At 44.3% G+C, this 57,671-nt stretch carries 54 protein-coding genes (1 of these 54 running past the window's edge); 34 read left to right on the top strand and 20 right to left on the bottom strand.

The annotated features are described in order from the left end of the window. The first annotated feature begins 247 nt into the window (after positions 1-247). The 6 genes from NB463_RS21435 to NB463_RS21410 all read left to right on the top strand — a co-directional run bounded on the left by NB463_RS21435 (position 248) and on the right by NB463_RS21410 (position 5,223). A complete protein-coding gene (locus tag NB463_RS21435; RefSeq protein WP_258431060.1) occupies positions 248-1,066 on the top strand; it encodes a substrate-binding domain-containing protein in 819 nt (272 codons plus the stop codon). Between the two features lie 6 nt (positions 1,067-1,072). After that, a complete protein-coding gene (locus tag NB463_RS21430) occupies positions 1,073-1,771 on the top strand; it encodes an ABC transporter permease (protein ID WP_005396188.1) in 699 nt (232 codons plus the stop codon). Between the two features lie 50 nt (positions 1,772-1,821). Further along, positions 1,822-2,541 (top strand): energy-coupling factor ABC transporter ATP-binding protein, encoded by a 720-nt coding sequence (locus NB463_RS21425; RefSeq protein WP_258431058.1) that lies wholly within the window; start codon positions 1,822-1,824, stop codon positions 2,539-2,541. Further along, on the top strand, positions 2,519-3,106 hold the full coding sequence (gene mobA, locus NB463_RS21420) for a molybdenum cofactor guanylyltransferase MobA (RefSeq protein ID WP_025534433.1): 588 nt from the start codon (positions 2,519-2,521) through the stop codon (positions 3,104-3,106). Before NB463_RS21425 ends, mobA begins: the two co-directional genes overlap by 23 nt. Continuing rightward, positions 3,103-4,881 carry a bifunctional molybdopterin-guanine dinucleotide biosynthesis adaptor protein MobB/molybdopterin molybdotransferase MoeA gene (locus tag NB463_RS21415; RefSeq protein ID WP_258431057.1) on the top strand — a complete coding sequence of 593 codons (1,779 nt, stop codon included), beginning with the start codon at positions 3,103-3,105 and terminating at the stop codon, positions 4,879-4,881. The genes mobA and NB463_RS21415 overlap by 4 nt, the downstream gene beginning before the upstream one ends. Positions 4,882-4,956: 75 nt before the next feature. After that, positions 4,957-5,223: a DUF2960 domain-containing protein gene (locus tag NB463_RS21410; RefSeq protein WP_005377584.1), complete on the top strand. Its 267-nt coding sequence runs from the start codon at positions 4,957-4,959 to the stop codon at positions 5,221-5,223. 204 nt (positions 5,224-5,427) lie between these two features. Here NB463_RS21410 and nagK read toward each other — a convergent pair whose 3' ends face one another. Beyond that, positions 5,428-6,336 (bottom strand): N-acetylglucosamine kinase, encoded by a 909-nt coding sequence (nagK, locus tag NB463_RS21405; protein ID WP_258431055.1) that lies wholly within the window; start codon positions 6,334-6,336, stop codon positions 5,428-5,430. A gap of 173 nt (positions 6,337-6,509) precedes the next feature. Then, positions 6,510-7,259 (bottom strand): tRNA-uridine aminocarboxypropyltransferase, encoded by a 750-nt coding sequence (locus NB463_RS21400; RefSeq protein WP_258431074.1) that lies wholly within the window; start codon positions 7,257-7,259, stop codon positions 6,510-6,512. A 149-nt stretch (positions 7,260-7,408) separates the two neighbouring features. On the opposite strand from NB463_RS21400, the gene NB463_RS21395 reads away from it, so the two are divergent. Next, positions 7,409-8,230 carry a sterol desaturase family protein gene (locus NB463_RS21395; protein ID WP_012841839.1) on the top strand — a complete coding sequence of 274 codons (822 nt, stop codon included), beginning with the start codon at positions 7,409-7,411 and terminating at the stop codon, positions 8,228-8,230. A gap of 90 nt (positions 8,231-8,320) precedes the next feature. Here the strand turns inward: NB463_RS21395 and NB463_RS21390 are convergent, their stop codons facing one another. The 4 genes from NB463_RS21390 to NB463_RS21375 form a co-directional block, all read right to left on the bottom strand. Continuing rightward, entirely contained in the window at positions 8,321-8,551 is a 231-nt protein-coding gene (locus NB463_RS21390) for a hypothetical protein (RefSeq protein ID WP_005396201.1), read from the bottom strand. A gap of 47 nt (positions 8,552-8,598) precedes the next feature. After that, a complete protein-coding gene (locus tag NB463_RS21385) occupies positions 8,599-8,979 on the bottom strand; it encodes a hypothetical protein (RefSeq protein ID WP_005396203.1) in 381 nt (126 codons plus the stop codon). A 201-nt stretch (positions 8,980-9,180) separates the two neighbouring features. Next, the gene (locus NB463_RS21380; protein ID WP_258431054.1) at positions 9,181-9,594 is read right to left on the bottom strand and encodes an NUDIX hydrolase; all 414 of its coding nucleotides are present in this window, start codon (positions 9,592-9,594) and stop codon (positions 9,181-9,183) included. 280 nt (positions 9,595-9,874) lie between these two features. Continuing rightward, a complete protein-coding gene (locus NB463_RS21375; protein WP_258431053.1) occupies positions 9,875-11,893 on the bottom strand; it encodes a methyl-accepting chemotaxis protein in 2,019 nt (672 codons plus the stop codon). A 134-nt stretch (positions 11,894-12,027) separates the two neighbouring features. Here NB463_RS21375 and NB463_RS21370 point away from each other — a divergent pair, with 134 nt between their 5' ends. After that, positions 12,028-12,522, top strand: coding sequence for an NlpC/P60 family protein (locus tag NB463_RS21370; RefSeq protein WP_005396208.1), 495 nt, complete (start codon positions 12,028-12,030; stop codon positions 12,520-12,522). Between the two features lie 44 nt (positions 12,523-12,566). Here the strand turns inward: NB463_RS21370 and NB463_RS21365 are convergent, their stop codons facing one another. The 3 genes from NB463_RS21365 to NB463_RS21355 form a co-directional block, all read right to left on the bottom strand. After that, complete coding sequence (locus tag NB463_RS21365; RefSeq protein ID WP_005396212.1) at positions 12,567-12,911, bottom strand: DUF3802 family protein; 345 nt, start codon at positions 12,909-12,911, stop codon at positions 12,567-12,569. A gap of 190 nt (positions 12,912-13,101) precedes the next feature. Further along, positions 13,102-14,064 (bottom strand): GGDEF domain-containing protein, encoded by a 963-nt coding sequence (locus tag NB463_RS21360; RefSeq protein WP_005396213.1) that lies wholly within the window; start codon positions 14,062-14,064, stop codon positions 13,102-13,104. Then, on the bottom strand, positions 14,064-15,038 hold the full coding sequence (locus NB463_RS21355) for a response regulator (RefSeq protein WP_005396215.1): 975 nt from the start codon (positions 15,036-15,038) through the stop codon (positions 14,064-14,066). The genes NB463_RS21360 and NB463_RS21355 overlap by 1 nt, the downstream gene beginning before the upstream one ends. Positions 15,039-15,262: 224 nt before the next feature. Here NB463_RS21355 and NB463_RS21350 point away from each other — a divergent pair, with 224 nt between their 5' ends. Both NB463_RS21350 and NB463_RS21345 read left to right on the top strand, forming a co-directional pair. Continuing rightward, entirely contained in the window at positions 15,263-16,129 is an 867-nt protein-coding gene (locus NB463_RS21350; protein ID WP_005396217.1) for a fructosamine kinase family protein, read from the top strand. 253 nt (positions 16,130-16,382) lie between these two features. Continuing rightward, complete coding sequence (locus NB463_RS21345) at positions 16,383-16,577, top strand: CPXCG motif-containing cysteine-rich protein (protein WP_005396219.1); 195 nt, start codon at positions 16,383-16,385, stop codon at positions 16,575-16,577. Positions 16,578-16,652: 75 nt separating this feature from the next. On the opposite strand, the gene NB463_RS21340 is transcribed toward NB463_RS21345, so the two are convergent. Next, complete coding sequence (locus tag NB463_RS21340) at positions 16,653-17,264, bottom strand: riboflavin synthase subunit alpha (protein WP_258431050.1); 612 nt, start codon at positions 17,262-17,264, stop codon at positions 16,653-16,655. Between the two features lie 394 nt (positions 17,265-17,658). On the opposite strand from NB463_RS21340, the gene NB463_RS21335 reads away from it, so the two are divergent. Both NB463_RS21335 and NB463_RS21330 read left to right on the top strand, forming a co-directional pair. Further along, entirely contained in the window at positions 17,659-19,029 is a 1,371-nt protein-coding gene (locus tag NB463_RS21335) for an MATE family efflux transporter (RefSeq protein WP_005396222.1), read from the top strand. Between the two features lie 133 nt (positions 19,030-19,162). Beyond that, positions 19,163-20,161: a DUF3080 domain-containing protein gene (locus NB463_RS21330; RefSeq protein WP_258431049.1), complete on the top strand. Its 999-nt coding sequence runs from the start codon at positions 19,163-19,165 to the stop codon at positions 20,159-20,161. Between the two features lie 15 nt (positions 20,162-20,176). Here NB463_RS21330 and NB463_RS21325 read toward each other — a convergent pair whose 3' ends face one another. Continuing rightward, positions 20,177-21,022, bottom strand: coding sequence for a DNA ligase (locus NB463_RS21325; protein ID WP_145474038.1), 846 nt, complete (start codon positions 21,020-21,022; stop codon positions 20,177-20,179). A gap of 423 nt (positions 21,023-21,445) precedes the next feature. On the opposite strand from NB463_RS21325, the gene NB463_RS21320 reads away from it, so the two are divergent. The 16 genes from NB463_RS21320 to NB463_RS21245 all read left to right on the top strand — a co-directional run bounded on the left by NB463_RS21320 (position 21,446) and on the right by NB463_RS21245 (position 39,827). Then, complete coding sequence (locus NB463_RS21320; RefSeq protein ID WP_005394270.1) at positions 21,446-21,766, top strand: STAS domain-containing protein; 321 nt, start codon at positions 21,446-21,448, stop codon at positions 21,764-21,766. Positions 21,767-21,792: 26 nt separating this feature from the next. Continuing rightward, a complete protein-coding gene (locus tag NB463_RS21315) occupies positions 21,793-22,659 on the top strand; it encodes an OmpA family protein (protein WP_258431048.1) in 867 nt (288 codons plus the stop codon). After that, entirely contained in the window at positions 22,656-24,758 is a 2,103-nt protein-coding gene (locus tag NB463_RS21310) for an SLBB domain-containing protein (RefSeq protein ID WP_048626371.1), read from the top strand. The genes NB463_RS21315 and NB463_RS21310 overlap by 4 nt, the downstream gene beginning before the upstream one ends. Then, positions 24,758-25,444: an AAA family ATPase gene (locus tag NB463_RS21305; protein WP_047008761.1), complete on the top strand. Its 687-nt coding sequence runs from the start codon at positions 24,758-24,760 to the stop codon at positions 25,442-25,444. Before NB463_RS21310 ends, NB463_RS21305 begins: the two co-directional genes overlap by 1 nt. A gap of 11 nt (positions 25,445-25,455) precedes the next feature. After that, positions 25,456-25,836, top strand: coding sequence for an Hpt domain-containing protein (locus tag NB463_RS21300; RefSeq protein ID WP_046875251.1), 381 nt, complete (start codon positions 25,456-25,458; stop codon positions 25,834-25,836). Between the two features lie 276 nt (positions 25,837-26,112). Further along, positions 26,113-27,636 carry a sigma-54-dependent transcriptional regulator gene (locus NB463_RS21295; protein WP_258431047.1) on the top strand — a complete coding sequence of 508 codons (1,524 nt, stop codon included), beginning with the start codon at positions 26,113-26,115 and terminating at the stop codon, positions 27,634-27,636. Further along, positions 27,611-28,681 carry a glycosyltransferase family 4 protein gene (locus tag NB463_RS21290; RefSeq protein WP_258431046.1) on the top strand — a complete coding sequence of 357 codons (1,071 nt, stop codon included), beginning with the start codon at positions 27,611-27,613 and terminating at the stop codon, positions 28,679-28,681. The genes NB463_RS21295 and NB463_RS21290 overlap by 26 nt, the downstream gene beginning before the upstream one ends. A 155-nt stretch (positions 28,682-28,836) precedes the next feature. Further along, positions 28,837-30,021: a glycosyltransferase gene (locus NB463_RS21285; protein WP_104974125.1), complete on the top strand. Its 1,185-nt coding sequence runs from the start codon at positions 28,837-28,839 to the stop codon at positions 30,019-30,021. 11 nt (positions 30,022-30,032) lie between these two features. Further along, positions 30,033-31,205, top strand: a complete 1,173-nt coding sequence (locus NB463_RS21280; protein ID WP_258431045.1) for a glycosyltransferase family 4 protein — start codon at positions 30,033-30,035, stop codon at positions 31,203-31,205. Beyond that, a complete protein-coding gene (locus tag NB463_RS21275; RefSeq protein WP_258431044.1) occupies positions 31,198-32,628 on the top strand; it encodes a lipopolysaccharide biosynthesis protein in 1,431 nt (476 codons plus the stop codon). The genes NB463_RS21280 and NB463_RS21275 overlap by 8 nt, the downstream gene beginning before the upstream one ends. Then, positions 32,625-33,989 carry an O-antigen ligase family protein gene (locus tag NB463_RS21270; RefSeq protein WP_170891417.1) on the top strand — a complete coding sequence of 455 codons (1,365 nt, stop codon included), beginning with the start codon at positions 32,625-32,627 and terminating at the stop codon, positions 33,987-33,989. The genes NB463_RS21275 and NB463_RS21270 overlap by 4 nt, the downstream gene beginning before the upstream one ends. 115 nt (positions 33,990-34,104) lie before the next feature. Further along, positions 34,105-35,229, top strand: a complete 1,125-nt coding sequence (locus NB463_RS21265; protein WP_258431043.1) for a glycosyltransferase — start codon at positions 34,105-34,107, stop codon at positions 35,227-35,229. Then, on the top strand, positions 35,226-36,659 hold the full coding sequence (locus tag NB463_RS21260; protein WP_006742947.1) for a GumC family protein: 1,434 nt from the start codon (positions 35,226-35,228) through the stop codon (positions 36,657-36,659). The genes NB463_RS21265 and NB463_RS21260 overlap by 4 nt, the downstream gene beginning before the upstream one ends. A gap of 220 nt (positions 36,660-36,879) precedes the next feature. Then, complete coding sequence (locus NB463_RS21255; RefSeq protein WP_258431042.1) at positions 36,880-37,998, top strand: glycosyltransferase; 1,119 nt, start codon at positions 36,880-36,882, stop codon at positions 37,996-37,998. Then, positions 37,991-39,178 carry a glycosyltransferase family 2 protein gene (locus NB463_RS21250; RefSeq protein WP_258431041.1) on the top strand — a complete coding sequence of 396 codons (1,188 nt, stop codon included), beginning with the start codon at positions 37,991-37,993 and terminating at the stop codon, positions 39,176-39,178. Before NB463_RS21255 ends, NB463_RS21250 begins: the two co-directional genes overlap by 8 nt. Positions 39,179-39,188: 10 nt before the next feature. Beyond that, complete coding sequence (locus NB463_RS21245) at positions 39,189-39,827, top strand: sugar transferase (RefSeq protein ID WP_005394228.1); 639 nt, start codon at positions 39,189-39,191, stop codon at positions 39,825-39,827. A 20-nt stretch (positions 39,828-39,847) separates the two neighbouring features. Here NB463_RS21245 and NB463_RS21240 read toward each other — a convergent pair whose 3' ends face one another. The 5 genes from NB463_RS21240 to hrpA all read right to left on the bottom strand — a co-directional run bounded on the left by NB463_RS21240 (position 39,848) and on the right by hrpA (position 47,675). Next, positions 39,848-40,237 (bottom strand): ATP-binding protein, encoded by a 390-nt coding sequence (locus tag NB463_RS21240; RefSeq protein WP_258431040.1) that lies wholly within the window; start codon positions 40,235-40,237, stop codon positions 39,848-39,850. 121 nt (positions 40,238-40,358) lie between these two features. Further along, positions 40,359-41,939 carry a BCCT family transporter gene (locus NB463_RS21235; RefSeq protein ID WP_258516032.1) on the bottom strand — a complete coding sequence of 527 codons (1,581 nt, stop codon included), beginning with the start codon at positions 41,937-41,939 and terminating at the stop codon, positions 40,359-40,361. Between the two features lie 372 nt (positions 41,940-42,311). After that, positions 42,312-42,827 carry an outer membrane beta-barrel protein gene (locus NB463_RS21230; RefSeq protein ID WP_005394222.1) on the bottom strand — a complete coding sequence of 172 codons (516 nt, stop codon included), beginning with the start codon at positions 42,825-42,827 and terminating at the stop codon, positions 42,312-42,314. 199 nt (positions 42,828-43,026) lie between these two features. Beyond that, positions 43,027-43,506: an outer membrane beta-barrel protein gene (locus tag NB463_RS21225; RefSeq protein WP_005394221.1), complete on the bottom strand. Its 480-nt coding sequence runs from the start codon at positions 43,504-43,506 to the stop codon at positions 43,027-43,029. A 182-nt stretch (positions 43,507-43,688) separates the two neighbouring features. After that, entirely contained in the window at positions 43,689-47,675 is a 3,987-nt protein-coding gene (gene hrpA / locus NB463_RS21220) for an ATP-dependent RNA helicase HrpA (RefSeq protein WP_258431038.1), read from the bottom strand. A 185-nt stretch (positions 47,676-47,860) separates the two neighbouring features. Here hrpA and NB463_RS21215 point away from each other — a divergent pair, with 185 nt between their 5' ends. Beyond that, entirely contained in the window at positions 47,861-48,445 is a 585-nt protein-coding gene (locus NB463_RS21215) for an FMN-dependent NADH-azoreductase (protein ID WP_054867089.1), read from the top strand. Positions 48,446-48,524: 79 nt separating this feature from the next. Here NB463_RS21215 and NB463_RS21210 read toward each other — a convergent pair whose 3' ends face one another. After that, positions 48,525-48,941, bottom strand: coding sequence for a hypothetical protein (locus NB463_RS21210; RefSeq protein WP_258516031.1), 417 nt, complete (start codon positions 48,939-48,941; stop codon positions 48,525-48,527). A gap of 65 nt (positions 48,942-49,006) precedes the next feature. Then, a complete protein-coding gene (locus tag NB463_RS21205; protein WP_074191483.1) occupies positions 49,007-50,311 on the bottom strand; it encodes a MipA/OmpV family protein in 1,305 nt (434 codons plus the stop codon). Between the two features lie 236 nt (positions 50,312-50,547). On the opposite strand from NB463_RS21205, the gene NB463_RS21200 reads away from it, so the two are divergent. The 3 genes from NB463_RS21200 (at position 50,548) to NB463_RS21190 (ending at position 53,479) form a co-directional block, all read left to right on the top strand. Continuing rightward, entirely contained in the window at positions 50,548-50,898 is a 351-nt protein-coding gene (locus NB463_RS21200) for a hypothetical protein (RefSeq protein WP_005377676.1), read from the top strand. Positions 50,899-50,907: 9 nt separating this feature from the next. Further along, the gene (locus NB463_RS21195; protein ID WP_258431036.1) at positions 50,908-52,848 is read left to right on the top strand and encodes an alkaline phosphatase D family protein; all 1,941 of its coding nucleotides are present in this window, start codon (positions 50,908-50,910) and stop codon (positions 52,846-52,848) included. 190 nt (positions 52,849-53,038) lie between these two features. Then, positions 53,039-53,479 carry a TerB family tellurite resistance protein gene (locus tag NB463_RS21190; RefSeq protein WP_005394215.1) on the top strand — a complete coding sequence of 147 codons (441 nt, stop codon included), beginning with the start codon at positions 53,039-53,041 and terminating at the stop codon, positions 53,477-53,479. Positions 53,480-53,730: 251 nt separating this feature from the next. Here the strand turns inward: NB463_RS21190 and NB463_RS21185 are convergent, their stop codons facing one another. Together NB463_RS21185 and NB463_RS21180 are read right to left on the bottom strand one after the other, a co-directional pair. Next, the gene (locus NB463_RS21185; RefSeq protein ID WP_005394213.1) at positions 53,731-54,261 is read right to left on the bottom strand and encodes a 3'-5' exonuclease; all 531 of its coding nucleotides are present in this window, start codon (positions 54,259-54,261) and stop codon (positions 53,731-53,733) included. Positions 54,262-54,344: 83 nt separating this feature from the next. Then, positions 54,345-55,886 (bottom strand): sensor domain-containing diguanylate cyclase, encoded by a 1,542-nt coding sequence (locus tag NB463_RS21180; RefSeq protein ID WP_258431035.1) that lies wholly within the window; start codon positions 55,884-55,886, stop codon positions 54,345-54,347. A 289-nt stretch (positions 55,887-56,175) separates the two neighbouring features. On the opposite strand from NB463_RS21180, the gene NB463_RS21175 reads away from it, so the two are divergent. After that, on the top strand, positions 56,176-56,808 hold the full coding sequence (locus NB463_RS21175; protein WP_005394205.1) for a DUF2760 domain-containing protein: 633 nt from the start codon (positions 56,176-56,178) through the stop codon (positions 56,806-56,808). Further along, positions 56,808-57,671: the 5' portion of an Hsp70 family protein gene (locus NB463_RS21170; RefSeq protein WP_258431034.1), read on the top strand. 1,092 nt of this gene lie beyond the right edge of the window; 864 of the gene's 1,956 nt are visible here — the first part of the coding sequence; the start codon lies at positions 56,808-56,810; its stop codon lies beyond the right edge, outside the window. The genes NB463_RS21175 and NB463_RS21170 overlap by 1 nt, the downstream gene beginning before the upstream one ends.

Below are 57,671 nucleotides of genomic sequence, written 5' to 3'. Positions count from 1 at the left end.
GCAAACTTTTGTGCAAATAACCCCATGATTTAGTGCATAAATCGAGCACTTTTCGCTTGTAAAAGGTTGGCATCTTGTTTGCTATAAGGTAGCTACAGGGCGTATTCAAGTGATCTCAGGATGTTGGTGTTTGTTATTCCAACACCCTAAGGCAACTTGCACTTTGAACTAATCGCTCTCGCCCAAGAGGCCTCTTCCAATACATCGGGAGAAAAGCCAAATAATCATTGGAAAGGAACACATAAAAATGAAAAAAATTGCGCTAACTCTGGCTGCGACGTCAATCACGCTTGTAAGTTACTCTGCGTTTTCCGCTCAAGATGGCGAGCACGTTCGCCTAGCAACCACTACCAGTACTTACCATTCAGGGTTACTTGATTACCTGCTGCCAAAATTTGAGAAAGACACGGGCTACAAAGTCGATGTTATCGCTGCGGGTACTGGCAAGGCCTTAAAAATGGGCGAAAACGGTGACGTAGATTTGGTGATGACACACGCACCAAAAGCCGAAGGCACATTCGTTGAGAAAGGCTACGGCGTTCTACCTCGTAAACTGATGTATAACGACTTTGTCATCGTGGGACCTGAATCGGATCCGGCTGAAATAAAAGATGACGAAAGCGTACTCGACGTATTTAAAGAAATTGCAAGTAAAGACGCGACGTTTATCTCTCGTGGTGACGATTCTGGTACACACAAAAAAGAGATGGGGTTCTGGGCTCAAACCAAAATAGAACCCAACTTTGGTGGTTACCGCAGCGTTGGACAAGGCATGGGACCGACATTAAATATGGCGTCCGAAATGCAAGGCTACACCATGACAGACCGCGGCACATGGTTGGCTTATCAAAACAAATTGGATCTAGAAATTCTGTTCCAAGGCGATGAAAAACTGTTTAACCCGTACCAAGTTATTCTTGTTAACCCTGAGCGTTACCCAACAATCAACTACCAAGGTGCGAAGGCATTCAGTGACTGGTTGGTAAACCCTCGCGGACAGGAACTTATCAATGGTTTCCGCCTAAACGGTAAACAACTGTTTGTTGCGAATGCTGAGAGCAAATAACGCAATATGAATCTTGCTGATACAACACTGGAAGCGCTTCGCTTACTGGTGAATTTTGATGCAGACCTATGGGAGATCGTTGCGGTCTCCTTTAGTGTTTCTATCACGGCAATATCTTTAGTGGTATTGCCGGCTATTTTGATGTCCTTTGTACTGGCGTATACCGACTTTCGCGGTAAATGGTTTTTGTTGTCGATCGTGAATACGCTGCAAGCGGTCCCTACCGTCGTGATTGGCCTGTTGCTGTACATGTTGCTGTCGCGCGCTGGCCCTTGGGGAGACTGGCAAATGCTGTTCACTCAGAAGGCGATGATTTTCGGCCAAATGGTGATCTGTTTCCCTGTTTTGGTATCGATGATGCATGGTGCATTGCAATCTAGCGACCGTCGCGCTGTGGAAACTGCCATCACGCTAGGCGTCTCCATTCCGCGCGTGGCCGCTACGATGATTTGGGAAACCCGCTTTCCTCTACTCGCAGCTATCATTGCAGGGTTCTCACGTATCGTAACCGAGGTGGGCTGCTCAATGATGGTAGGCGGAAACATTATGGGCGTAACGCGCAATATTCCGACCGCTATCGCAATGGAAAGCAGCAAAGGTGCTTTTGCGCAAGGAGTTGCATTAGGAATTGTATTACTGTCTTTAGCGTTGGCACTAAACTTCTTCTTATCAAGCATGAGAGGCAAAGGCTACCTCAGAACATAGAACATGAAGCAAACAAACGACTCACCATTAACCCCATGTCGAGGCGAATTATGACTATAAAAATCACCGCCGAAAATTTATCCATGCGCTTTAAAGAGCGTGTGCTTTTCCACATCCCTGAGTTAGCCATCGGCCCAAATGATGCCATTTATCTCAAGGGTGACAATGGTGTGGGCAAAACTACCCTACTCAAAATCCTTGCCGGCTTGCTCAAACCCTCTACTGGCGACGTTGTTGCGCCAAAAGATACGTGGCTGAAAAGACTGACGCGTCGCAATGGTCGTGTCGATGTGATTTATCTCCATCAATCCCCTTACCTTTTTGACGGCACTGTATATGAGAACGTAGTCTATGGCGTGAAATATCAACAAGACACACCAAAAGATAAGCGAGCTCAAGTTATTCACGCACTACGCATGGTAGGTTTGGAAACCTTAGCGGACGAACATATCTCCGTGTTGTCCGGCGGTGAAAAACAGCGTGTTGCCATGGCAAGAGCTTGGATCTTAAAACCGTCGATTTTATTGATGGATGAGCCAAGTGCGTCTTTAGACCAAGAGTCCATTGAACGATTAGTTGTGATGGCGAAAGATCTTTTGGATCGTGGTTCCAGCATTGTGGTGACAAGCCATCAAACCAACGCACTGACCGACTTATGTAAAAAACAGTGGTGGATTAAAGACAAGACTTTGATAGAGTCTCCTCTGTTGTATGTCATACCAAAAGAAATATCCCAAGAGAATGCATATGCTTCAACCAACACAAACTAGTTGGGTCATTTTGGCTGGTGGCCAAGCCAGCCGTATGGGTGGAAAAGATAAAGGTCTGATTGAATTAAATCAGAAGCCACTCATCGAACACGTTATTGAACGTTTATCTCCACAAACACCACGCATTTTAATTAATGCCAACCGAAACCAAGATGCGTACAGCAAATTTGGTTTCGTATTTAGTGATCAATTCAAAGATTTCCCTGGGCCTATGGGCGGTATTCACGCGGGTTTGATGCATGCTGAAACTGACTGGGTTGGATTTGTACCTTGCGATAGCCCACAAATTAACACCGACCTTGTCGAGCGTTTCTGCCAGGCCGCCAAAGAAGACAGTGATATTTTGGTCGCTCATGATGGTGACCATCAGCAACCTGTTTTTACGCTCTACCACAAGCGAGTACTGCCAAAACTCACTGCATTTTTAGAACGTGGCGACCGAAAAATCATTCTGCTCTACAAAGAGTGCAACACCAGTTACGTTGACTTTAGCGACTCACCAAACTGTTTCGTCAACTTGAACACTCCGGAAGAACTGGCGCAATTTGGACAATTAGAATCATGAAACACACGCTAAATATTCCTATTCTTGGTTTTGCAGCTTATTCAGGCACAGGCAAAACCACGCTACTTGAAGCGCTATTGCCAAAGCTGACTGAAGCAGGTTTACGCATTGGCATGCTAAAACATGCGCACCACAACTTCGATGTCGATAAGCCGGGTAAAGACAGCTACCGTTTACGCAAAGCTGGCGCCTCTCAAATGCTGATTGCTTCTCGCAACCGTTTTGCGTTAATGACAGAAACGCCAGAAGCCGAAGCAGAGTTTGAATACCTATTAACACGTTTTGATGAAGACAACCTCGATGTAGTTTTGGTCGAAGGCTGTAAAAACATCGCGTTTCCTAAAATTGAATTGCACCGTGAAGAAGTGGGTAAGCCTTGGCTTTACCCTCACGATGAAAACATCATTGCTATCGCTTCCGACAGTGCGGAGTTGGACTCTGAACTGCCACAAATGAACATCAATGATTTGAATGCCATCGCTCAATTTGTTCTCCAATACGTTCAAGATGCAAAAGCACCAAAATCTAAAGAGAAAGACGCCGCATGTTGCGACACACTTTCTCCCGCTTTCCTTTCTGTGGTTCAAGGCCAAGAAAAAATCCTTTCTTTGGTGAACACGGTTTCGGAAATAGAAGCATGCAAGATTGAAAACGCCTATGGCCGCGTTCTCGCGGAACATATCATTTCACCAGTAAGTGTGCCGCAATACACCAACTCCGCGATGGACGGTTATGCCATCCGCAGTGATGATATTGAGCGCGATAGCTACCAAGTGATTGCTGAAGTGATGGCGGGCCATGCCTATGATAAAGCTTTAGAAGTCGGCCAAGCGGTGAAGATCATGACCGGCGCACCAACACCACTTAACGGCGACACAGTGGTCATGCGTGAGCAAGCCTCTCAAGAAGGTGACAAGGTCATCTTTAATGGTGCGAATATCAAAGCAGGCCAAAACGTTCGTCAAGCAGGTGAAGATCTCGCTATCGGCAGTGACGTCTTTACCGCAGGCACTCGCCTAGCCTCTCCAGAAATGGGCATGATCGCTTCGCTTGGTTTTGGTGAAGCGAATGTGTTCCGCAAATTGAAAGTTGCCGTGTTCTCCACCGGTGACGAAGTACAAGCACCGGGAACAGAGCAAAAAGCGAATTCTATCTACGATTCCAACCGTTTTACCATCATGGGCATGCTTGAAAAGCTCGGCTGCGAGATTTTGGATTTCGGTATTCTGGAAGACAACGAACAGTTAATGATTGAAGCGTTGGAAAACGCATCGGCGCAAGCGGACGTGGTTATGACTTCTGGTGGCGTATCAGTTGGTGATGCGGATTACATCAAACTTGCCTTAGATAAACTTGGTCAAATCGATTTTTGGCGAATCAACATGCGTCCGGGACGTCCACTCGCGTTTGGTCAAATCAACAACAAGCCGTTCTTTGGTCTGCCGGGCAACCCTGTTGCCGTGATGGTTTCTTTCATTAATTTTGTTGAGCCTGCACTGCGTAAGATGCAAGGCGAACAAGGCTGGAAGCCTCTGAAAGTGAACGCCATCGCGACTGAGAATCTTCGCTCTCGACAAGGTCGTACCGAGTTTAGTCGAGGAATCTATGAACTGGATGACACTGGCCGTTTAACCGTTCGTACAACAGGCAAGCAAGGCTCTGGTATTTTGCGCTCAATGAGTGAGGCAAACTGTTTGATCGAAATCTCCCCAGCTATTGATACAGTAAAAGCGGGAGAAAGCGTGACAATTATCCCACTTCAAGGCAGAATCTAGCCCAAACTAGAAATTCAAAGGTCAGCGAGTCTGGCCTTTTTGTTTAATACAGAAACCTTTTTCAGAGAGACAGCTATGGCTCGCACCATTCTTTACACTTACAAAGACCAAGACAAAGAACTGACGTTCTCATACCAGCAGCATCGCAACATTCAAGAAGCGGTTGCAGAAGCAGAAGGTATCGATATCACTGAGTTCCTAAAGATGGAGCAACAAATCGAAGCAGTGTCTGACACTAAAGCGGTACGAAACTACCGCGATAACTACTTCAGAAAATTAGGCTTTAGCAAAATCACCCTAGCTCAAAAAGAAAACCTAGGCGTAGGCAAAAAGAACAAATAAGCTTAGCTGTAAACAGAAAACTCGCGATTCGTCGCGAGTTTTTTTATGCATGCTATTTTTGTTCGTGCTCTATACCCAAGCATATAGAAGTTACTTGGGTATATGAGTTACTTCGATATATAAGTAAAAAGCCCCGTTTTACCTTGATGGTCTAAACGGGGCTTTAGATTTCTTCTTACTTTATATCGAGTAAGGTTTCAGTCACTACTTAATGTTTAGGAACGCAGCGCCACGTACACCGCCTGAATCACCGTGTTTTGCTTTGATGATCTTAGGACACTTAGCCACAGACAATAAGTGTTTAGGGATGCGTTTTGGCATCTCTTCATAAATCAATTCGAAGTTTGAAAGACCACCACCCAGCACAACAACATGTGGGTCAGTCGCTGTAAAGATGTTTGCAAAACAGATAGCCAGCAACTCCATAAAACGCTCAACGTGTTCAACAGCTTTCGCTTCACCTTCTGCGTGCGCCTTAATGATATCGATCGCTTTCTTCTCTTCGCCGTAGTAATACGCGTAAAGAAGCTCGAAGCCTCGACCGGAAAGGTAACTGTCTAAACACCCCTTTTTGTCACAACCACAGCCCAACAGAGGTGCGTTTTCGCCTAAGTGGAACCAAGCATCGATAGGTAAACGAGTATGGCCCACCTCACCTGCTACGTGGTTACGGCCAGAGAAAACTTTACCATCGTAGATAAAACCGCCACCAAAGCCAGTACCTAGGATCAAACCAAGTACAGAAGGCTCATCTTGAAGCTCTTCGTCCCATGCTTCTGATAGCGCAAAACAGTTCGCATCGTTTTCAATCTTTACGCTGCGACCAATTTTCGCTTCAAGGTCCGCGCGCAGTGGTTTGCCTTTCGCCGCAGGAACGTTAACCGTTAATACCGTTGCATCGTCTGCGTCTTCCATGCCTGGTAGGCCAAGACCAATTGTGCCTTCGCAACCAAACTCTGCATCGTATTTGTTAACCAATTCCGCAATGGTATCAACCAGCAGCTCGTAGTTGTCTGTTGGTGTAGGTACACGTTCCGTCGCTACACGCTCAAGCTTCTCGTTAAATGCACCAAATTCAATTTTAGTGCCACCGACATCAAAGCCGTAATACATGTATTTCTCTCCTAAAAAATGCTTAAACGACTCCAAAAATGGCTGGAGTCAAAAGTATAAACTAGTGGCATTATCCATATCTGTACGCCTGCAAACCGTGACCGAATGCAGATTTATCCCCTCACCGCAGCCAGTTGAACAACATGCCATCAACAAAAGTTCATTCCTTAGAGTCAGCTCTCGGTTTTCACCCACTCTTTGAAACGTTTTAAATGCGGTCGGTTGGGATCGTTTTTGACTCGGGTCTTGGTCAACATGTAGGTTTCTCTAAAGGCTTCAAACCACAACTGAAGGCATTCCGATGCTTTATTCTCACCGGCTTGTTTCAAAACTAACGTCGCGACTTCGGCGGTTGAAAGATGCTGCTCATTCTCAGAACGGCGCATGATGTATTCAGACAGAGATTCTGGCTCAATAGAAAGCACAGGCAAAGATTTAAGAAAATCAGAACGACGGAATATCTTTCGTGCCTCACGCCAGCTACCATCAATAAAGATCAGCAACCATTTTTTGTTCTGAGCCTCTTCGTTTACTAATCGCGCAGGCTGCAGATCTTCAATTAAACGAGATGGGTCATCCACATAGTCTGCAGGAAATACAATCACTGGTTGGTAGTTGTCATCCTGTAGTAGCTCCAGCATCTCCTCAGACGGTTCTGTTCGGTTCCATTGATAAACGTAAGTCTCTTGAATCGTATCAGCAATTAGACGACCGGTATTACTTGGCTTAAATACTTCGTTTTCAGAAACAATCAACATACATGCAATATTAGCCTTGATGTTTGGCTGAAGACCGCACAAACAGTGTTGCTCAGAAACCTGGCAATATTGGCAACGAACCACTTTACATCCACGCGCGTTGAAAGGCTTGGTTGAGATAGATTGTCGGTACTGATATAAACGGTGGAAAGCGTGAATTCTCATGGTAAGTAATGCCAAGTAAAAAGTAGAGCGCGATTCTACTGACATTATGGTTTCGCCTCAAGATAAGCCCTTCAACGCACCTTACTGTTTGTTGAAATAATTTCACCCTTACCTCGGTCATAGATAAAGTAATAAATAAGGAAATGACAGTGACAGAAACGACGTTTCAAGATCCCTCGTGGATAAGATTAGGCTTTTTTCTCGGCGTATTATTACTTTGTGCCCTTTGGGAAAACAAACTGCCGAGAAAAACACTTACCGCTTCACGTGGGTTTCGCTGGGTCAATAACTTATCACTGGTTGCTGTGAATAGCTTGATTGTTGCGTTAGTCATGCCTATCGCCGCCTTTCAAGCTGCAATTATCGCTCAGGAGCAACAATGGGGACTATTTAATTTGCTCTCCCTGCCCGCTTGGTTAAACGTGCTTCTAGCGGTTATTCTGCTTGATTTCGTCATTTACGTTCAGCATGTGGTCTTTCACTATGTAAAGCCACTGTGGAAGCTTCATCGAATGCACCATGCCGATCTCGACATAGACGTCACTACTGGCGCACGTTTTCATCCCATCGAAATCATCATCTCGATGGGTGTCAAAATTGCCACTGTATTTATCTTAGGCGTTTCTCCTATCGCTATCGTGGTATTCGAAATAGTGCTCAATGCCAGTGCGATGTTTAATCACAGTAATGCAAAACTGGCTTTATCAGCGGATCAGAAACTGCGAAACGTCATAGTGACGCCAGACATGCATCGCGTTCATCATTCTGTGATAGCAAAAGAAACCAACTCGAATTTCGGTTTCTTCCTTTCTGTTTGGGATCGACTTTTTGGGACATATCGAGCTCAGCCTGAGCTTGGCCATGATGATGTCGTAATTGGTATACCGGAAATTAGGAATGAAGCAGAACAACGATTAGACAAGCTGTTAACGCAACCTTTTCGCTATAACCGAAGAAGACGCAACAGTTGAAGAAAAGTTTTTGTGGATGAAGTGCGTAAACAAAGCGAATAGACTAAACCTAAACACCAACCAGTTAAACACCACTTCATCCTTACGATGCTAGCTAATGGATTCACTCTCCGTTAGTTGACGTTTTTTGTTTAACTGAGTAATACCAACAAATAAACCAACCACACCAAGCACCGTGCACACCAAAGCATTAGTATTCATTGCTTGTTGTGCTTCTATTGAGCTGTATAGAAAAGCCAGACTGAAGAAAGTGGTACCAAAGCTTAAACCTGTCAGTACGCTGAAACCAGCGAAACTGGCCAAGTCTTTAAAATCGTTCATAACGAATCCCTGTTTACTATCCTTAATTGAGTGATGAAAAGTGAAAGTTAACGAAATATCTGGCGTGATTGTCGATGTTTGCGCGCGTTCCATAACCAGATAGATACGCCGAATGAAAAACCTAAAAAGAGTGTTTTCATTTGAAGTGCGGCATTGTTGTCCAATATTTCTAATGTATAGTGAGCGTGCGAGCTAAAAATAACATTGGTCGTCAGAATCAATAGCATAAGTACTAATCCGGAACGACGGTGCTTCACCAACAGATACACCGCTAGTAAGTCTAACAGCCCCAACGAGCTCCAATAAATATTCAACCAGCGTGGCGCAAAATCATAAGGCAAAAAACCGTTAGCAATGTTGTCATAAAGATGAACCACACCGCCAACTGTCATAAAAAGGCATAAGAGAAACACGACGAATTTATCCATTATCGTTTCCTTATCTGAATGAATGCGCAAAGCATATAGAAGTCAGTTAAACATTTGTAATCTCATAGCCATTTTTGAGATCGACAGTGCCTTTAAACAGTACGTGAGGCGTGCGAAAGAAATTTATTCGCTCCTGATAGAAGCATAGTGTTAGCTTTGGCATTTCGCTCAAATACACCAATGTTAGAACAGAAGTCTCACTCAAACCGCTCCTTGGTCTATCAGTTTTCGAACTTTTTCCAGTGTGTTCTGAAAAACGGTATGCGTTTGTGAGGAAATATCGCTCCCTATATCGTGCCAAAAGAACGCAAAATCATGTCCGCCATCGTCTTGTGTATGAAACGTCCATGAATCCTCTAGGTCAGCACACTCGCACAAAACAAAATGCCATACTTGATTTTGAAAGCCACTGTCCCATGAGCATAAATACCGAGCGGAGATAACGTGCGTAATTCCAGATTCTTCAGCGAGCTCCCGCTTCGCGGCTGTGATGTAACTTTCATCAAACACTTCAACAGTACCCTTGACGAACTGAATACCCGCCAACGGATGTTTAAAAAGTAGGAGCTCTTGGTTTTGCTTACGCAGAACGACGGGACAAACTTTATCGATCACAAAACCACTCCTCGTTGTTTAAGCAGAAAGCTTGGGCTTGTTCTGGATATAAAGGAATCGCATGAAGTTGCATTATCCATTCCTTTGAATTCGGACAACATTCTAGCCATCTTGTTTCACCGAGATAGCATTAACACCACGTAGTGATAACTCAGCCCTTAAGAAATGAGCAAGATGCGATATAACTCACTTTTGCGATTTGAATAGCGATGAGAAGTTGCGTAGAAGCAACAAAAAAGCAGAACCGAAGTTCTGCTTATAGAAGATAAAAACATGTCACTTAGGCGGACTGATGTAGCTCGTATTTATGCAACATCGCTTGTTGATGCCCTGCAATTTCTGCCACTTGTTCAGAGCTTTCAACCATGGATTCAAGTTGTAGCTTTGTACGCTCTCCAAGCTCGGAAATATTATTGATGGATTGAGACACATCTGCCGTCGCCCGTTCTTGTTCTTCTGTAGCAACTGAGATTTGCTCAACACGTTCTTGAATGTGTTTGACCGCAAGGTTGATATCAGAGAATGTCGATTTCACTTCATTGCTGGACTGCAGCGCGTGGGCCATTTCTTCTCTTGAATCATTGACTGCTTGGCGAGAACGCTCTGCTGCGGTAATAAGCTCACTCATCATTGCTCGGATGTTCGTTGTTTGTTGAGAAGTATCACTTGCTAGTTTGCGGACTTCATCCGCGACGACCGCAAACCCACGCCCTTGTTCACCAGCTCGAGCGGCTTCTATTGCTGCGTTGAGAGCAAGCAAGTTTGTGTTGTCAGCAATACCACTGATCATGTCGACCATTTCACGAATTTGCTTAACACGCTGGTCTAGCTCTAACATAGATTGCTCATTCATATCCAAAGAGCTTTCAAGTGATTCCAAACGTTCACGGTTTTGTTCCACAACTTGAACGCCTTTTGCAGTGTGCTGGGTAGCAAGCATCGAGTCCTGTGACGAGGCATTTGTCACTGTTGCTATTTCACGAATGGAGGCTTCAAGTTGCGTAATGGTCGTGATCATGCTCGCCAACGCTTCATTTTGTGTCGTCAACCCATCGCTCGTTTGTTCAGCTGCACTGTGGCTTACTTCGGCCGTCTGATAAAGCGTCTCACAGTTACGTGTAACTGTTTGGATAGAGTTGTTTGTTGAATCAATCACTTGGTTTAGTTTTCGTGCCACTTCTTTTAGTTCATAAGGACCAACCTCTTGTGCATTGTCACGGAAGTCATGCTCGGTAAGTGCAGAAAGACGCGTTAGTACATTCCTTAACCCTCGGTTTGTCCATGACTTCAGACTGAACCAAGTGATCAGAATAATGAAAGAAATCACACACGCTGCAAAAACGATCATAACACTCACTGACTGAATAGTGTCATTGACCACACTCTCTTTATCCGCAATCAACTCACCAGCAGCTTGTGATATTTGATCAAGCAACCGCATGGTTTCATCCGCAAGAATCGAAGCCTGTTTAAACTCTGAACGTTGCAGTTCCCCTTGTTCTAGTTTGGCGAGGATCAAACGCAGCACGCCCTTTTCACTAAAGCCTTGCTTCACCATCTCGTACGGTGCCGTTAGGCTTGCGTATTCGCTTACTTCTGGATGTAAAGACTGGAAATCTTCATAGGCGAGATTAATACCTGCAATACGGTTACGCATTTCTCGGTATTCTTTTTCGGCTTTGCTCAGCTCAGAATGCATCATCATTACTAAGAACGTGCTTTCCATTGAGCTCGCTGAGGCAATAAATCGGTTGGCGGCATCACTCGATTCAGGATTTTCGGCACTAAGAAACGAGCTAATTCGATTCATTTCCGGGCCGATAGAGCTGAGTCCATAGCGGAACCCACCAACTCCTGCATCAATATCCATTTGAATTTTTATCACTGAAGATTGCTTCAGTAAAATGGACTGCGTGATGTTATGTAAACGCGCTAAATTTGTATCTAACTCCTCAGAGAGTTGTTCAGCAACACCAGAAGCTTCTCCAACCAAACTTTTGCTTTGAGTCGCAAGTGAATCGATTTGCTCTTTGATGAGAGGCAGTTGTTCTGGATCAGAAATCTGCATACCATGGTTGAGTAGCTTAACCATCTCCAATACATTCCTAGTTAACTTTGCGTTCGCCATCGCGATTGGTAACGCTTTTTGCGACAAGTCTTCAAATTGCTCTCCTACCTGTTCCATTCCTTTGAAACTTGAGACAGAAAGGGCTATAACAAGAGCTATGATAGTTAAAAATGTTGCACTAACAGCCTGAATCAGTGAGAGTGATGTGCGTGAGCGTTTTCGCTTTGCCATAATCAATTTTTATTCTTTCTTAAGGTTGAATCGGTTTTGCAGTGATTCCGTCACATTTGTGAGACAAAACCGTGATTTGCAGCCCATACTATGGATTGGTTATGACACTAATATTTCAGTTGTGAGTCATAGAGATGACAGGTGGTGATTTGCGTCGAGTATATTTTCCTTTGATAATCAGTGTGCTACTAAGCGCCTGCTCTTCGGGGCCTGAACCTAGCGAGCAAGTGCAAGTGACAACACCTACAAATCAGTTATTGGACAATAACCCTGACTTGTTCCAGTTTTATACAGAATGGCATGGCACACCTTATCGCTTAGGCGGCACACAAAAATCTGGTATTGATTGCTCGGCATTTGTGCAAAAAGCCTTTGTCGAGGCTTATCAACTATCGTTACCCAGGACAACGAGACAACAATCGAAACAAGGTGTGGAATTAAATTGGACGGACGCCAAACAAGGAGATTTGGTGTTTTTTAAGACAAGACGGACGACCTATCATGTAGGGATTTACTTGGGTAACAAGCAGTTCATGCATGCGTCAACGTCTAAAGGTGTGATCATTTCAAGAATCGACAACCCATACTGGGCATCTAAGTTTTGGCAAGTAAGAAGAGTTACAATGTAACTCTTCTTACTTTTAGAATTGGAGATGACTGGTATCAAACAATATCAATCGTAAGTAGCAACGGCAGTATCGAATAGGTTTTTAACCAAAGCGATGTATTCATCAAGGAACGTGATCTGTTCATTAGTCGCTTTTTTATGCCATACACCAGCCAATATCTCACCAAGATCTTCAACAACCGCATCCGCCTCTTTTAGTAATTTGAAGCGTACGCTTGAGTGAAGCTCTGGGTTTTGCTCAAAGATCGCCATGATGTTTGAAGCCACCATATCGGTGACGACATCTTCGATGCTTTCGGATCCAGTGTCGCCAATTTCAGTCGTGAAAATATCTAGATTTAGCGACAAGTGCTCGATAAGAGCGAGATATCCATCGGTTTCTAAAACCACTGTTTTTCTCCGTTTATTGCAAGCCTTCGAAGCTGAAAGCGGAATAGTTTCAATAGTAAGACATGCCGAGAAAATTTCATTAACTTATTTCATATTAACAAACATTCACGAACCAACTGGATGTTTTTCAAACAATTGCGCTTTGCCTCACTGCGTTCGGATACAGGGTTTCTTCAAACCTTTTTGTATTTCAGTCATTTTCATGCAAACAAGTTTGGTTACGACCGTTTTCTTTTGCACGATACAACGCAGCATCGGCACTCTTTAACCATTGAGTGTGAGTTTCAAAATAAGGTTTATACTCGCAAACACCAATACTTATCGTGTAATTAATCAAAAAATCTTCCACTTTCACGATCTCTTGCTCAATTCTTTTACGTAAACGCTCCGCGAAATAGCAAGCTTGTTCTTGATTCGTATGAGGAAGCAATACCGTAAACTCTTCTCCGCCAAAACGACCGCACACATCACTGCTTCTTGCTGTCTTTCTTAATAACGAAGAAGTACGACGAATGACTTCATCTCCCGTCGGGTGACCATAGGTATCATTCACTTTTTTAAAGTGGTCGATATCAAATATTACTAATGAGCATGGTCCGTCGATAACTTTTAGGTGAGCAAACTCTTCTTTCAGCGATTGCTCCCAATAAGCACGATTAAATAAACCTGTTAAACCATCTTTGCGACTGATTTCAGACAAATGTTGATTTGTTTCTTTCAAATGAATGCGATTTCTTGCCGTTTCAGAGACATCATTCACTTGAATAGCAATGTGACTGACCTCTCCTGAGAGCCCAATTAACGGGGTGATTACGATGTCTTGATACATGAAATCACTGCTGTTTGAAACCGGAGAAAAATTGTTGAATTTAAAAAGGTACGGCCGGTTTTCCCAGCTAGAGAAGGAACGAGTTTCCAGATCGGCGGCGGTTTTTATCTTGGTTTCTAGCCAAGTTTTTGGCAGCTCTTCAAAATGATCAAATAAACATTGGCCAAGGATTTCTTGTGACAGAACGCCACTGTATGACTGCATAAAACTGTTCCATACACAGACCTTATACTCTTGATCCAACACGATAAGCCCTGAATCCATCGTATCGAGAATTTGTGTGACCCAATGAAAGTCTGCTATGTCCAGCGTAATATCGGACATTAGATTAGCTCCATGATTTCATAAATAATTTCTACGGATGGTTTATCAATTAAAAACAGTACCTCACACTCAAAATCGAGCGCTTCTGCCATGTAGGTGTATTCGATAGTAAACAGCTCACCTAATTCACCCTGCTCTTCACAGTAAGGCGTTAACGTATCCACAATGCCTGGCTGACGAAGTGAGAATTGCTTGTCGAGCTGATCCCCTAACGATGTGAGAAATGACGAAACCAGTAAGTTCGAGATATTCAAAATGATTTCATTATGAGGTGTAAACTCAAGCAGGTAGCCTAACTTCTCGCCAATTTGATTGATGTCTCTACCACGCAAACACACCAGAGCTTCACCATGAATACCGCCACCAACAAACCTCTGCGCAACCGCGACGGAGCCATCACGCCCAACAACGTCGACAAGCGTCATATGAAGTTCGCCGTAGGATAACGGACCAACATGTGGAACAGGAAGTTGGATGAACTCGTGTAAGTGGTCTGCCATAATCGCAGCCCCTTTACCAAGTGCAATGTTTGCAATCTCGCGGAATTTGGCTAGTGAGGAGAACTCCTCGCAAATCTGGCTTTTAGGATCAATCGAATGGCTAGGCTTGAACGCATAGTGCAGCCCCAATTGTTCATAGAGCGGTATCACCTGCTCTTCTGTCAGAGGCTTAGCGATAAAAGCTTGAGCACCTAGCTCTATGCAGCGCTGTTTTGCCTCTTGTTGAACATCTCCAGAAATAATGACGATTTTAGTCTGGTAGTGACTAACAGGTAATGACTCGAGGACTTCAAAACCGTCCATGATCGGCATCGTTAAATCGAGAAACAAAATATCGATATTTTGCTCCGCAAGAATATTTAGCGCCTCATACCCATCTTGAGCTTCGATCAGGTGCAATGATGTATCTTGTACGATGGAGCGCGCAATGAGCTTTCTTGCAACCGCTGAGTCATCACATATCAGTATTTTCATGTCACCAATGGAACTAACGTCAAAAAAATAATAATACCTGTTGTATACGTTCATCTCCATATGCTATGCCGACAAATCAGAGGCTTATAAGCGATTTGATTCACATTTATACAAATTGACTACACTGAGAGGAAGGTTTCTTTACGAAGTATGCTCAACGTAGCGCCAACACCTTGCTTTTTATCCTAAACTGTTGGTGGTCAAATAGATTCGCGAGGTTTTGTATGTGGCAAGCAATATCGCAACAGCTTTCTGATACTTTATTATTCGAGTACCAGATCACGGAAAAAGTAAGACTGTCTGGTGGGGATATCAGTGAAAGCTACATGATCAATGACGGCGAACAGCGCTATTTCGTGAAAATTAACGATCGCGAGTTTTTGTCTAAGTTTGAAGTTGAGGCAGAAAGTCTGCATCTTTTGCGTGAGACATCTACCCTATTTGTTCCAGAGGTTGTGTTGGTTGGTAAAACCAAAAACGCCTCATTCCTAATTCTTAACTACCTTCCAACAAAGCCATTAGAAGATGGCCCAAACAGCTTTAAATTAGGACAGCAATTAGCTCACCTTCATCAATGGGGCGAGCAAAAGGAATTTGGTTTTGATACGGATAACTATCTCGGTTCCACTCTACAACCCAATAAGTGGCACAAGAAGTGGTGTGTCTTCTTTGCTGAGCAACGCATAGGATGGCAATTACAACTCCTTAAAGAAAAAGGCGTCACTTTAGTTGATATCGACGACTTTATAGATGTCGTAAAACAACTGCTAGCAAACCATGCTCCAGAGCCTTCCTTGTTGCATGGCGATTTATGGAATGGGAATGCGGCTCTCACGGCATGTGGCCCTATCTGTTACGACCCCGCCTGCTACTGGGGTGACAGGGAGTGTGATATTGCGATGACTGAGCTTTTTGGTGGATTTCAACCGGAATTTTATCAAGGTTATGAATCTGTTATGCCACTTTCTGCTGGTTATCAAGAGCGTAAAGATATCTATAACCTTTACCATGTTCTCAACCATTGCAATTTATTTGGCGGCCATTACTTGGAGCAGGCTCAACAAGTTATTAATAAAATTATTTCTTATTAATTTGGAAGCCACTGCATATTTCAAGATGTAAAACCTCGAGGCACATCACTACAGAAAATGACCCTAAGTTCAAGGTTGAGTTTGGGGTCAAGTTTTATACTTATTTCGACTCAATTAGCAACAACTCCACCTAATATCAAAGGAGACTTAACTTTGGATTGTGCCTATTTTCCTTGTAGGCAAAGTAAGTGAAGGGCTGTACTTCCTTAAAGAATAGAGTGTTTAAAAGCCCTGCGATATTAGGAGTTGTTGTATGAAAAATTATACCGAAAGGCATGTCAAATGCCCCCATTGTGGACATTCAATCGGCATTACACTAGATGCAAGTAATGGTGACCAAGAGTTTTATGATGATTGCCCAGCTTGTTGCCATGCCATTCACTTAAATATGCGAGTAGATGAGCTGCAAGATAAAGTCGAACTGTTTATTGATGACAATTACGAATAACAACTCGAGCATGTAAGCGTTGGAAACACAAAGTCACTTGAATTAAAAAGGAGCGCTTGGCTCCTTTTTATCATTCTAAAGCTGTTTTGCTGCGAGAACTCGCTCAACAGTATCAACTATGGCCTGAGTCTGAGGGTCAAACTCGATATTAACGCGGTCCCCTACTTGTCTTACTCCAAAGAGTGTTCGTTGCAAGGTTTCTGGAATTAGATGTACTGAAAAACGACACGCTTCAACCTCACCAATCGTCAAAGAACAACCATCCAAGCCGATATAGCCTTTCGCTAACACATATTTCATTGATTCTTGCGGCAGTTGGAACCAAATCGTGCGGTTATTAGGCGTATCGATGATCTCGACAATATCAGCCATCAAACTAATATGGCCAGACATGCTGTGTCCGCCAATTTCATCACCAAACTTGGCAGCTCGCTCAATGTTTACGCTGTGACCTTCAACTAGCTCGCCTAAGTTGGTGAGAGCCAATGTCGCTTGCATTAAATCAAAGCTGATAAGGTTGCCATTTATATTGGTCACGGTCAGGCAGCAGCCATTGTGAGCGACAGATGCCCCTATTTCTAATCCTTTACAAAGCTCTTCGCTTAACTCGACAACATGCGTTTGAAAGCGTTCTTTTTTATCAATTTTAACGACCTTCGCCGTACCCTGAACTATTCCTGTAAACATTCTTTTTACCTATTGATTTCATACAAGCTGCAATCGATGACAGAGCCTTAAGCACAGCACTGTGTATCGAGATAAAACCTGTAGATTATAGAGCAACGACCTATTGAAAAATGGAGCCTTGTTCTCATACATGCTTCTAACATTAACATGATTTATTACAGCTCTCAGTATTAGCGTATCCTGAGCTTAGCGAGCATTAAGTTAGTGTTATCCACTATTCGCAACCTAACTATGGAATATAAACATACAATTGTTTATCATTTGCGCGGAGTTTCTCCGAGGCATTTTTTCACCTTATCGTGACTAAAATCAACCATCAGATCAGTTCACCACATCTTTTGTCCTCGAGCGCTCTCATTCTTTCAACTTATTGTTCCGCTCTGGAGTATTTTTCGTGCATCGCTATAAAGAAGAAGCATCAAGTCTCATCAAATTGGCGACCCCGGTATTGATCGCATCTGTTGCTCAAACTGGTATGGGGTTTGTTGATACCGTTATGGCCGGAGGCGTTAGTGCCACCGACATGGCTGCGGTTTCTGTCGCTTCAAGTATTTGGCTTCCATCCATTTTATTTGGTGTGGGTTTGTTAATGGCGTTAGTCCCTGTTGTCGCACAGTTAAATGGCTCTGGTCGTCGAGTAAAAATCCCGTTTGAAATTCAACAAGGCGTCGTTTTGGCATTGTTGATCAGTGTGCCGATTATTGCAGTGCTGCTTCAAACCCAATTTATTCTCGGGTTTATGGATGTTGAAACGCTGATGGCAGAAAAAACAGTGGGGTACATTCATGCTGTTATCTTAGCAGTCCCTGCCTTCTTGCTTTTTCAAACGCTTAGAAGCTTTACGGATGGTATGTCATTGACGAAACCAGCAATGGTCATTGGCTTTATCGGTTTACTGCTCAACATTCCTCTAAACTGGATTTTCGTGTATGGCAAGTTTGGCGCACCTGAATTAGGCGGTGTTGGCTGTGGTGTTGCAACCACGATTGTTTACTGGGTCATGTTTGCCCTACTATTGCTTTATGTAATGACATCAGATCGACTTAAAAGCATCAACTTATTTGGTGAATGGCATCGACCACAATGGAAAGCGCAAGTTCGTCTGTTCAGACTCGGCTTTCCTGTTGCAGCAGCGCTGTTTTTTGAAGTGACACTATTTGCTGTCGTTGCACTATTGGTCTCACCACTAGGACCAATCATCGTTGCGGCGCACCAGGTTGCGATTAACTTCTCGTCGCTAGTATTTATGCTTCCAATGAGTATCGGTGCCGCAGTGAGTATTCGTGTCGGACACCGACTTGGCGAAGAAAACGTTGATGGCGCTCGCGTTGCTTCACGAGTGGGCATCATGGTCGGTCTAGGTTTATCTGTTCTTACAGCGATATTAACCGTATTGTCTCGTGAATGGATCGCCGAACTTTACACTAGCAACCCTGAGGTCATCACTCTAGCGATGCAACTGCTCGTATTTGCTGCTGTTTATCAATGTACGGACGCAGTTCAGGTAATCGCGGCAGGTGCACTGCGTGGCTATAAAGATATGCGAGCCATCTTCAACCGTACTTTTATCGCCTACTGGATTCTTGGTTTACCAATGGGTTACGTCCTTGGCCGCACAGACTGGATCGTCGAGCCAATGGGTGCGCAAGGTTTCTGGCTAGGCTTTATCATCGGCCTTTCTTCTGCCGCACTTATGTTAGGGGTAAGAATGCGCTGGATGCACCGCCAAGAACCAGAGGTGCAATTGAACTTTTCAGTTCAGTGATCATAAGAAAAAGCCAGCACACGCTGGCTTTTTTGATCGAATAATAACGCTGTTGAGTATACTTATAACAAGCTTGTGAGCCAGTTCAGCCTGCTCTTTTGGTGACGAATACGAAGTTATAAAAAGGATATTTGTGCGGTCTATTTTATTGTTTTTAGTCTTGTTTCTTAACGGTTGCGATAACTGGTTCAACCCAGAAAGAGCAATGTTTGACAAGTATCACCAACGTGTCGCCAATGTGTTGGACGCTCCTACTCTTCCAATCGAATTGCAATCTACGGTGACCATACCTGCAAAACGTGACTTATTCGAGCCATTGCCAAGGCTATCGATTGGTTTACTAGAAAGCTACCAATTACGCCAGTGTGGATTATTCAATCTACTTGCCGAGAAAAACTCGCAACTTGGTAAGGTGCAGGATGCATTTCATGATTTTGATTATCAAACTGCCCTTTTAAGAGTCATGAATCGATGTCTATCCGAATTTCAGCTCAGCGATGAAGAACGTACTACATTAACAGAGCTTTATTCGACTAAGTGGCAGCATTTAGGTACTCATCTTGACAACTTGCTACTCGCGAGTGATGCAATGCAAAAGCAGCTAACGGCGTCGGATTGGATATCTCAAGAAACACCAAATGATGTTGCACGTATTAACGACGTCTATCGCCTTTTCAGTGAAATGTACGGCTTACCTCATCGCGCCATTTCACGTCTGCCCGATATTGAGATTGTGCAGTATCAAGAAGAGTTAGAGAAATCTCGTTTACTCGGACGACTTTACTATTCGATGATAAACGCTTCTCACTGGCTAAAAGCTACGACTCAGTTACTTGAACAACATCAGAATAATGTGTTGTGCGGGCCAAACCGAGACGTGACCCAGTTCCGCTACCTAAGAAATGTCTTTCAATCTATTTACGTTGAAGAAGTGCAACCTTACTTAGCCTATTTAGACAGTACCTATCAGCAACTTCAAGACGGTGCCACCTTGATAGAAAAGCGTATGCAACTTCATGGTCATCAATATGGTATAAAAGAGGCACACAAAACCTTTAGACAAGAAACCCTAAACCACGTTCAGTTTTGGCAGGGTCTCTTCAAGCGGTGCGGCGTAACCGTTGGCAACTAGTAAGTGCAGAGCGTTCTATTCTTTCAGCCTCTCACGCAAGAATCGGGCAAAACGTGGCTTACCGGTATGAGTAAAACCGTTGTACCTGAACGTGATCGTTGAACCTATTTTCGGAGGCTGACGACGCACTTCATCGGTAAACCCACTACCAATGTAAAACTCTGTACCATCTGGTAAGCGAACTAACATCGCCCCCATCATACCCAATAAACGCCCCGTGCCTGGCTTATAGCCCACGACTAGCGCTTCATCATCTGCGTATCGTTTCAGTTTAAGTAAATCACTACCACGTCCAGCTTGATAACGGCTTGATACCTTACGTAGCATCACCCCTTCACCATCGGATATTGAAATCTTATCCAATTGCGCAAACAGGTGAGCTTCATTTTGGATCGCTCGGTGTTCGACATATTTGATATGAGGTTGGTCTACTTCGAGCACTAAGTCTTTGATGTTGTAATAACGCTTCCGGTAATCACCAGCAGAATACGGCATATCAAAGATCATAAAATCAATGTTTCGCCAAGCTGACTCCACAGGCGTTTTATCCAAAACCGTTTGTTGTACGAGATGAAAATTGCCTCGTCCCGCCCATAGCTCACCATCTAACGGATAGTCAGGGAGTGAATCTATAAACCAATCTGGAGCGTAGATTCGGTTACCATTTCTCGTCACGAGATGTTGTCCTGTCCAATAGGCGCGAATGCCGTCGAGTTTTTCGCTATACCAGTATTCAGATACATCGATACCATCTTGATAGCTTTGCGCAAGAGAAACTGGAGGCGTGAGAGAAGTATCAGCTTGAAGCTGTGAAGACGCTGTCATAACAGCCAGCGCGATTAATGTCATTTTTAATGGCATAAGAAGACCTTGTACAAAAAAGCGCCTTTATTGAACCGTAACTCCTCTCGATGACCTATTTGTTACTAGTCATTCTTCGACTCAGAACAATCAACTTAAGTAATGATTTGCAAGGACAATCATAAACTTTAGACAGATTTTGCATTTAATATTTACACATTGTTCACAATGAGATGGGTGAGTCTCAAATCAAGTCACAACCTAATCTCGATGAGACTCTTGCATTAGCGCTCGATATTAATTCGACATCTCTCCTGAACAAGCCGTTTGTCTATGCGTTTTTGATTCTCAAATTGAGAACCTATTCCTTCTCAATTTGAATGACACCACCAAAAAATCATAACCATCTGATTTTATCTGCATTTAAATCTGGCACGTTACCTGCTCTATATCCAAGTAGAGAAAACAAACGGAGATAGAGTCATGGAATTACGCAAACTAGAAATTAATCAAGACAAATTAGCCATTGAGTTTTTTGGTGACTTAGACGCAAGTGGCTGTCGACAAGCACAACATCACATTGATGAAGTAATTCACGACAATCATCACAAAGAAGTCGAAATTAACCTACAGCACGTCCAATTTCTTGATTCTTCAGGGATTGGTGCCATTGTTTACTTATATAAGCGTCTAGTTGAACGTGAAAGAAGCATGAGTATTGAAAACGTATCAGGCCAACCTTTAGAAATCATGAGCTTGCTTCGTATTAACCATGCTATTCCCGTTAACTCAAAAGGACACTAAAAATACCGGTTTAAACGGAGGTTGGCATGGTAAATCTTATACGACGATATGTAGTAAGCGGTCTTGTTGTCGGCATGTTTGGTTGTTCGTCGTTTGACTACCCAGACCACGGAAAAGGTGGCTTGGCGGAAAACTATCAAGATATCTCAATTGAAAATTATCAGTTTTCCCCAGTCATGCCCGATGAACCGTTAGGTCCAGAGCATGGGTTGAGGTTTGATTGGCAACTCACCAAGCTACACCTAGACGCGTTGATTCAAGAAGGCGCACGCTGGTGCTTTCCTGCAGCAGTCGTGCAAGCGCTTGAGAAGCAAAACAGAATCGCACGTGAACTAGAAGGGGGACTTCTACTCGATGCTGCTAACGATCTGGTGATTCAACGTCGACGTTTAAACCAACTTGAACAGCAACTCGACTATGTATTAAGCCAAACCACTTGTTCGCCACCCGATGATATTGGAGCATTGCGTAGCGATTTGAACGTCGTCGCTGAAATTTATGCACTCCTCAATATTGATAATCAATTTGCTGTCGATTCAGCAGAAATTAATCCAAAGTACATGGGACATTTGGCAGAAGCTGCCTACATTTTGCGTGACCACCCTAACCTAACTCTTGTGGTGACTGGGCATGCCGATGTCACTGGCTCACCAGATTACAACCAGAAACTCGCTCAAGCGCGTGCAGAACAAGTGAAGCGTTACCTAACTGTATTTGGCATCACTTCAGAACGCGTAACCACCAAATCTGTGGGAGACAGCCTGCCGCTTTACGAGGGTGAAACACCTGCCGTGCGTTTAACCAATCGCCGCGTAAGCATCGAGGTTATTAGCCCTAATTCAGATAGCGATACCTCAGTAAATCGCAACCTATCTGTAGGAGGTGCGCTATGAACACGATGAAACCATTTATCACCTTAGTTCTTTTGTGCTTGGTTGCTTGGGTACCTACTTCGTCAGCAGATGGAAACAATACTGTTAAGGTTGGCGATTTAATTCAGATTAACCTACCTGGAGAAGCGTCTTTAAATAAAGGGTTTCAAGTCGATCGCCGTGGGCGTATTAACTTACCGGAAGTCGGCCCTGTATTTGTTGCTGGATATAATGAACAACAGCTCCAAGACGTGATTATCGAAACGCTAAAAACCGTGTATCGTGACGTAAACAACGCTCGAGTCTTTATCAAACAACAACAGTTATTAGTGTCAGTCCAAGGCTACGTGGTCAAACCCGGGGAATATACCTTACCTTCAGGTTCCAACATTCAAATGTTTGTATACGAAGCTGGCGGCCTTCGCGCTGGTGCTCAGCTCGATAAAATGATCGTTAAACGCGGCGACAAAAACATCGAGTTTGACTACAAACGTTTCCTTGATACTGGTGATAATAGCCAGCTCCCGAAATTGGAATCGCTGGACGTACTGTTTGTTCCAGCATCTCCACTCGTTGGGAATATTGAGCAAGAATTTGATGCAGCAAAACTCGCGAACTCAGGCGATAGCGCAGACTCCGCTCGTGCCATCAAAGTCTTTGGTGAAGTTAATGCTCCCGGCTCATTCTCTTACAAACCGAACACCACGCTCGTTGATGTCGTGATGAGAGCTGGCGGCGTAACACGATATGCCAGTGTTGAGCAAATTCGCGTGATCACAAATAACAACCCAACCATGTTCAATCTAAAAAAGTATCTGGATACGGGTGATCAAAGCTTACTACCAGAAATCCTACCGGGTGCCACCATTTTTGTTCCAAAACAGGAAGAAGAAATCAAAGCGGGTGCAAATGTGGTTTATGTCATGGGTGAAGTTGCCCACCCTGGCGCGTATGAAGGAAAGCAAGACGCTAGCTTCATGGATATTCTCGCCAATGCAGGCGGGCCTACTCGCTATGCAGAATCTCGCCAAATTCGTGTCATAAAAGCCGATGGTAAGGTCATCAAATTCGACCTAACCGCGCATACCGAGGGGCTGTCTTCGGTTAGACCACCGAATGTCGGACCTGGCGACGCGATTTTCGTGCCTGAGAAAACCGATTTCAACGAGAAGTCATGGCTAAAAGTGGCGCCAAGTCGAGCGGTCGCTGTGATGGGAGAAGTCGTGCGCCCGGGACGTATTGAATGGTCAGACGAAATGGATTTAATTGATCTGCTTGCGCATGTTGGCGGCCCAACACGTAGAGCTGACACCACCAAAATTGAAGTCGCCAATAATGGTCAAATGACACAGTTCGATTTAGATCAATACATTTTAGATGGCTCACCAACATCGAATCTGCCCCGAGTTTCTGCTGGTACGGTAGTAAGAGTCCATGCATTACCTGACGATCCATCAGACAACAAATCGCAATGGGTAAGCCAAAGCTCTGATGCCTCGATATATGTTTTCGGTCAAATCAATGCACCAGGCCGCTATCGCTTTACCGAAGAGATGCACTTTCTGGATATTTTATCTGCCGCCGATGGACCAACAATGGATGCCGATATTCACAATATTCGTGTGACGCACCGAGGCCTAGGCTATGCCAAAGTGAGTAAATTGAATTTGTCGATGTACTTTGAAACAGGCGATGAGTCCATTCTTCCCCACGTTCGTCCCGGCGATACCATTTACATTCCGGAAAAAAACAAAAACTGGTTGGATCGCTCCAAAGAATCCACCGTGCGTGTATTAGGTGAAGTAAGAGACCCTGGGCGCTATGTATTTAATGACAACATGACGGTACTTGACTTGCTGGCCGAAGCAGGAGGCCCGACAAACAATGCGTATCTTGAAAAAATCAGTGTGGTCAACATGTCTTGCTGTCAGGGCCAAGCTCGAACATTTGATTTGGTGAACTTTAGCAAAACCGCCAACATTTATGATTTACCAGTCATCCGTGCAGGCGACACTATTTACATTCCACATAAAGACGAAAGCTTTGCTGAAAAAGCGAGAGCCGGATTAAGAGATATTTTACAAATCACCACAACCATCGTGTTAATAGGAGCGTTGTAATGACTATTCCTGCCACTCACGCTGAGATTGAGCAAATTTATCTTCAGAGTGAACAGAAAGGCCACAAAACGATTTGTGTTGTGGGTTGTAAGTCTGAAGACGGCGTCACTTCCGTTGCTTCATCTCTAGCAGAGCGTCTGGTTTTAGCTGGACACAATACTTTGTATGTGGATCTTAACCTGTTCAAGCCCGCGTATCGCACCATTCACGAGTTTGATGATACAGAAAAAGTTGGCCACCTGATCACAAGAGAAAATACGCATCAAACCTTAGTTGGTCTCCCTGCTCCATCTCTCGCCAGCACTCAATTGGCGTACCGAGATCCGACAATGCTGAAGCGCAATATTGCAGAGTGGTTAACGCAGTACGAGCGTGTCGTGATAGACACATCTCCACTTCTGAGTGTCAACCGAAGCAATATTGCCCCTCAAGTGATTGCGGGCGTATGTGATGCCACCTTATTAGTCGCACATTATGGCTCTACGACGGCAACCCAACTCGAACAAGCCAAAAAACTACTTGATGCTAGCGATGCGAATTTGATTGGTTCCGTGCTGAATATGAAGCATACACCTAGCCTGAAAGATGAGTTGATCCGACAAGTTTCCAAGCTACGCTTTTTACCCAAAAAGTGGAAAGAAAAGATATCTCAACAAATTAAGAAAAGTGAACTGTTTATGTTATAGGGAGCGCCAATATGACTGCAAATAACACACCGACTATCGAACAGGAATTGGTGGATGAACACATTCTCCAGCAAATGATCAAAGATACGTGCGCCGAAATCATCCCTACGCTGATTGAACACTATATTGAAGAGTCACGAGAGCGCATGGAGAAAATAGAGCAAGCATTAAGCGCGAAAGACCTCCAAACATTAGAGTTCGAAGTTCATACACTCGGCAGCTCTGCCCTTGCTTTAGGTAACCGAACGCTTTCAAGACAAGCAAGAATGATTGAGAAATATTGTGTGGAAGGGAAAACACTAGAAGCATTGGCTCTCTGTGAGTCTCTTTCCCAGCTGGCAAATGAATCGTTTGACGCGCTAGAAAAGCGAAAAGATCAAGGATTCGAGTAACAGTTTCAATGATAAATTATCTTATGAATCATCGCACTTATTAAAGTGCGATGCCGATATCATCTAAGATATTTACAATTTAACTTAATCAATTAAAAAGTATGGATTTTTCGCAAATTTCCCACCTTGTGCTAATACTTAGATAACGCTTTTCTCAAATTGAGAATATTCAGCACTAGAGAGCACTAAGTCATATAACTCGCTCATCACGCCAAATACAAATAATAGTGCTGACAAAAATCATAAAAGTGAAACGAACTACGTTGGGATAGGACTATGAGACCAAGGGTGTTACTGGTAGAAGACTCTACTTCACTAGCCATACTTTATAAGCAGTATGTCAAAGACGAACCTTATGACATTTTTCATGTCGAAACAGGTCGCGAAGCAATTCAATTTATTGAAAGAAGCAAACCTCAGCTCATCATTCTCGATTTGAAACTGCCCGATATGTCTGGTGAAGACGTGTTGGATTGGATCAACCAGAATGACATTCCTACCTCCGTTATTATTGCTACAGCGCACGGCAGCGTAGACTTAGCCGTTAACCTAATTCAAAAAGGTGCGGAAGATTTCTTAGAAAAACCTATTAACGCCGATCGCCTAAAAACTTCTGTTGCATTACACCTCAAACGCGCCAAATTGGAAGATTTAGTAGAAAACATTCAGTCCAAGTTTGATCGCCATAACTATCACGGATTTATCGGTTCAAGTCTCCCAATGCAGGCGGTATATAAAACTATTGATGCCGTTGCTCCAACATCTGCCAGTGTCTTTATTGTGGGTGAAAGCGGCACAGGTAAAGAAGTCTGTGCGGAAGCCGTGCACCGTCAGAGCGACCGTAAAGACAAACCTTTTATTGCTATAAACTGCGGGGCTATCCCACGAGATTTAATGGAAAGTGAGATTTTTGGCCATGTTAAAGGCGCATTTACCGGAGCCACAACAGACCGAAAAGGTGCTGCGACGCTGGCTCACGGTGGTACGCTTTTTCTCGATGAACTGTGTGAAATGGAACTTGAGATGCAAAAGAAGTTGCTCCGTTTTCTTCAAACAGGAACCTACACACCGCTTGGTGGCACTCGAGAGATGAAGGTGGATGTTCGAATCATTTGTGCCACCAACCGAGATCCATTAACAGAAGTGGAAGAAGGTCGTTTTCGTGAAGATTTGTATTACCGCGTACACGTAATACCTATCGATATGCCCCCCCTACGCGAGCGAGGAAGTGACATTGTCACGCTAGCCAAGCACTTTTTGACCACTTATGCCAAACAGGACAAAAAGAAATTCTCAACAATCGACAGCGAAGCTCAACATATCATCAAGCATTACGAATGGCCGGGTAATGTAAGGCAATTACAAAACATCATACGTAACATTGTGGTGCTTAATAATGACGAAAAAGTCACGGTGAATCACCTACCCGCTCAACTGACTAGAAAGTCTAAAACGGTGAGAACATCCACTCCCGCACATGTAACTCAAGAGCCAGCAAACCCTAAAACAATAACATCCCAACCTGTGTATGTTGAGGAACAATCGGCCCCCACTAGAGAACCGTCAATACCGACACCGGAACCTAACATACAATCATCAGCGGCTGCCTCGCCGTACTTTAACTCTGATGGAACCATTCGCCCTATGTGGCAAGTGGAGCGTGAGGCGATTCAAAACGCAATCGCATACTGTGATGGCAACGTACTCAATGCCGCCGTAATGCTGGAGCTAAGCCCATCTACGGTTTACCGAAAAAAACAAGCGTGGGAAGCGGATGAAATTAATCTCGAACAATCTTGAGAAACTTGCCGTTGGTGAAATTTGGATTTTTCTTGATAGCCGCCTGTTTGGCGGTATCGAAAGTCACGTCATAGAGCTTGCTCGTGGATTAATGACATTTGGGCACAAAGCACGTGTTGTCTTAACGACTGAGTACTCGCCACCAGCACAGATTGTAGAGAAAGCAGAAGAATCAACCATCCCTGTGAGTTACTTGAACCATTTGTCTGGTGAGCCACATAAGGCATTAAAGATCAAACACCTAACAAGCGCGGTCGCCAATCACCAACCATCGGTCATTCACTCCCACGGTTACAAAGCGTCAATCTTAGCGCGCTGTGCCAAGCTACTCACGCGCACATTTCCTCGCTTGATTTCAACTTATCATGCAGGAGAATCATCCTCGGGCAAACTGTGGCTCTATGATTGGCTTGATAGAAGTTCAGGCTACCTCTCTAACCACTGCTTTTCCGTCAGCCCAAGCATTCAGCGTAAAGTCATTTTCCCTTCGGAACTGCTGAATAACTTTGTTTCGATTCCCGATCGTAATCTCAACTATCAAGAAATCGCTTTCGTCGGCCGATTGAGCCAAGAAAAAGGTGCCGACCAATTTATCGAAGTGGCTGAGCTCTGCCCAACACTGCATTTTAGTGTTTACGGTGATGGACCCGAAAGAGAATCACTCGCCCAAATTGCCCCTTCAAATGTGAAATTTTTCGGTCATCAAACTGAAATGGAGACCGTTTGGAAAAACATTGGCGTGCTGGTAATTTCTTCTCGCTATGAAGGCCTGCCTATGGCGGCGCTTGAAGCAATGGCTAGAGGAATAGTCGTGATGAGCCTACGCGTGGGTCGCTTGCCCGATATTATCCAAACTGGCGAAAATGGCTTTATTGTCGATGGCGTCCCATCTCTCGCTCAATGCCTTAAACATTGGATGTCTCTTGATGAAGCGCAGCAATCTCTCATTCGTCAAAACGCTCGGCAGACCATTATTGATGATTTCTCGGCACAAAGCGTTATTCCTGTATTGCTACGAAAATATCAAATTGAAACGGAGCAATAAGCCATATTGGTTCTCAATATGAGAATATTGCTTCTTCCCTTGAGTCCAAGCACAAATATCTAATAATATTCAAACACATAAACTAATGGCATATTTTGGCATCTCTGTTGCAGCTCAGCAGTTAACACAAGTTAATGATGAGACAGAGGTGACTTATGACTACTCCAAAACGCATTCTATATGTTCATTATGGTGATAACTGGATTCGCGGCAGTGAAGTGGTACTTCTGGATCTCATCTCAGGGATTGACCGTGATAAGTTTGAGCCATTCGTGTGGTCAAACTGCCAGCCACTAATCGATAAGTGTCAATCGCTCGGAATTGAAGCGGAACATTCTGTTTTCAATCTCGTTGGTGGCTGGAGTGCGCCTCGCTGGGATATTAGCGGATGGAATAGCCTTATCAAACAGGGCTCAGCACTGATCGAAAAACACAATATCGACTTGGTACACGTTAATAGCGGTGGTCCTTGTCAATGGATGTGTTTGGCTGCACGCATGAATCACATCCCACTTGTCACTCAACTTCATTGTCACTATACATTGCGAGATCGCTTCTCTCTTGGGCTACACCTCTCCCCAAAATTGATTTGCGTTAGTAAAGATGTCGGTCGTGAAATTATTCAGGACGGTTACCCAGAAGACCAACTTTATGTTGTGCACAACGGTGTATCGCTTCTGGACTCTGATACGCCCATTGATATCAAGGCTCACCTCGGAATACCTCCACAAGCGTTTACCTTTCTCTCGGTAGGTTCGTTGATTAAAAGAAAAGGATTCGACCGCCTTATTCGCGCTATGCGCATGCACAATTACCATCACGATAATCCTCATCTTGTTATCGTTGGCGATGGCGAGGAAAGAGAAACATTGCAACAACTTGCTTCGGATCTCGGTATCCAAGACAGAGTCCACTTTGTCGGGGAAAAAAGCAATGCAGGTGCATGGATGTCTGGGAATGCAGACGCTTTTATTAGCGGCGCCTACGAGGAAGCCTTTGGTCTCGTATTAGGGGAAGCGGCTTTAGCCCAATTGCCTATCGTCGCACCAAAAACAGGAGGCATCCCTGAGTTGTTCGAGCATAATCACTCTGCTCTACTGTACCAGAATCGCGGAATGGCAAGCTTATTAAACGCTATCCAACAAGTCATGCAAGATGCAGCGCTAAGAAACAAGCTAGCTGAAAACGCCTATCTTCATGCTAGCCAAAACCTCACGACTGCAGCATCCATAAGCGCCATTGAACGTATTTATGAAGGTGAGCTTGAGAACAACAGTATTACACCAATGCCAATGACTCACTGCATGAAGCCTCTTTCACGCTGGTTGAGTATCAATTGAGGAGCCCAGTCATGAAACGTGTATTAATGTTCGACGCCATCCCAATGCAAGGTGGTTCTAAGATTGCGAATGCAGAGCTCCTCAAACAGTGCGATAAACTGAACGTAATTGGTTATCTGCTGACCACGAATCCAGAGCATTGGGAGTCACTGCTTAGTGATACGCCTCGTGTGCAGATTATCAAAATCAAACCATCACCAATGAGCTCCATTCACGGCCTCACTTACTGGTTAATGAACGCGTATTACTTTATCCAACTGATTTTTGCGTGCATGAAACTACCAAAGATAGATAGCTTTTTAGGTCTATCTTGCCCGAGTAATGATATGCCTTTGTACTTACTGAGATTAATCAGCAAAAAGCCTGTGGTACAAATGGTTCATGGTCCAATTGGTCGTTCAAGATCTTCCGGCTACTGCTTGGTAAAAGCATCCGCAATTTATTACTTGGCAAACACCCGAGAATCGATGCTAGAGGCCTTACAGGTCTACCTCAAAACCGAGAAGCCAGCCACTGAACGCTATTGGTGTGGTTTGAATACGTCTACATTCGTTAACGGACTATCGAGAGACCGCTGGCCAAAACAAGCAAATCCGATTTCAAACCGCGTCTTCTGGGCGGCCAGCTTACTAAAATGGAAGAACATCGATCTTTTTCTTGATGCTTTAACACTTGATAAGACAAAAGAGATCAAATCTACCGTGTGTTACATCAAACCAAATGTGGCAGATGTGGAATATTCAACACCAGACTTCACCACAAAAGGGGTTGAATGGCATGAATGCCCAGATAACCTCGATGACCTGCGCTCTCAGTGTGGTGTGTTTGTTTCCACCAGTGTTAACGAACCTTTTGGGTTATCCATTTTAGAAGCTCTCGCAGCAGGCATGTGCATCGTCATCCCACATGATGATAGCTACTGGGATCGCGTATTAACGCATGGCCGCAATTGCATCAAGTACACACCAAACAATGTGGCATCGTTACATAACGCAATTCGCCTTTTGAATGAGTCTCCATGGATGAAAGTGACAATGGGTATAGAAGCACTCAACGTTTCTCAACTTTATACGGCCGAACGTTGTTATCTGCCAATCGCTCAGCACCTTGCAGCAGAATCCGCACCGAATGGCGATTGTAAACTTAAAACACCGCGATACATCAAAGGATATGACCATGTCTAAAGCAATGACCAACATGTCGCTGTTCGCTATCGCGTTAGTGATAAACAAAAGCATCAGCTTAATCATGCTGCCTGTATTGCCCCACTTTCTCTCACCAGAACAAATGGGCAAGCTTGAACTGCTTACCACCTTTGGCGTTGTCACAACCTTATTCGTCAGTTTCGCTTTGCATGAAGCGCTGTATCGATTCGTCGGGGTTGAAAAGGATCAAAATACGCGCACAAGCCTACTAAACCAGCTGTACTCACTTGCTTTGTTCATCGCTGGCATCGTGGCTTTATGCCTACTCGCTATCATTATGCTCGCGCCTATTCCTGCACCTTTTACGCGAGTCGAGTTTGCTATTGTTATGTTTGCTATCGTTCTAGAAGGCAGTATCGCAATCGGCACAGCTTGGTTGAGAACGCAGGACGACAAAGCAAGAACCCTACTTAACGTCATGGTGACTACCACTGTTTTTCAGGTCATTTTCATCATCACGGCTCTGTCTGTTCACCCACATGTTATTGCTGTTTTATGGGGTGGCTTGTTGGCTGCTATTACTCAGTTTGTCTGGCTGCACATCATTAACCGCTACAGCATGACTCTGCCAAATCTGACAGTGGCGAAACAATACCTAAATTACTGTCTGCCAATGATGATGGCTGGATTGGTTGCGTTTTGTCTCAATGGCGCTGAACGCTGGTTCATCGGCGCGAACGCCTCACTTGCGACATTAGGGATTTACGCGATAGCCGTAAAATTTGCGGTTGGCATGTGTATTTTAGTTCAGCCATTTGGCATGTGGTGGATGCCACGTCGATTTAATTACCTAGAAGGTCGTAAGAGTACAGAAGCTGTGCGCATCACTCATCTAGGCATGATTTACATTACAGGTTTAAGTGTTGCAGTCGGCACATTAGCAATGGTGATGATCACTTACCTGTTACCAGAAACCTATCATGAGGCGGTACTGTTCAGCTTGTTCTTACTGCCTATCGCCATGCTAAAAGAGTGGAGCGAACTCATTAATATTTCCATTTTGTACAAGCGTCGTACTCGCTGGTTACTGGGTATTAATGTCGTCTCAGCATGCGTTGCAATTGCTTTGCTGTTTGGCCTATCGTCTCTGGGTATCTATGGAGTTTTCATTGCGCTTTATTACGCTCAACTGTGTAAGCTTGGCCTTACTTATGTGGTAGGCCAACAATGCATGCCGTTGCCTTTTCACCTAAGTCTGATGGTTTTATTGCAGATTATCTCCGGTGTGGCACTGTTCCTGCTTCACTCTTCACAATCAATAGGCATCGCCATCGCAATTTGCATTTTGACATGCACTTTGCTGGCAGGGATAGCCACTCGCTATATGAGTAAAGAGACGCTAAATGCGCTCACTCGATACATGGTGAAATGGCGTGGACAGGTGAAGAGATACTCGTTATGACTGAAACCAAGGTGAGAAGAAAGCAGTCCATCGCAGCGCTGACGATTACCGTCTGTATCGGCCTGCTTTGGATTGTTATGCCTCACCCTATTTTGATTGTCGCACTATGTTTCGCCCCACTTGCTTTACTGTTCGTTCTCAACCAAACGTTTTGGCTCGTCACGCTGTTCGTTATTTTTTCATTCTTCCGTATTCATGAAGCGTTTCCCGTTATCTATAACTTTAAGATCCCATTGCTACTATCATTAGGGGCACTGGCCGCACTTGCTTTCCACCTTTTGATAAGTCGCCAGCTTACGGCTTTTTGGCACCCTTCATTAAAATGGCTGTGCATATTTTGGGGGCTGGTGATCATCGGCATCGTCTTCGCCTCCAGTCGTGACATTGCCATTACAGTTTTCAAAAATACCTATTGGAAAATCATCATTATGACATTGGCGATCACCTGGCTTATTACCAAGCCTGCTCAGTTGGCACAAATGTCGAAAGCGATAATTTTCGCCGGATTGTTGATTGGTTTAGTCGCATTACAAAACGCAGCGAATGGCATTGATTTAGTGGAAGGAACGCGCGTATCGATTGGACGCTCCATAGGTTCAGTACTCGGCGATCCGAACGACTTGGCGCTGGTGTTAATGTTTCCCCTCGCCTTTACCGTTAGTCAGTTAATGGAGAAACGTTCACCTAAGCATCTCCGACTCTTTGCACTTGTTACCTGTTTGGTATTGTTTTTTGCGATTATTGAGACACAAAGCCGCGGAGGCTTGTTAGGCTCTCTATCGGTATTTGCGTACTTTGCCTTTAAGTACATCAAAAGCAAAACGTTAGTCTTAGTACTAGGCGCCGTCGCAGCCATCGTACTCTACGCATTTGCTGGTATCTCAGGGCGAGAATCGGGTGGCGCAGCCGAGGATGGTATAGATGCCTCTGCGATGGGGCGACTTTACGCGTGGGAAGCCGCATTTAAAATGGCTCTCCACCATCCGTTAACTGGGGTTGGGCTTGATAATTTCTACTTTAATTACTATTTCTATAGCCCTCACTGGGATGGTATCAATCACGCCGTACACAGTACTTGGTTTGGCGTATTAGCGGAAACGGGGTTTGTTGGACTCGCCGTGTTCATTACATTGATTGTGTCATTGATTCGAACCTCTTTGCATTCTATTTCACTACTGACGCCAACATCGGATTACACCCTATCTGTTGGAGCAAATGCAGTCTTAAGTGGGCTGATCGGGACCATCGTATCAGGCACCTTCCTCACTCAAGGTTTCACTTGGCCAATTTACATTCTGGCGGCATTAACGGTAGTCGTTAGCCGAATCGTTCAAAGTGATTGTCAAAATGAGAAACCCTAATTTCAAATACCAACAGAAAGCCCAATCATCTGTTTTATAACAAATAAATCCTTGGCACGTATTGTGATTACTCTCTTGATTAGTAATCAAATAACAAAGACTCAAGGAGAGCCACATGACAGACATCGTAGTATTTGGAGAAGATTTTGGCGGGTTACCCTCCTCCACTCAACACATTGTCAAACGACTAGCAACGAGCCACCGCATCCTTTGGGTTAACTCAATCGGTCTTCGTCAACCTAGGCTGACCACTAAAGACATGCAACGTGCGTTAAACAAGCTCACTCGTGTATTTAATAACGCTGGATCGCATAAGCCAACGTTAGAGTCTGCAATAAACCCAAATATTCACACCATTAACCTACTCACTATTCCTGCTCCAAGTTCTGCGCTGGCAAGAAAAGTAGCGGCTAAGATGATGAAATACCAGCTCAATAAAAAATTACACGCTCTTGGTTTTGATAAGCCTATATTTTGGACATCGCTCCCAACGGCCGCAGATGTTTGTGCGGAAATGAATTCACGTGGGCTAATTTACTATTGTGGCGATGACTTTAGCGCTTTAGCTGGTGTTAACCACGACACGGTTGCCAAGCATGAACGTACACTGGTTAACGCGGCTGATGTAATTTTTACAGCAAGTGACAAACTCGCCACTCAATTTCCATCTGGTAAAACCGTCACTTTGCCTCACGGTGTCGACTTTAGTCTGTTTTCTGAGCCAGCACCTAAGGCTGAAGATTTTCCTAATAATGGTCGCAAAGTGCTGGGCTTTTATGGCAGTTTGTCTGAATGGTTAGACTACGACTTAATTGCCCAAGTCGCAGACCAAGCGCCTGACTGGGATCTCGTGTTCATCGGCCCCAACGAGTTCAGTGACAATCCACTTCCACAAAGAAGCAACATATACTACCTAGGCCCGAGAGCGCATCACACTCTGCCACGTTACTCTCAACACTGGGATGCCAGTTGGTTGCCCTTTGTTGATAACGCTCAAATCAAGGCATGTAATCCGCTTAAACTTCTTGAGTACTTGGCAACAGGAACCCCTGTTATCAGCACACCCTTTCCCGCATTAATGCCCTACAAACATATGCTCCATGTGGTTCAAGATGTCGAAGACGTGCGTGCCAGTCTCGATCACCTCCTACCGCCACCGACAGATTCAAAGTCATTTGTTCAACAGCAAAGCTGGGAAGCAAGAGCCAACCAAGTTGATAAATTAGTGAGGGCGCTATGAACGATTTAAGAGAAAACCTCAGCGTACTGTTACATGGTGCTTGGAGACGTCGCTACATGATCGTTATTCCTATGCTTGTATTGCCTGTGCTGGGTTTCATCGTAAGTAAACTGGTTCCGACGACTTATGTCGCTCATACAAGTATGCTTATCCAAGAGACAGCGAAAATGAACCCATTCCTTCAAGATCTTGCCGTCTCAACCATGCTGAAAGATCGATTGAGCGCACTCAGTACCTTGCTAAAAAGCCGACATGTTTTGTACTCAGTTGCCAAAGAACAAGCGCTGATTAGTGACGAAATGAGTGCTAAAGAGCAAGAGTTCATCATTAAAGATCTCGCGTCGCGTTTGTCTGTTCAGCAGCTTGGTAAGGACTTCATTCAAATCCAACTACGAAGTGGCAAACCGAATGGCATGGAGTCGATGTTACTCTCCGTCAGTGAACATTTTGTCGAACAGCTTTTAGCTCCTGAACGATCTTCAATTAAAGATTCAAGTCACTTTTTAACCATCCATATTAATAAACGCAGAGAAGAGCTGGATAAAGCAGAGCAAGCGTTCGCGGAATACAAGAATACTTACTCTCACGCGACGCCTGAAATGCAAGCACAAAGCCTGACTCGTCTGGCAAGCCTTAAGCAAACCTTGGCAGAAAAAGAAGCGGAGCTTGCTGGTGTTACCCGAAGCCTAGGTAGTTTGGACCAACAACTTTCTAAAACCAACCCGGTTATCGGTAAGCTTGAAGAACAAATCATCGACATTCGTAGTGAGCTCACTTTGCTTCGCGCCAAGTACACTGAGGCGCATAGCATGGTTCAAGGCAAGCTACGAGAGTTAAACCGCTTGGAGCAAGAGCGCTCAGTACTATTGAACTCTAAACAACCGGAATTAAACAGCGCCCAACTTTGGGATATCGCAAGCAATACCACCGTAAACAGTCTTGGAGAAGCTCAGCCTCTTCTGGTCTCTCAGCTTCACCAACTGCAAATTATGCGCGGACGCTTTGAAGCCCTCACAGAAGAAACCAATAGCTTACGAACAATGATTCAAGAGTTAGAAAGTAATGCACATCGATTTGGTAGCACCGCAACAGAAATTAACCGCCTAGCTCGTGATGTCGCGGTAAAAAGAGAGATGTATGATGACCTTGTAGAGCGTTATGAAATGGCTCAATTAACTGGTTCACTTGGCGTATTTGAAGAGAATAAACGCGTGAAAATCATTGATGAACCTTTCACACCAACCATTCCGTCTAACTTACCTAGTTTTGTGTTTGTCATTTTAGGGTTTATCGGTGGTGCGGGTTTGGGCATTGGATTAGCGACGATACTTGAGTTAGCAGATAACTCTATCCGCTCTAAAAGAGCATTAGAAAAGCATCTTGGCGTTCCTGTGATCACCACTCTACCTAAAGTGGTATACGGAAGCTAACAGCCGTTAACACTCTATTACAAGCACTCGCTCAGCGAGTGCTTTTCTTTTTGTGCTTATTCTAACTCTGCATAAGGTTTCCACTAATATGAATCTCAAATTGAGAATAAACATCGCCCTTCATATGCATTGCCATTAACCTCATGTTTTTAAACACTTAATTTATTGGCACACAGTCTGCAATTCCTAAAGAAACAAAGAACTCAGCGAGGGTTTGAGAATGGAATTCAGACAAAAACAAAATAGCACTCAACGCAATAAAAAAGTGATATTACACGTCGTGCAGCACTTAGCTCCTGGCGGTTTGGAAACGCTCGTATTAGAGATGCTTCGTTTTGCGCAACCGAATCATTCCGTGTTTGTCGTAAGTTTAGAGGGAAGCAAAGCGCAAGCACTGCAATGCTGGTCAAAACTCTCGCCCTACCAAGGCCAGCTACACTTTCTCAATAAGAAACCTGGATTCAGCGGAAAAACCATCAGTACGCTGACTTCCATGCTCAAAGGACTTAAGCCTGATGTGGTCCACACTCACCATATCGGACCACTCTTATATGGTGGGATTGCGGCACGCTTAGCGCAGGTGCCAATAATTATCCATACTGAGCACGACGCCTGGCATCTGAATAACAGAAAGTCAGCTCGACTGCAGTCCCTACTGCTAAAAATGATTCGTCCACATGTGGTTGCCGATGCGAACTTTGTCGCCGAACAAATCCAGACAAAACTGAATTACCGCAAAGTCTGCACCATTCACAATGGAATCGATTGCCAGAAATTTCAAAGCGGTAATCAAGCAACCAAGAGAAACTTGTTTGGGCTTCCAGCCAACAAAACCGTGATTGGAGTGGCTGGACGTTTAGAAGCAGTTAAAGGCCATAAAGTGCTTATCGAAGCCTTCTCTCATCTTACGCCAAACACACACCTAGCCATTGCTGGAGATGGTTCTCAGAGAGCTCAATTGGAAGCACAAGTTAGAACGTTAAAACTTGAGGATCGCGTTACCTTTTTAGGCTTGGTCGACGATATGCCCAGCTTTTACCAAAGCCTCGATTTATTTTGTTTACCGTCGCTTCAAGAGGGTTTCCCTCTCTCAACACTAGAAGCTCAAGCATGTGACGTTCCTTGTGTCGCAACCGATGTTGGTGGCGTGAAAGAGACGCTCTGCCCGATTAACAGCACATTGGTTGAAGCCAACCGTGTGTTCTCTTTGGCGGAAGCTTTGTCGCTGCAATTGAAATCAACCCATGGTTCTCCTCGAACTTTTATTCTCAAACATTTTGATATCAGAGACATGGTGGGTCGCTACTCACGTTTGGCCAAGGAGGCTAGCTATGAATGATTTACTTTGGATTACAGGTTTTGGTTTATCCGCATTTTTGATTGTCTATCATCATGTTGGTTATCCATTGCTACTTAAATGGCTTCCTTTAAAACAGCAAAAAACCACAGCACCATTTGTAGAGCGATCTTACAAAGCCTCTCAAACAGACAGTCAGTTACCATCTATTACTGTCATCGTGCCCGCCTACAATGAAGAACAATGGATAGCAGAAAAGATCCGCAACCTTGCGAGCTTAGATTACCCAAGAGATAAATTGAAAGTGGTGATCGCATGTGATGGCTGCACAGATAACACAGCCGAGATTGCTCAAGCGACGATTCAAGAAGCAATCTGCTCCGATACACTGTTCATCATTAATGACCACCAAGTCAATCGCGGTAAAGTTGCCCTACTCAACGAAGAAATGCGTCATGTTAACTCGGACATTACCGCACTGAGTGATACATCGGCATTGATTTCTTGTGATTCTCTGTTGCTAGCTAGTCAGCATTATCAAAATGAGAAGGTTGGAGTGGTTAACGCGACATATCAAATAATGAGTACCGATAACCAAGGTGAAGCGGCGTACTGGCAATACCAGTCTCGAGTGAAGCACCAAGAATCCTTGCTAGGTTCAACGATTGGTTCTCACGGTGCGTTTTATACATTCAGAACCCACCTATTTGAACCACTTGAAGTCAGCACCATCAATGACGATTTTATTCTCCCTATGAGAATCGTTTTGCGAGGCTATAACGCTATCTACGAACCTAACATGCTAGCTCTTGAACTCGAACAAAGCTCAGACGACGCAGACTTCAAGCGACGCCTAAGAATTTCAGCGGGTAACATGCAGCAGCTCATGCAATTAAAGAAATTACTGCTACCTCGCTATCGTGGCACTGCCTTTGCATTTCTATCGGGAAAGGTTCTGCGCTTAGCAACACCCTATTTGATGATTGTTTGCTTGGTTTGTTCACTGCTACTGGCACACAACCCGCTGTTTCAAATAATGCTGCTCGCTCAAGCCTGTGTTTATGGTATCGCACTTGTCACTTACTTGGTGCCTGCACTTAACACAGTCAAGCCTTTTAAACTGATTAGCTACATCGTCATTGGTCATCTCGCCAATTTCATCGGCGGTATGAAGTATTTGCTAGGAATGGAAAATGGGCGTTGGAAACGCGTCAACCAATAAGGAAAGCATCATGAAAAACTCACGCTACGATTCAAATGTATGCCACGCGAAAAGAACGTTTGATGTACTGGTTGCAATGTTTATTTTGCTCGTCACTGCACCGCTATTCCCATTTATCGCGCTAGCTATAAAAATCACATCAAAAGGCCCAGTGATCTATCGTCAACTGCGTGTTGGGCGCTGTACACCAGAAAAAATGGATCTTTTTCAAATCATGAAGTTTCGCACCATGTATATTGATGCGGAGCAACGCTCCGGTGCAGTTTGGGCAACCGAGAATGATCCTCGAATCACACCAGTAGGACGTTTTTTACGTAAGACGCGTTTAGATGAGTTACCACAGCTGTTTAATGTGTTGAGAGGTGAAATGTCTATGATCGGGCCACGTCCAGAGCGCCCTGCTTTCTACCAAAAGTTGGAAGATGAAATCCCTTATTTTGTAGAACGCACATATGGCGTATTACCAGGAATTACAGGCCTAGCGCAAGTTAACCAAGGCTATGATGCTTGCATTGAAGATGTACGACGTAAAGTTGGTTTTGACCACAGTTACGCACTAAGCTTGGGTTCGTTTTACTCTTGGATTTCAATGGACCTTTCAATCATGAGTAAAACATTCGTTGTGATGATTGATGGACGAGGCCAGTAGTTTCTCGATTCTGGTAACGTTCACTCTTGCCACTGGCGTCGCATCTTTTCGATGGTCGCTGGTGGCACATCATGAATGCTTTGATACGCGCCGCGACACACTTTAACTTCCACCTCAATGCGCTTCTTTACGCAGTAGTCCAAGTAACGCTTCATCTCCCAGTGCCGAACAAACGTATTACTCACAATCACGACTTTCCCTTTGTTCAACCACTTTCGAGTTCGCTGAAAACACCATTCATGAGCTTGGGGCAATTGAGTTGGGTTAAAGTGATAATCACCTTCATCATTTTCAAAATACATGTCAGCTTCAAAATGCTTAGCACCAAGCTCTATCGCCAATTGCTTTGCTAAGGTTGTTTTACCTGAACCTGGAAGTCCACGAATAAGAATGAGTTTAGCCAGTGACATAATGCTGTTAAATGAGGTGGGAATAAGCCCAAACTGTAACGGAATTATTGAAAAAGAAAAGTAGAAATAAAAAATGCCGAGCGCATTAGGCTCGGCATTTAAATTCAATAGTGGATAGTGTTTATTTGTAAGCTGACAGTTCGGTTCTTAACCCTTTAACCAAGCTTACACACATCAACAACAGAACAAAGGTAAACGGTAATCCCGTTGCAACCACGCCTGACTGCAATGCTTGCAAGGCTTCTTTGCCACCAACCCAAAGCATAACGGCTGCAATTGCACCTTCAATACAAGCCCAGAAAATACGCTGTGGAATTGGTGCATCAATCTTACCGCCCGCAGTGATACTATCGATAACCAGTGAGCCAGAGTCTGATGATGTAATAAAGAACACCAGAATCAGCACGATAGAAAGCATTGAAATCACTGAGCTATACGGTAGCGCATCGTAAACATGGAACAGAGTCAGTGAAATATCAGTTAGACCATTTGCACCTAGCTCCCCCACTTTATTCACCACTTGGTCAAGCGCGATACCACCGAATACAGACATCCAAATCAAAGTAACGACAGTAGGAATAACGATCACTGCGAACAGGAATTCTCGAACCGTACGACCTTTAGACACACGCGCGATAAACATACCAACAAACGGTGACCAAGATACCCACCAAGCCCAGTAGAATACCGTCCAGCCGTGCATCCAAGTTTCATCTTCACGACCGTGGGGGTTGCTCAACGGAATAATATTTTCAATGTAAGCCATTGTTGTGTCGCGTAGCGAACCCCACGCCGTATCAAACGTGATAAAGGTAATGAAAATAAGCAGGGCAAACGCAACCACCATATTGACGTTACTCAGTAGCTTAACACCACCATCAATACCACGAATTACTGATAGCACCGCGATAAAGGTAACAAAGGTGATCACAATCATTTGTGTACCAATGCCGCCTTCTAGACCAAAGACATGGTTAATACCACTGGTCGCCTGCTGAGCACCGAGACCCAGCGACGTTGCAAGACCAAACAGCGTGGATAAAACGGCAAGAATGTCGATAACATGCCCTAACCAACCCCATGCTCGGTCACCAAAAATTGGATAAAACGCCGCGCGCAATGAAAGCGGTAAACCTTTGTTAAAAGCAAAAAACGCAAGTGCTAGTGCAACGAGTGCGTAAATACTCCAACCATGCACACCCCAGTGGAACATGATGGCACCCATCGCTAGAGATTTCGCTTCTTCTGTGTATGGCACTGCGTTTAGTGGCATTCCCCACCAATCAGTGAAGTACGCGGTCGGCTCCGCCACACTCCAGAACAGAAGGCCAATACCCATACCTGCTGCAAAGAGCATCGACAACCAAGAAACGGTTGAGTGATCCGGCGTTGCTTCTTTGCCACCTAAGCGGATTTTACCCAGCGGAGAAAAAAGAAGAGCAACAGCGAATAATAAGAAGAAGTTTGTCGACCACATAAAGAACGCATCAAACTGTTCGATAATTCCGTTTTTCAGACCGTTTAATACATCACGAGCAGTGGTTGGCTCAACAAGAAGAAGTGAAAATAGACAGAAAACAACGAGACCCGCACTGATGCCAAAAACGGGGTTATGTATGTCGAATCCCCACTTTTGAACGTTGTCCTGTCCAACCTGATAGTCTGTTGTGTCGATACTATATTTTTTAAATGCATTATCCATAAATACAAATTTAACGTGAATTTGAAACGCCCCTCAGGTGAGAAGAACTCCAATACCGCCCTCCATTAATTTGAACTCTAAAGTTTTAAAGCGGGGCGAAGTTTAGCAGCAATCACATATTTTTGCAAAAAATCGCCATTTATTGCATTTTTGGCTCAGTTAAAGGCAGATAAGAACAAAGTAATATCAACACAAAAATTACGAGGTCTAACGATTGATTTTATCGTAATTTGATCGTTGGAAAAGCACTGGAAATACTTGCGCTCTGTGGCTTTATCATTGATGGACGCGTAAATTGAGATAAGTAACACTGACTTGGTTTCAAAGATAGCGATGAAACCAAGTCAGTAAAGTTTTCATAGAGACTGATTATTATAGGAAATGGAAGGTAATATTCCCCGTCACACTGCTCACGGTGTCACTATCGCTGTCAATATCCACGCCAAACGCTTGATAGCTTGCCCCAATAGAAACATTATCGAGCAAGAAGTATTCGGCACCGACACCATACATGTAGGAGACACCATCATCTTTATCTAGATTTCTCAGTCCGCCGTCATAATCAACATTGAATGCATTGATGCCACCTTTGGCATAGACATGAAGCGGCCCAAAGTCGATGCTTGGTTTCGCTGCTAAATAGAATGAATCAAAATCAGCACTACCCCTGCTGCCACTCAGTGATAAATCCACCTTGCCGTGATTAAAGTAACCTGCTTCAATGCCAATGAATGGCAAAATACCAGTACCTACATGAATACCGTAGGTTGTATCGTTTTCGCTATCAATATCAGATTGACCGATTTGACCGCCAGCGTAAATCCATGAGTCAGCCATTGCTGATGTTGAGCACAACGTTAGAGCTAATAACGAGAGTGTTTTTTTCATACTATCCCTTCCTGAGCGATTCCTAAGCGAAACATTACGCAAATATGCGCATTTAATCGCCACTATATATTGGAAAGCATGAGCATTTTAAGATCCAAAAGTGAATAATTTATGTTCAACTTTTGTTTTGTGACTTCCAGACAAAAAAACACCGACATAAAGTCGGTGTTTTTCATATGGGTGTTAGAAAGCTAGACGCTTATAGGAAATGCAGTGTTGCGTTAACAGAGAACGTGCCGATATCGTCTTTACCCGCCGTGTAGTTCATGTAGCTAGCACCAACAGACATCGGACCAAAAATGAAGTACTCAGCACCTACACCGTACATTAGATCCAAATCGTCATCGTCTTTGCCGCCTTTCACTTCTTTGTCCCACTGGTGGAAGCCACCTTTTGCATACACATGCAGTGGACCAAAGTCGATGCTTGGCTTAAGTGCTGCGTAGTAAGACGTTAGCTTAGTGTCTTGACCATTTACGTTAAATTCACCGTGTTGCGTCACACCTGCTTCAATACCAATGATAGGTAGGATGCCTGTACCAACGTGAACAGAGTATGACGTATCCGTCTCACCTTTGTAGTCAGACTGACCTACTGTTGCACCACCGTAAATCCAAGAATCTGCCATTGCCGCAGAAGATGCGCCAAGTAGCGCCACTGCTAATAGAGTTTTTTTCATCATCTACCTTTACTCTTTATTATTCCCACGTCTGCATAACTCAGTCGTTGGTACTACAAATAAAGGGAGGCGAACCATTGCCTCCCAGAACTAAAAAATTACGCTTATTGAGTTACTAGCAATTAGTGTACCAGTAACCTCATACGCGATAATTACAAATCTGACGCTATTTTACTGGTTGATTAGCAAGCATCAATCGCGTTTTTGACTCGTTTATCAGAAACAGGATAAGGAGTGCCTAATTGTTGAGCAAAGTAACTCACGCGAAGCTCTTCAATCATCCAACGCACTTCCTTTACGTTTTCAGGAATGGCCACACCTTTCGGGATCTTGTTCAGCAACTCTTTATAGTCTTGAGTCACAGATTCAATCTTCAGCATGTGTAAACGATCTTTGTTTGGATCGATTGGCAACTTCTCCATACGACGCTCTATCGCACGCATGTAGCGAAGAATATCCGGCAAGCGTTTCCAGCCACATTCCGTCGCAAAGCCTTTGAAGATCAAGCCTTCAATTTGTGCTTTGATATCCGACAGAGCAAACGCCATAGTGAAGTCGATTTTGCCTTTTAGCTTCTTATTGATGCTGAACGCCGTTGTCAGAATAGTCTCAACCTGTTTCGCGATCTCTACGACGGTATCACCCAGTTCAGCACGAACGTGTTCTTTCAACGCTTCGAACTTCTCTGGCTCCCAAACTAAGCCCCCCTGCTCTTCAATAAGCTTATCGACACCACAGGCGATACAGTCATCGATCAGATCAAGCACTTTGCCGTAAGGGTTAAAGTACAAACCCAACTTCGATTTGTTCGGTAAGTTAGCGTGCAAGTATTTAATTGGCGACGGTACATTCAACAAAATCAAACGACGCTGACCAGCACGCATTGCCGTTATCTGCTCGTACTCCGTTTCGTAGAGTTTGATTTCAACGCTGTCTTTGCTATCAACAAGTGCAGGATACGCTTTTACATCATAGCCACCACGTTTTTGTTGATACACTTTCGGCAATTCACCGAAGCTCCACGTATGCAGACCTTGCTGTTCAATATCGTCATCCGCCACTTTAGAAAGCGTTTCTTGAACTTTGTCTTTCAAGCTCTCTTTCAATTCGTGAAGGTCTTTATGTTCTTTCAGTTTGCGATTTCGATGATCAACCGCGCGGAACGTCACTTTCAAGTGCTCAGGCACCTGTTCCAAGTTCCAGTCTTCACGCAACACTTCTACACCCGTCATGCGGCGCAGTTCTTTTTCTAGCGAGTCTAGCAGCGGCGCTTCCATTGGTGTTACGCGTGCTAAGAATGCATCGGCATAGTTCGGCGCAGGTACAAAGTTCTTACGAATCGTCTTCGGCAGCGATTTAATCAAACTAACAATAAGATCATGACGCAAACCCGGGATCTGCCAGTCAAAGCCCGCTGGTTCAACTTGGTTTAAAATCGGCAACGGCAAATGCACTGTGACACCGTCACTATCATCGCCCGGTTCAAATTGGTAACTCAACTTGAGCTTCAAACCATTTTGATGCCAGAAGTTCGGGTAATCCAAATCGGTCACATGGCTAGCATCGCCCTTGAACAGCATCTCTTTTTCAAAGTTCAGCAGTTCAGGATCTTCTTTCGATGCTTTTTTCCACCACGTATCGAAATGTTTACCAGACACTACTTCGGTACCAACACGTTGGTCATAGAAATCAAACAGCTCATCATCATCCACCAAGATGTCACGACGACGAGATTTGTGTTCAAGCTCTTCCACTTCTTGCAGAAGCTTACGGTTTTGTTTAAAGAACGCGTGTTTGGTTTCCCACTCACCTTCAACCAATGCACTACGAATAAAGATTTCGCGGCTAACGGTCGAATCGATACTGCCGTAGTTCACCAAACGTTTCGGTACGATTGGCACGCCGTAAAGCATGACTTTCTCGTGCGCCATCACCGCCGCGCGTTTCTTCGACCAATGCGGTTCGCTGTAACTGCGCTTGATAAGATGTTTGGCTAATGGCTCAATCCACTCCGGCTGAATCTTGGCAATGATGCGACCCCAAAGTTTCGAGGTTTCCACCAACTCGGCTGACATTATCCACTTAGGTTGTTTCTTAAATAGACCCGATGCAGGGAAGATATGGAAACGAGCGTTGCGCGCGCCTTGATATTCATTCTTTTCTTGGTCTTTCATACCGATGTGCGACAACAAACCAACCAAGATCGCACTGTGTACACCATGGTAAGAAGCAGGCTCATCGTTAAGTTTGAATTCCATCTCACGCATCGACTGATGAATTTGGAAGTACACGTCTTGCCACTCACGCACGCGCAAGTAGTTCAAATAGTCTTGCTTACATTGCTTGCGGAACTGGTTGCTAGACAAGGCTTTTTGCTGCTTTTGGATGTATTCCCACAAATTCACAAACGTCAGGAAGTCCGACTCTTCATGGAAGAAACGACGGTGCTTATCATCTGATGATTGTTGTTTGTCTGAAGGACGCTCGCGTGGATCTTGAATCGACAAGGCCGCTGCAATGATCATCACTTCTTTAAGCGCACCATATTTTGGCGCTTCCAAAACCATACGCGCCAAGCGTGGGTCGATTGGCAAACGAGCTAATTGGCGACCGATGGAAGTCAGGCGTTTTTTCGGGTCTTTTACCTCAGAATTAATCGCGCCAAGCTCTTCCAGCAAACGAACACCATCTTGGATGTTACGTTTGTCCGGCGCTTCCACAAATGGGAAGGCTTGAATGTCACCCAAGCCAAGTGCGGTCATCTGTAAGATAACCGATGCTAGGTTGGTACGCAGGATCTCGGGATCGGTAAACTCTGGGCGCGACTCAAAATCTTCCTCTGAGTACAGACGGATACAGATACCCTCTTCCACACGACCACAACGACCTTTACGTTGGTTCGCACTCGCCTGAGAAACCGGCTCGATTGGAAGACGCTGAACCTTAGTTCGGTAACTGTAGCGGCTAATGCGCGCCGTGCCCGGATCGATAACATACTTGATGCCCGGAACGGTTAGCGAGGTTTCTGCCACGTTGGTTGCCAGTACAATTCGGCGACCAGTATGAGGTTGGAAAATCTTGTTCTGCTCGCCCGCCGACAAACGCGCGTAAAGCGGCACAATTTCGGTGCTCTTCAGATTGCGTTTAGACAGTGCATCTGCGGTATCACGAATTTCACGCTCACCGTTCATGAAGATCAGGATGTCACCTAAACCTTCATCGCACAATTCGTCTACCGCTTCGAAGATGCCTTCAAGTTGGTCACGATCATTGTCGTCATCACCGCTTAATGGGCGGTAACGAGTTTCTACTGGGTAAGTACGACCTGACACTTCAATAATTGGTGCATTGTTGAAGTGTTTTGAGAAGCGCTCTGGGTCAATGGTTGCCGACGTGATGATCACTTTCAAATCAGGACGACGTGGTAGCAACTCTTTCAAGTAACCCAAGATGAAATCGATATTAAGGCTGCGCTCGTGCGCTTCATCGATAATAATGGTGTCGTATTGATTCAAGAAACGGTCATGCTGAATTTCAGCCAGCAAGATACCGTCCGTCATCAATTTGATTTGGGTATTTTCAGAGATCTGATCGTTGAATCGAACCTTGTAACCAACAAACTCACCAAGCTTGGTTTCCATCTCTTCAGCAATACGGTTCGCAACCGAGCGCGCCGCAAGACGACGAGGCTGAGTATGGCCAATCAAACCGTACTTACCGCGACCAAGCTCAGCACAGATTTTTGGCAGCTGAGTGGTTTTACCAGAACCGGTTTCACCCGCGACGATAACCACTTGGTTTTCTTCAATCGCTTTAGCGATGTCGTCACGCTTTTGGCTGACGGGCAGAATTTCTGGGTATTCAATCGTTGGTTTGTAGTTGCTGCGTTGTTCCGCAACCATCATTGATTTGGCAATGTCGAGTGCAATTTCATCAAACACAGCATTACGTGCTGCGTCTTTCTTAATTTTGCTCGCACCAGAAATGCGTTTACTTAAACGGAAGCGGTCACGCATCATGCACTGGCTTAACGCTTTGCGTAGAGACGCCGCGCTATTCACTTGAGCCTGAGGTGCTTTATCTTGTTTCGCTGTCGCCTTTTGCACACCATTTGACGGTGTCGCTTGCTCTTCAGCGGGATTCTTTTTTGGGGGCTGTGACGAAGTCAAAGCGTTTCCTATTCTTTTCATTACAAAAACTGCGCGGATTGTATCACACAAGATCTGCAACAAGATAACCGAAATCACATTCAAATTTTTCGAACATGTTCAGCGAATCCCTATACTTTTTAACCAACGTGCCTCGCTTATAATGGCTCCCATAGTCAAAAGCACTTATTTAAGGAATAACCATTATGTCTCGTGTACTAGCTCTAAAATCAAGCATCCTTGGAGATTACTCTCAATCAAACAAACTGGTTGAAGACTTCATCAAAAATGTAGACCAAGACAAGCTAACTGTTCGTGATTTGGCTGCAAACCCATTACCAGTTTTGGACTTCGCCGTTGCCACTGCACTTCGCGCAACGGAAGATCTTTCACAAGAACAACAAGCGGTAGTCGAACTGTCGGATACGTTGATTGAAGAAGTAAAAAACGCTGATACTTTGGTTATCGCAGCGCCAATGTATAACTTTACAATTCCAACTCAGCTTAAAAACTGGATTGATTTGATTGCTCGTGCTGGCGTGACATTCAAATACACTGAAAACGGCGTCCAAGGCCTGATCGAAGGTAAGAAAGCGATTGTCATCACGACTCGCGGTGGTATCCATAAAGATTCACCAACAGACAACGTCACACCATACCTGTGTACCGTGCTAGGTTTCGTTGGTATCACAGATGTGGAATTTGTTTATGCGGAAGCGCTAAACATGGGTGAAGATTTCGCTGCGAAAGGCATTTCTGAAGCGCAGAGCCAACTTGCAGCGATAGCGTAAATTGGCCTAAGTTCAAGAACAAGTAGAATACAAATAACAAGGGATTGGTTCGCGCCAATCCCTTGTCGATCAAAATACCCTAATCGTGTTTAGAAGTTATCTTATTTCTCCCAGAGCGATTCACTTTCTCTAAGTTGTGTAGCGCTTCGTGATAGAGCTTTTCCAAAGACTGCTCAGCTTCGTTTATCATATTCTCAATCATCGCATCAAACGCGACATCACTCGGAATTTCGAGATCGTATCCAACGTCAACCTCAAGAGAATTGACGTACAACACTAACCATTCATCACCCTCTAAATGTCCTTCCCCGTGGACGACAAAAAAGCGCTTGGCAAATTCATCGTTGGTACAGTTTATCGCCTCAATTTGAATATTGAATGAGGAGTCGATACTCATGGTGCTCATGCCATCCGATTCATCAGATGCATCACAAACAGCCTTAACTTTGGCACGATACACGAAGGTTCGCGTTGAAAGCAGCATTGTATTATTCATCATTACTCATAATGGGCGATAAAGAAGTCAGTTGCAAATCCGACCTATATGCATCTTACGATGCTCTAAAACTCGAACTGGAAGTAAATGGTATTGTAGTTGCTCCCGCCTTTAATGCGCCCAAACTGGGACGCACTTTCGAAAATTGCTGAGCGGTGATGCAATGAATAACCCACCCACATATTTTCCCAGTTTTTTTGGTTGAATAAGTCACCTATATTTACATCAAACGAGAAGTCTAAGTAGTTCAGTAGCTTACTTGGTGTATAACCCTTGTCTTCCATTTCGGTTCCTTCGATGTAGGTAATGTTGTCGACGTATGACATACCTTCCGCAACACCAAATCGCCAAGTCGTTGGCCAATTAACTGTATAATAAGCCTTAATCGCCATCACGTATTCTGTGCTCGCGGACTGAACACTGGACGACCAGTGATGAACCAAACCTGGCGTTAAATAAATATCAAGAGGAAAGCCAAACAACTCGTCCGTTAGCGGGTGCCCATAAAATAATGAAGTAAGTTGATTGTCGTATGGGTCTTTTTCTCTCTCAAAGCTAAATATTTCACCAATATTTGAAGGCGTCGCCCAACCATGCGCGATACGTAGGTATGGTTTATTGCTCAGTGTTGATTTCGGAGCTTTGCCTTTATCGTTGAAAAAGCCAAAACCGACAAACACTTCACCTTGATATCGGTCCTCTACAAGCTGGCTGTTGTAGGCATTATCATCTAAGCGAGTGACACTCGTCTCCCCCAATAAATACAAGTTGGAAGTCACATGATAACGCGCTTTGATGCCGAGGTTGGCATCAAGTCCTGCTCCAATTCTTTCCCCAGTAACATCTTTAAACGCATAATATTCACTGTTGAAGTCAGCGTCTTTGTATCGAATCGTGATAGATGGCTCTAACTCCCAATCACCAAACGCATAATTAGCGGCAAGGCGATAATTAGAGTGAAACTGGAGCTCATCGTCCGTCATTAATTCTACTTCTGCGCGCCAGTTGTCGTTAATGCTATAACGAACTTGACCACCAAAGTCGACTCTGTCCCCTTCATTGGCATTTTGTAGCGACATGGGAATATCAACAAATCTCAATCGCATAATCGCACTCGCGCGCCAGTCAGAATCACTCTCGTCATACAGAAAAACGCCGCCTTCAATGCCATTGATATACAAATGCTCGTTTTCAAAGAACATCATTGGTACAAATGTACTCACCGTCGAGTCATTATCGGCGGTATAAAACGGGATCGATGCGGTGCGATACATCGCTGCAATTCCCCACGTTTGCTCTTCTACACCATACGCAGAAGAAGCCATCGCAGCTAAAGGCAAAGTGAGTGTTGTTAGAATTAATCTCTTCATGAGTTCGAAAAATGTTGGTTGAGAAGCAGGCAAACATCAATGATTTGCCATTTAAAGCTTATGTTCTTCTGATGATAGCCGTTACAATGACAAATGTTGTCATCCTCGTGACAGTTTGAGTCCCAAGATTATATTAATATTGCACGACTAGATGAGCTTATTTGTGAATATTTTACTATCGTAACAAGCTCTTAAAACTCTAGCTTAGTTCTAAATCAAACATAATGAAGTAAAAAGTGAAAGCATCAGAACTCATCTCTACCTTGAATCATTTACCCGCAGACACGGACCCAGACATTGTGATGGGAGAAGCATGGCTGCCTGAAAGGTTGATAGGGACTCAACTTGATGGTGACATGTTATTTTTGCACTTTGATAATGCTCCAGAAGATGGTCAGGGAGACGAAGAGGGACGCGGCTTCGTCGAGCACGAAATAGATCTAATCAGAACGCGACTTCAGCAGATTTTGGATGAAGACAGTGATAACGCGTCAAAAGCCGATGCCATGCTAGGTTTATTCCTTATGGGACATGAACTTAGCAGTTCACAAGTTATCGAAATATTAGAAGAAGAAGCTGACACATAAGGAGCCGTTTTGCCAGCATTGATGAATACAACTGAAACATCTTCACTTCCTCTTATCGTTGCAGGTCCGATTTTGCGCAAAGTGACCGCAACTGAAATCAATATTTGGCTAGTCACCACCCAACGCTTGGAGGGTATGGTGCAAATTACGGATGAAAACGCCTCCGTCCTTCATCAAGCCCCCTTAAGTGAGCAAAAAGAACAGCTTCAAATCGGTCTCAATGCGTGGTGCTGTTTGTTGCAATTAAAGGGCGAGTTTCCGACCCATCAAACGTTACACTATCAAATACAAACGCAACACGGCTCCGTAACGGAACTGCTTCCTCATCTGACTTATGAACGAGATAACTGTCCAAATTTGGGCGTTGAGTTCCTAATCAGCGAAAAAGCAGATTATGTTCTGCATGGCTCGTGTCGGAATCCCCACCACTTCAGTAAAGATACATTGGTCGCTGCGGATCATAAAATCGCATCTCAAACCATCGAAGAAAGACCAGATATGCTCATCATGAGTGGTGACCAAATCTACGCAGACCATGTTGCAGGCCCTACTCTGGACGCCATCGAACAAGTCATTGCCCTACTCGGTTTACCGGGCGAAGAATTCGAGCAAGCGCCGATAAAAAATACCAATGCCCTCTACCAGCACTCAGCTTGTTATTATGGTCGGGACAAATTGTTGCCTCATTATGTGAATGATGGCAGTTTACTGAGTACGTTTTTCCCGCACAGAGGGACGCCAATATTCAGCGCCAAAGAGTGTGAAAACCATCTAATAAGCTTTGCCGAATGCTTTGCAATGTACTTATTGGTTTGGTCTCCGACCTTATGGAAGCTTATTCGGACAGATCGCTTATTAGAAAATGAGTTTACTGTCGGCGGAGCAACTCTCGACCCCAAATGGCAACAGCAATGGCGAGAAGAAAAAGCTCAAATAGATAAATTCGTCTCAGGTCTAGATAATGTTCAACGCCTACTTGCTCACATTCCAACCTACATGATCTTTGATGATCACGATGTCACCGACGATTGGAACCTTACCATAGGCTGGGAACAAGCCGCGTACAGCAACGCCTTTGCAAAACGTATTATAGGCAACAGCCTGATTGCCTACTGGCTCTGCCAAGGGTGGGGAAACGCGCCAGAAAAATTCAATGATGGGTTTATGAGTATCGCTCAACGCTTTTTCAACGAGCGTTCCTCACAAACTCAAGATGCATTTATTCAATATTTGTATCGCTTTGAGAATTGGCATTACACCATTCCGACGACGCCAAAAGTTGTCGTGCTAGATACGCGAACCAGACGCTGGCGTTCTGAGTCTAAAATGAACAAGCCCTCTGGGTTAATGGACTGGGAAGCAATGATTGAGTTCCACCAAGAACTTGTTCATCAAGACAAAGTTATCATTGTTTCTGCCGCGCCGATGTTCGGAGTGAAATTTATCGAAGCACTGCAGCGAGTAGTAACGATGCTTGGTAAACCATTAATGGTCGATGCTGAAAACTGGATGGCGCACCCCGGAAGTGCGAATACGCTTATTAGTATTTTTACACATACTAAGACGCCGACCAATTTCGTTATTCTCTCTGGCGACGTGCACTACTCTTTTGCATACGACATTAAACTTCGCTACCGAAAAAATAGTCCGAATATCTATCAAATCACCTGTAGCGGGATTAAAAATCAGTTCCCAACCCAATTGCTCAATATTTGTGATGGTCTAGATAGGCTTCTATATAGCCCTCGTTCGCCTTTAAACTGGTTCACAAAACGTAAGCGGCTAAAGATCTACAAACGCGCACCAAGTTCGCACAATTTTTATCGCTTAGTTAACCACAGCGCCATTGGTGAGCTGCGTCTTGATGACGAAGGAAAGCCGAGCCAAATTAGCATTCTAACGAGCGATGGCGAAGAGGTACATTTTCCACCAACTCGTGCAGAAGGCTAAATCTCGCTCCCAAAATGACTTGCCCTTTCTTGAAGACAAGTCATTTTTGACTGAACTAAAAAGTACGAGGGATTTGGGTAGATGAGCAAAGCTCTTGACTGTCAACGGCGTGCTAAATTTGATACCACACCTTGAGATCTACCGTATTTATGACCATGTTAACCAAATAAACAATAGCTCGGTGTTCAATATGTTTAACTCTCTTACCTCATTATTTAAACAGCTCATTGAAGGCTCTGATTTAAGTCAAACCAACACACTCTCTCCGAATATGGCTATCGCGTGCTTGCTGTGTGAAGTATCTGGCGCAGACCATAACGTCGATGATAAAGAGCAAGAAACAAAGCGTTCATTATTGATGAAGCTTCTGTCATTAAATGAAGAAGAATCAAATGCTTTGTTAGAGCAAGCGCAACAGAAAATAAAAGACTCCGCGTCTCTGTACGATTTTACTTCTCAACTGAGAGAATTGACTCAAGAAACACGCTACAACTTAATCAAAAGCATGTGGGAAGTGGCGTATGCCGATGGCGAAATTGATCCACTAGAAGATGCAGTGATCCGCAAAACAGCAGAACTACTCTACGTTGATCACAGTGAGTTCATTCGAGCAAAGTTGCAATCTCAGTAAGGAAACAAGGTAAACATGTAAGTCGCGCAAGCTATTTCAAGTCTACCGTGAAATGATGGCGAAGATTGAGTTCTATAGCCATAAAAAAACGCGCATTACGCGCGTTTTTCGATAAGCCAACGACATTGTTATTAAAATACTGGTCAAGATATGAATGTGTTTGACGAACTCAACACTAAACAGATTCCATGACAAAACGACAATGGTTGAATGACGATTTGATTACAAGTTTGCCTATCTATAGCGGACCATTAAAGCATAGTCAGAGCGAGCTTAGCTAAATTGTACGCATCCACATAACCAGAATGTTGGCGCCCTTCCCAATCAATGCCTTTTGCTTCTTGAGCGGCTCGGTGACCAATACGTTTATCCTTAAGACGATTTTGAATGCGATAAAGCGTTGCTAAGTTGATGAACTCCGTAAATGGCGCTTCAATACCTTTTTGCTTACACTCTTCAAGCAGGATGAGGTCATCTCGGCCCCATGATGCATAAATCTTGTTACGACCACCGAAGTTCTTAACCATGGATTTAAGCACTTCTTCTAATGGGCGTCCTTGTTTTTCAATTTTACGTGGCGTAATACCTGTTAGCTCGGCACAAAACAGCGAAACTTCATCATGTTCAGGTTTTACGTAGTATTGAGCTCGCTTGACTATCTCGCCTCTAGACAAATCTATTTCAGCCAACCCAACTTCGATAATTTCACCCGTGCTGCCGACGCCATTTTCGTTCCAGCAACACATTTCTAAATCGAAGCATACAATACGGTTATGGTTCATAGTTTGTCTTGATTCCTAACATAAAATTTTAAAGCGTGGGATTCTACCGTAACACGGTGTAAAACTCGAATTTGCGCGCCCATTTAATCGCCAATCGACACATTATTACGACCGTTTTTTTTACTCAAATAAAGTTGATTATCCATTTTGTGATACAAGCTTTCAGGATCTTCATCTTTATGGACAGCCGCGCCGATACTTAACGTGCAAATGATTGAAGCATCGCCATAGTCAAAAGCCGTATTTGCCACGATGCTCCGCAACTTTTCCAGATAAGCTTCCAGTGCTTCTTTATCAATGACTTTAGAAATAATACAGAACTCATCACCACCAGCACGATAAAACCGGTCTCCAGGCTTTAGATTCGCACTGACTAGCTTAGTCACATGCTGCAATGCTTCATCTCCCCCTAAATGACCGTGCTTGTCATTGATAATTTTGAAGTGGTCGATATCAAAACCAACCAATGCGAAGCTAACACCTTTATTTATCTGGCTAAGCAAGTGATCGTTAAACGCTCGGCGATTGAGTAACTGAGTTAGAGGGTCACGCTCAGCCATCCTTTTTAATTCGACGGTTTTAAGCTCTAACATGACCGCCAAGCGCTCTTTTTCTCGTGACTGTAAATTCACAATCCAACTAATCAAAAAGGCGATTACCAACCCGGCTAATGTCGTGCCCGCTAAAATAGAACGCTCCCAAGCAGAGACGGCATCAGAAAGTTTAAAATCAATCCGCCACTCACGATTAGGCAGTTGAATGGTACGGCTTATAACCGTTCCTCGAATGTTGTCCCAGTTTGAACTTTGGAAGAGAACGGGGTCATCTGCTGCGTCAAAGCCTAAATCTTCTACGCGCACCGACATATCTAGCTCGGTCGCGGTTTTCGTGATCAAATCCTCAAAGTAAACCGTACTTCGAATCACCCCTGTCACTACACCTAATAAATGTTTATCCTCGAAGTCAAACACTGGATGGAACACTAGCAGCCCTGTTTTAGGAATGGACTTGTCATACCCATCTTGCAATAAGCGAACTTTATCCGAGACATTCGCTCGCCCATTTGTGGATATATCATCCAAGATGAGATCGAAGCGTTTACGTGAAAAATAGAAACCTAATAGAGAAAGGTTTTCTGGTGTTCTTGGATAAATATCCGATGCGATAAAAATTGGCTCTTTGTGTTCAAAAATGTATCCGTAGGTTTTAGGGCCATCTTTAGGAACGGTAAACGGTTGGAAATCAGGAAATGTTTGACGGGTCTTTAAAATATGCTCATCAAGGTCGTCGAATTCGACCTTTTGCATCCATTGAAGTCCAATTAGACTTCGCGAGCTATTGATTACTTGTTCCGCATACATTGGGAACGAAGACCAATAGGTGCGTTCAATCGAATGAAAAAAGTTTGCACCTGCACCAATAAACTTTAAATCATTTTCGACGTTCGCTTTCAGTGATTCTGCTTGTCGGTCAGCTAAAGTATCAAACGTCGTCTGCGTATAGCGTTGCTGCATCGTATAAGCAGCACCGACCACACCAGCAGTGACACACAACGTCGCTGCAAAAGCTAAAATAGAGTCTGAATGTCGTTTGATAACGCTCTTGTGAGCGGTGTTTTGTGTCATATCGTAATTTTGATACTTCCGTAAGTTAAACTTCGGGATCTATTGAAATACTGCGTTAGCAACGCACAAACATCAAGCAACAACCTATGCTGGGCAGTCCGATCGTCGATTTTTCACGCTGTTCGTACGGTATAGTCACGAATTATTACAGCCTTAAACCTTGAATATGCTACCATCCGTCATCATTTTAATGTCTAAACTTGGTGCAAGATCGCAAAGACGATCGTTTTAGTGAACACATATGAGCCAATACTGAGCACCAATAATCAATAGAAAGAGAAAAAACGTCATGAACATTGATTTGAACCTAATTCCTCAAACGTTCGATATGCTTCACGCTGGCCTAACCGCATCGAGCGTTTTGCTTCTTTTAGTCGCGGTCTCTCGCAAATCAAAAGTGGTTGAGAAAGTCGTAGAAAAACCGGTCGAGAAAATCGTCGAAGTTGAGAAGCCAGTTGAGAAGATCGTCGAAGTAGAAAAAGTCGTTGAAGTTGAGAAGGTCGTAGAAAAAGTAGTTGAAGTTGAATCGAAACTTGCAACAGCATCAACAGACTCTGCAATGCAGCTGCTTTCTATCATGCAGCAAGAAGCTCGTCTGATCGACTTCCTACAAGAAGACCTAACGTCATTCTCTGATGAAGAAGTAGGCGCAGCAGCTCGCGTAATTCATACTGGTGGCCAGAAAGTATTGAACGATTACGTAACACTTGCGCACGTTCGCAACGAAGACGAAGAAACTCGTATTACGGTTGAAGAAGGCTTCAACCCACAAGAAATCCGCCTTACTGGCAACGTGACAGGCAGCGCGCCATTCCAAGGCACGTTAGTGCACAAAGGCTGGAAGGCAACATCGATGAACCTTCCTAAGCTGGCAGAAAACTACGATGCATCTGTGATTGCTCCAGCCGAGGTTGAGCTGTAATGGAACACATGAACCAAGAAAATCATTCTCAAGAAGCGTCTGTTGAAACTCAACAGACGCCTAAATTCAGCGTCGGTATCGACTTAGGTACCACACACTGCGTGATGTCTTTTGTTGATACGCACGACGAAGATGCTCGCGTTGAAGTAATGCCTATCCCACAGCTGACTGCGCCGGGTACGGTAGAGACTCGCAGCCAATTAGGCTCTTTCCTATACCAACCACACGAACACGAAATGAACCCGCAATCACGCGTTCTTCCGTGGTCGAGTGAGCCAAAAGCACTGGTTGGTGCTATCGCGCGTAACCTAGGTTCAAAAACACCGATTCGCCTTGTTGCAAGTGCGAAATCTTGGCTTTGCCATGCAGGTGTGAATCGTCGTGATTCCTTCCTGCCAGCAGGTAGCCCTGAGGAAGTGGAAAAAGTATCCCCTCTTCGCGCGACAGAGCTTTACCTAGAGCACCTAAAAGATGCTTGGAATCACGCGAACCCAAATCACAACCTTGCCGATCAAGACGTTACCATTACGGTTCCGGCTTCTTTCGATCCTGCGGCTCGTGATCTAACTGCAGAAGCAGCACGCAACGTTGGTTTTGTGCACCTAACGCTTCTAGAAGAGCCACAAGCAGCACTTTACAACTGGATTGATAACAGCAACGACAAATGGCGCGACGAAGTTGAAGTTGGCGACATCGTGCTTGTGGTCGATATCGGTGGTGGTACAACTGACCTTTCTTTGGTTGAAGTAACTGAAGACGACGGCAACCTAACTTTGAACCGCATCGCGGTAGGTGAACACATCCTACTTGGCGGTGACAACATGGACCTTGCACTTGCGTACCGCTTGAAGATGAAGCTAGCG

The sequence above is a fragment of the Vibrio sp. RM-41-2B genome (assembly GCF_024744415.1).
In the GTDB taxonomy this organism is placed as follows: domain Bacteria; phylum Pseudomonadota; class Gammaproteobacteria; order Enterobacterales; family Vibrionaceae; genus Vibrio; species Vibrio diabolicus.
Note: the sequence above shows the minus strand (reverse complement) of the source record. Positions and strands in the feature narration are given on the sequence as shown.

Bases quoted from the DNA above. Each gene is read 5' to 3' on its own strand.
- NB463_RS21435 (WP_258431060.1), top strand. From the start codon at position 248: ATGAAAAAAATTGCGCTAACTCTGGCTGCGACGTCAATCACGCTTGTA.
- NB463_RS21430 (WP_005396188.1), top strand. From the start codon at position 1,073: ATGAATCTTGCTGATACAACACTGGAAGCGCTTCGCTTACTGGTGAAT.
- NB463_RS21425 (WP_258431058.1), top strand. From the start codon at position 1,822: ATGACTATAAAAATCACCGCCGAAAATTTATCCATGCGCTTTAAAGAG.
- mobA (WP_025534433.1), top strand. From the start codon at position 2,519: ATGCTTCAACCAACACAAACTAGTTGGGTCATTTTGGCTGGTGGCCAA.
- NB463_RS21415 (WP_258431057.1), top strand. From the start codon at position 3,103: ATGAAACACACGCTAAATATTCCTATTCTTGGTTTTGCAGCTTATTCA.
- NB463_RS21410 (WP_005377584.1), top strand. From the start codon at position 4,957: ATGGCTCGCACCATTCTTTACACTTACAAAGACCAAGACAAAGAACTG.
- nagK (WP_258431055.1), bottom strand. From the start codon at position 6,336: ATGTATTACGGCTTTGATGTCGGTGGCACTAAAATTGAATTTGGTGCA.
- NB463_RS21400 (WP_258431074.1), bottom strand. From the start codon at position 7,259: ATGAGAATTCACGCTTTCCACCGTTTATATCAGTACCGACAATCTATC.
- NB463_RS21390 (WP_005396201.1), bottom strand. From the start codon at position 8,551: ATGAACGATTTTAAAGACTTGGCCAGTTTCGCTGGTTTCAGCGTACTG.
- NB463_RS21385 (WP_005396203.1), bottom strand. From the start codon at position 8,979: ATGGATAAATTCGTCGTGTTTCTCTTATGCCTTTTTATGACAGTTGGC.
- NB463_RS21375 (WP_258431053.1), bottom strand. From the start codon at position 11,893: ATGGCAAAGCGAAAACGCTCACGCACATCACTCTCACTGATTCAGGCT.
- NB463_RS21370 (WP_005396208.1), top strand. From the start codon at position 12,028: ATGACAGGTGGTGATTTGCGTCGAGTATATTTTCCTTTGATAATCAGT.
- NB463_RS21360 (WP_005396213.1), bottom strand. From the start codon at position 14,064: ATGTCCGATATTACGCTGGACATAGCAGACTTTCATTGGGTCACACAA.
- NB463_RS21355 (WP_005396215.1), bottom strand. From the start codon at position 15,038: ATGAAAATACTGATATGTGATGACTCAGCGGTTGCAAGAAAGCTCATT.
- NB463_RS21350 (WP_005396217.1), top strand. From the start codon at position 15,263: ATGTGGCAAGCAATATCGCAACAGCTTTCTGATACTTTATTATTCGAG.
- NB463_RS21345 (WP_005396219.1), top strand. From the start codon at position 16,383: ATGAAAAATTATACCGAAAGGCATGTCAAATGCCCCCATTGTGGACAT.
- NB463_RS21340 (WP_258431050.1), bottom strand. From the start codon at position 17,264: ATGTTTACAGGAATAGTTCAGGGTACGGCGAAGGTCGTTAAAATTGAT.
- NB463_RS21325 (WP_145474038.1), bottom strand. From the start codon at position 21,022: ATGCCATTAAAAATGACATTAATCGCGCTGGCTGTTATGACAGCGTCT.
- NB463_RS21320 (WP_005394270.1), top strand. From the start codon at position 21,446: ATGGAATTACGCAAACTAGAAATTAATCAAGACAAATTAGCCATTGAG.
- NB463_RS21315 (WP_258431048.1), top strand. From the start codon at position 21,793: ATGGTAAATCTTATACGACGATATGTAGTAAGCGGTCTTGTTGTCGGC.
- NB463_RS21310 (WP_048626371.1), top strand. From the start codon at position 22,656: ATGAACACGATGAAACCATTTATCACCTTAGTTCTTTTGTGCTTGGTT.
- NB463_RS21305 (WP_047008761.1), top strand. From the start codon at position 24,758: ATGACTATTCCTGCCACTCACGCTGAGATTGAGCAAATTTATCTTCAG.
- NB463_RS21300 (WP_046875251.1), top strand. From the start codon at position 25,456: ATGACTGCAAATAACACACCGACTATCGAACAGGAATTGGTGGATGAA.
- NB463_RS21295 (WP_258431047.1), top strand. From the start codon at position 26,113: ATGAGACCAAGGGTGTTACTGGTAGAAGACTCTACTTCACTAGCCATA.
- NB463_RS21290 (WP_258431046.1), top strand. From the start codon at position 27,611: ATGAAATTAATCTCGAACAATCTTGAGAAACTTGCCGTTGGTGAAATT.
- NB463_RS21285 (WP_104974125.1), top strand. From the start codon at position 28,837: ATGACTACTCCAAAACGCATTCTATATGTTCATTATGGTGATAACTGG.
- NB463_RS21280 (WP_258431045.1), top strand. From the start codon at position 30,033: ATGAAACGTGTATTAATGTTCGACGCCATCCCAATGCAAGGTGGTTCT.
- NB463_RS21275 (WP_258431044.1), top strand. From the start codon at position 31,198: ATGTCTAAAGCAATGACCAACATGTCGCTGTTCGCTATCGCGTTAGTG.
- NB463_RS21270 (WP_170891417.1), top strand. From the start codon at position 32,625: ATGACTGAAACCAAGGTGAGAAGAAAGCAGTCCATCGCAGCGCTGACG.
- NB463_RS21265 (WP_258431043.1), top strand. From the start codon at position 34,105: ATGACAGACATCGTAGTATTTGGAGAAGATTTTGGCGGGTTACCCTCC.
- NB463_RS21260 (WP_006742947.1), top strand. From the start codon at position 35,226: ATGAACGATTTAAGAGAAAACCTCAGCGTACTGTTACATGGTGCTTGG.
- NB463_RS21255 (WP_258431042.1), top strand. From the start codon at position 36,880: ATGGAATTCAGACAAAAACAAAATAGCACTCAACGCAATAAAAAAGTG.
- NB463_RS21250 (WP_258431041.1), top strand. From the start codon at position 37,991: ATGAATGATTTACTTTGGATTACAGGTTTTGGTTTATCCGCATTTTTG.
- NB463_RS21245 (WP_005394228.1), top strand. From the start codon at position 39,189: ATGAAAAACTCACGCTACGATTCAAATGTATGCCACGCGAAAAGAACG.
- NB463_RS21240 (WP_258431040.1), bottom strand. From the start codon at position 40,237: ATGTCACTGGCTAAACTCATTCTTATTCGTGGACTTCCAGGTTCAGGT.
- NB463_RS21235 (WP_258516032.1), bottom strand. From the start codon at position 41,939: ATGGATAATGCATTTAAAAAATATAGTATCGACACAACAGACTATCAG.
- NB463_RS21230 (WP_005394222.1), bottom strand. From the start codon at position 42,827: ATGAAAAAAACACTCTCGTTATTAGCTCTAACGTTGTGCTCAACATCA.
- NB463_RS21225 (WP_005394221.1), bottom strand. From the start codon at position 43,506: ATGAAAAAAACTCTATTAGCAGTGGCGCTACTTGGCGCATCTTCTGCG.
- NB463_RS21215 (WP_054867089.1), top strand. From the start codon at position 47,861: ATGTCTCGTGTACTAGCTCTAAAATCAAGCATCCTTGGAGATTACTCT.
- NB463_RS21210 (WP_258516031.1), bottom strand. From the start codon at position 48,941: ATGAATAATACAATGCTGCTTTCAACGCGAACCTTCGTGTATCGTGCC.
- NB463_RS21205 (WP_074191483.1), bottom strand. From the start codon at position 50,311: ATGAAGAGATTAATTCTAACAACACTCACTTTGCCTTTAGCTGCGATG.
- NB463_RS21190 (WP_005394215.1), top strand. From the start codon at position 53,039: ATGTTTAACTCTCTTACCTCATTATTTAAACAGCTCATTGAAGGCTCT.
- NB463_RS21185 (WP_005394213.1), bottom strand. From the start codon at position 54,261: ATGAACCATAACCGTATTGTATGCTTCGATTTAGAAATGTGTTGCTGG.
- NB463_RS21180 (WP_258431035.1), bottom strand. From the start codon at position 55,886: ATGACACAAAACACCGCTCACAAGAGCGTTATCAAACGACATTCAGAC.
- NB463_RS21175 (WP_005394205.1), top strand. From the start codon at position 56,176: ATGAACATTGATTTGAACCTAATTCCTCAAACGTTCGATATGCTTCAC.